General features: G+C 60.7%; 50 protein-coding genes and 1 pseudogene (2 of these 51 cut by a window edge). 24 read left to right on the top strand and 27 right to left on the bottom strand.

Annotated elements, in window-relative coordinates; translation table 11 throughout:
* The 8 genes from ehuB to BM216_RS03265 form a co-directional block, all read right to left on the bottom strand.
* On the bottom strand, positions 1–264 hold the 5' end (the start) of the coding sequence (gene ehuB / locus BM216_RS03300) for an ectoine/hydroxyectoine ABC transporter substrate-binding protein EhuB (protein ID WP_092994799.1). 588 nt of this gene lie to the left of the window's left edge; the window shows 264 of its 852 coding nt (coding positions 1–264); the start codon lies at positions 262–264; its stop codon lies off the left edge, out of view.
* Positions 265–325: 61 nt separating this feature from the next.
* Entirely contained in the window at positions 326–1,339 is a 1,014-nt protein-coding gene (doeB, locus tag BM216_RS03295; protein ID WP_092994796.1) for a N(2)-acetyl-L-2,4-diaminobutanoate deacetylase DoeB, read from the bottom strand.
* A gap of 4 nt (positions 1,340–1,343) precedes the next feature.
* A complete protein-coding gene (gene doeA / locus BM216_RS03290) occupies positions 1,344–2,522 on the bottom strand; it encodes an ectoine hydrolase DoeA (protein ID WP_092994792.1) in 1,179 nt (392 codons plus the stop codon).
* A complete protein-coding gene (gene eutC, locus BM216_RS03285) occupies positions 2,519–3,532 on the bottom strand; it encodes an ectoine utilization protein EutC (protein ID WP_092994789.1) in 1,014 nt (337 codons plus the stop codon). The genes doeA and eutC overlap by 4 nt, the downstream gene beginning before the upstream one ends.
* The gene (gene eutB, locus BM216_RS03280; RefSeq protein WP_177230697.1) at positions 3,529–4,548 is read right to left on the bottom strand and encodes a hydroxyectoine utilization dehydratase EutB; all 1,020 of its coding nucleotides are present in this window, start codon (positions 4,546–4,548) and stop codon (positions 3,529–3,531) included. The genes eutC and eutB overlap by 4 nt, the downstream gene beginning before the upstream one ends.
* Positions 4,549–4,615: 67 nt before the next feature.
* Positions 4,616–6,064, bottom strand: a complete 1,449-nt coding sequence (locus BM216_RS03275) for a MocR-like ectoine utilization transcription factor EhuR (protein WP_092994786.1) — start codon at positions 6,062–6,064, stop codon at positions 4,616–4,618.
* 178 nt (positions 6,065–6,242) lie between these two features.
* Positions 6,243–7,646 carry an aspartate aminotransferase family protein gene (locus BM216_RS03270; protein WP_092995123.1) on the bottom strand — a complete coding sequence of 468 codons (1,404 nt, stop codon included), beginning with the start codon at positions 7,644–7,646 and terminating at the stop codon, positions 6,243–6,245.
* A 13-nt stretch (positions 7,647–7,659) separates the two neighbouring features.
* On the bottom strand, positions 7,660–9,138 hold the full coding sequence (locus BM216_RS03265) for an NAD-dependent succinate-semialdehyde dehydrogenase (protein ID WP_092994783.1): 1,479 nt from the start codon (positions 9,136–9,138) through the stop codon (positions 7,660–7,662).
* Positions 9,139–9,258: 120 nt separating this feature from the next.
* On the opposite strand from BM216_RS03265, the gene BM216_RS03260 reads away from it, so the two are divergent.
* A complete protein-coding gene (locus BM216_RS03260) occupies positions 9,259–9,726 on the top strand; it encodes an Lrp/AsnC family transcriptional regulator (RefSeq protein WP_092994781.1) in 468 nt (155 codons plus the stop codon).
* 163 nt (positions 9,727–9,889) lie between these two features.
* On the opposite strand, the gene BM216_RS03255 is transcribed toward BM216_RS03260, so the two are convergent.
* The 8 genes from BM216_RS03255 to BM216_RS03220 form a co-directional block, all read right to left on the bottom strand.
* Positions 9,890–11,902 carry an ATP-binding protein gene (locus BM216_RS03255; RefSeq protein WP_244530046.1) on the bottom strand — a complete coding sequence of 671 codons (2,013 nt, stop codon included), beginning with the start codon at positions 11,900–11,902 and terminating at the stop codon, positions 9,890–9,892.
* 73 nt (positions 11,903–11,975) lie between these two features.
* Entirely contained in the window at positions 11,976–13,451 is a 1,476-nt protein-coding gene (locus BM216_RS03250; RefSeq protein WP_092994775.1) for an ATPase domain-containing protein, read from the bottom strand.
* 310 nt (positions 13,452–13,761) lie between these two features.
* On the bottom strand, positions 13,762–15,234 hold the full coding sequence (locus BM216_RS03245; RefSeq protein WP_092994772.1) for a PAS domain S-box protein: 1,473 nt from the start codon (positions 15,232–15,234) through the stop codon (positions 13,762–13,764).
* A 15-nt stretch (positions 15,235–15,249) separates the two neighbouring features.
* Entirely contained in the window at positions 15,250–15,609 is a 360-nt protein-coding gene (locus BM216_RS03240; RefSeq protein WP_092994769.1) for a response regulator, read from the bottom strand.
* On the bottom strand, positions 15,610–17,115 hold the full coding sequence (locus tag BM216_RS03235) for a sensor histidine kinase (protein ID WP_092994766.1): 1,506 nt from the start codon (positions 17,113–17,115) through the stop codon (positions 15,610–15,612).
* Positions 17,116–17,376: 261 nt separating this feature from the next.
* Positions 17,377–17,811: a BA14K family protein gene (locus tag BM216_RS03230; RefSeq protein ID WP_092994763.1), complete on the bottom strand. Its 435-nt coding sequence runs from the start codon at positions 17,809–17,811 to the stop codon at positions 17,377–17,379.
* Between the two features lie 173 nt (positions 17,812–17,984).
* On the bottom strand, positions 17,985–18,473 hold the full coding sequence (locus tag BM216_RS03225) for a PRC-barrel domain-containing protein (RefSeq protein WP_092994760.1): 489 nt from the start codon (positions 18,471–18,473) through the stop codon (positions 17,985–17,987).
* A 121-nt stretch (positions 18,474–18,594) separates the two neighbouring features.
* Positions 18,595–18,795, bottom strand: coding sequence for a CsbD family protein (locus tag BM216_RS03220; RefSeq protein ID WP_092994757.1), 201 nt, complete (start codon positions 18,793–18,795; stop codon positions 18,595–18,597).
* 464 nt (positions 18,796–19,259) lie between these two features.
* Here BM216_RS03220 and BM216_RS33950 point away from each other — a divergent pair, with 464 nt between their 5' ends.
* The 8 genes and pseudogenes from BM216_RS33950 to BM216_RS34565 all read left to right on the top strand — a co-directional run.
* The gene (locus tag BM216_RS33950) at positions 19,260–19,625 is read left to right on the top strand and encodes a hypothetical protein (RefSeq protein WP_177230696.1); all 366 of its coding nucleotides are present in this window, start codon (positions 19,260–19,262) and stop codon (positions 19,623–19,625) included.
* 148 nt (positions 19,626–19,773) lie between these two features.
* Entirely contained in the window at positions 19,774–20,037 is a 264-nt protein-coding gene (locus tag BM216_RS03210) for a DUF982 domain-containing protein (RefSeq protein ID WP_092995120.1), read from the top strand.
* A gap of 535 nt (positions 20,038–20,572) precedes the next feature.
* Entirely contained in the window at positions 20,573–21,676 is a 1,104-nt protein-coding gene (locus BM216_RS03205) for an efflux RND transporter periplasmic adaptor subunit (protein ID WP_092994751.1), read from the top strand.
* Between the two features lie 3 nt (positions 21,677–21,679).
* A complete protein-coding gene (locus tag BM216_RS03200; RefSeq protein ID WP_092994748.1) occupies positions 21,680–24,826 on the top strand; it encodes an efflux RND transporter permease subunit in 3,147 nt (1,048 codons plus the stop codon).
* 126 nt (positions 24,827–24,952) lie between these two features.
* A complete protein-coding gene (locus BM216_RS03195) occupies positions 24,953–25,201 on the top strand; it encodes a YMGG-like glycine zipper-containing protein (RefSeq protein WP_092994745.1) in 249 nt (82 codons plus the stop codon).
* Between the two features lie 49 nt (positions 25,202–25,250).
* Positions 25,251–25,922 (top strand): response regulator transcription factor, encoded by a 672-nt coding sequence (locus tag BM216_RS03190; protein ID WP_092994742.1) that lies wholly within the window; start codon positions 25,251–25,253, stop codon positions 25,920–25,922.
* 74 nt (positions 25,923–25,996) lie between these two features.
* A complete protein-coding gene (locus BM216_RS03185) occupies positions 25,997–27,295 on the top strand; it encodes a sensor histidine kinase (protein ID WP_244530064.1) in 1,299 nt (432 codons plus the stop codon).
* A 65-nt stretch (positions 27,296–27,360) separates the two neighbouring features.
* Positions 27,361–27,516: pseudogene (locus BM216_RS34565) on the top strand (Fic family protein); the annotation flags it as partial.
* 294 nt (positions 27,517–27,810) lie between these two features.
* Here BM216_RS34565 and BM216_RS03180 read toward each other — a convergent pair.
* The 8 genes from BM216_RS03180 to BM216_RS33230 form a co-directional block, all read right to left on the bottom strand.
* Entirely contained in the window at positions 27,811–28,266 is a 456-nt protein-coding gene (locus BM216_RS03180; RefSeq protein ID WP_092994736.1) for a D-erythrulose-4-phosphate isomerase, read from the bottom strand.
* 12 nt (positions 28,267–28,278) lie between these two features.
* Positions 28,279–29,049, bottom strand: coding sequence for a triose-phosphate isomerase (locus BM216_RS03175; protein WP_092994733.1), 771 nt, complete (start codon positions 29,047–29,049; stop codon positions 28,279–28,281).
* A gap of 5 nt (positions 29,050–29,054) precedes the next feature.
* Positions 29,055–29,825 (bottom strand): DeoR/GlpR family DNA-binding transcription regulator, encoded by a 771-nt coding sequence (locus BM216_RS03170; RefSeq protein ID WP_092994730.1) that lies wholly within the window; start codon positions 29,823–29,825, stop codon positions 29,055–29,057.
* 92 nt (positions 29,826–29,917) lie between these two features.
* Positions 29,918–30,856 carry a sugar-binding transcriptional regulator gene (locus BM216_RS03165; protein WP_092994727.1) on the bottom strand — a complete coding sequence of 313 codons (939 nt, stop codon included), beginning with the start codon at positions 30,854–30,856 and terminating at the stop codon, positions 29,918–29,920.
* 69 nt (positions 30,857–30,925) lie between these two features.
* On the bottom strand, positions 30,926–31,858 hold the full coding sequence (locus tag BM216_RS03160) for a sugar phosphate isomerase/epimerase family protein (protein WP_092994724.1): 933 nt from the start codon (positions 31,856–31,858) through the stop codon (positions 30,926–30,928).
* Between the two features lie 12 nt (positions 31,859–31,870).
* Entirely contained in the window at positions 31,871–33,382 is a 1,512-nt protein-coding gene (locus tag BM216_RS03155) for a glycerol-3-phosphate dehydrogenase (protein WP_092994721.1), read from the bottom strand.
* 37 nt (positions 33,383–33,419) lie between these two features.
* The gene (locus BM216_RS03150; RefSeq protein WP_092994718.1) at positions 33,420–34,994 is read right to left on the bottom strand and encodes an FGGY-family carbohydrate kinase; all 1,575 of its coding nucleotides are present in this window, start codon (positions 34,992–34,994) and stop codon (positions 33,420–33,422) included.
* Entirely contained in the window at positions 34,991–35,260 is a 270-nt protein-coding gene (locus tag BM216_RS33230) for a hypothetical protein (protein WP_143102715.1), read from the bottom strand. The genes BM216_RS03150 and BM216_RS33230 overlap by 4 nt, the downstream gene beginning before the upstream one ends.
* 522 nt (positions 35,261–35,782) lie before the next feature.
* Between BM216_RS33230 and BM216_RS03145 the strand changes: the two genes are divergently transcribed.
* The 7 genes from BM216_RS03145 to BM216_RS03115 all read left to right on the top strand — a co-directional run bounded on the left by BM216_RS03145 (position 35,783) and on the right by BM216_RS03115 (position 44,506).
* A complete protein-coding gene (locus BM216_RS03145) occupies positions 35,783–36,439 on the top strand; it encodes a DUF2291 domain-containing protein (protein WP_092994715.1) in 657 nt (218 codons plus the stop codon).
* Positions 36,436–37,977: a sugar ABC transporter ATP-binding protein gene (locus tag BM216_RS03140; RefSeq protein ID WP_092994712.1), complete on the top strand. Its 1,542-nt coding sequence runs from the start codon at positions 36,436–36,438 to the stop codon at positions 37,975–37,977. The genes BM216_RS03145 and BM216_RS03140 overlap by 4 nt, the downstream gene beginning before the upstream one ends.
* Before the next feature lie 22 nt (positions 37,978–37,999).
* Positions 38,000–39,052 carry an ABC transporter permease gene (locus BM216_RS03135; protein ID WP_092994709.1) on the top strand — a complete coding sequence of 351 codons (1,053 nt, stop codon included), beginning with the start codon at positions 38,000–38,002 and terminating at the stop codon, positions 39,050–39,052.
* Between the two features lie 113 nt (positions 39,053–39,165).
* Complete coding sequence (locus tag BM216_RS03130; protein ID WP_092994706.1) at positions 39,166–40,113, top strand: D-ribose ABC transporter substrate-binding protein; 948 nt, start codon at positions 39,166–39,168, stop codon at positions 40,111–40,113.
* A 180-nt stretch (positions 40,114–40,293) separates the two neighbouring features.
* Positions 40,294–41,142 carry a DeoR/GlpR family DNA-binding transcription regulator gene (locus tag BM216_RS03125; RefSeq protein WP_092994703.1) on the top strand — a complete coding sequence of 283 codons (849 nt, stop codon included), beginning with the start codon at positions 40,294–40,296 and terminating at the stop codon, positions 41,140–41,142.
* A 42-nt stretch (positions 41,143–41,184) separates the two neighbouring features.
* A complete protein-coding gene (locus BM216_RS03120) occupies positions 41,185–42,714 on the top strand; it encodes an FGGY-family carbohydrate kinase (protein WP_092994700.1) in 1,530 nt (509 codons plus the stop codon).
* 43 nt (positions 42,715–42,757) lie between these two features.
* On the top strand, positions 42,758–44,506 hold the full coding sequence (locus BM216_RS03115; RefSeq protein WP_092994697.1) for a glycerol-3-phosphate dehydrogenase/oxidase: 1,749 nt from the start codon (positions 42,758–42,760) through the stop codon (positions 44,504–44,506).
* A 101-nt stretch (positions 44,507–44,607) separates the two neighbouring features.
* On the opposite strand, the gene BM216_RS03110 is transcribed toward BM216_RS03115, so the two are convergent.
* Genes BM216_RS03110 through BM216_RS03100 form a run of 3 tightly spaced genes read right to left on the bottom strand, consistent with a single transcriptional unit; the run spans position 44,608 to position 47,726 of the window.
* On the bottom strand, positions 44,608–45,735 hold the full coding sequence (locus tag BM216_RS03110) for an acyl-CoA dehydrogenase family protein (protein WP_092994694.1): 1,128 nt from the start codon (positions 45,733–45,735) through the stop codon (positions 44,608–44,610).
* A complete protein-coding gene (locus BM216_RS03105) occupies positions 45,732–46,937 on the bottom strand; it encodes an acetyl-CoA C-acyltransferase (protein ID WP_092994691.1) in 1,206 nt (401 codons plus the stop codon). The genes BM216_RS03110 and BM216_RS03105 overlap by 4 nt, the downstream gene beginning before the upstream one ends.
* A 21-nt stretch (positions 46,938–46,958) precedes the next feature.
* On the bottom strand, positions 46,959–47,726 hold the full coding sequence (locus BM216_RS03100) for a 3-hydroxyacyl-CoA dehydrogenase (RefSeq protein WP_092994688.1): 768 nt from the start codon (positions 47,724–47,726) through the stop codon (positions 46,959–46,961).
* Positions 47,727–47,858: 132 nt separating this feature from the next.
* Between BM216_RS03100 and BM216_RS03095 the strand changes: the two genes are divergently transcribed.
* From BM216_RS03095 to BM216_RS03060, 8 genes are all read left to right on the top strand, one after another.
* Entirely contained in the window at positions 47,859–48,869 is a 1,011-nt protein-coding gene (locus tag BM216_RS03095; RefSeq protein ID WP_092995117.1) for an AraC family transcriptional regulator, read from the top strand.
* 162 nt (positions 48,870–49,031) lie between these two features.
* Positions 49,032–50,264, top strand: a complete 1,233-nt coding sequence (locus BM216_RS03090; protein ID WP_177230694.1) for a 3-methyl-2-oxobutanoate dehydrogenase (2-methylpropanoyl-transferring) subunit alpha — start codon at positions 49,032–49,034, stop codon at positions 50,262–50,264.
* Positions 50,265–50,266: 2 nt separating this feature from the next.
* Positions 50,267–51,280 carry an alpha-ketoacid dehydrogenase subunit beta gene (locus BM216_RS03085; RefSeq protein ID WP_092994682.1) on the top strand — a complete coding sequence of 338 codons (1,014 nt, stop codon included), beginning with the start codon at positions 50,267–50,269 and terminating at the stop codon, positions 51,278–51,280.
* 3 nt (positions 51,281–51,283) lie between these two features.
* A complete protein-coding gene (locus tag BM216_RS03080; protein WP_092994679.1) occupies positions 51,284–52,552 on the top strand; it encodes a dihydrolipoamide acetyltransferase family protein in 1,269 nt (422 codons plus the stop codon).
* A gap of 3 nt (positions 52,553–52,555) precedes the next feature.
* Positions 52,556–53,950, top strand: a complete 1,395-nt coding sequence (gene lpdA, locus BM216_RS03075; RefSeq protein ID WP_092994676.1) for a dihydrolipoyl dehydrogenase — start codon at positions 52,556–52,558, stop codon at positions 53,948–53,950.
* Between the two features lie 36 nt (positions 53,951–53,986).
* Entirely contained in the window at positions 53,987–55,150 is a 1,164-nt protein-coding gene (locus BM216_RS03070) for an acyl-CoA dehydrogenase family protein (RefSeq protein WP_092994673.1), read from the top strand.
* A complete protein-coding gene (locus tag BM216_RS03065) occupies positions 55,150–56,745 on the top strand; it encodes a carboxyl transferase domain-containing protein (RefSeq protein ID WP_092994671.1) in 1,596 nt (531 codons plus the stop codon). The genes BM216_RS03070 and BM216_RS03065 overlap by 1 nt, the downstream gene beginning before the upstream one ends.
* A gap of 12 nt (positions 56,746–56,757) precedes the next feature.
* Positions 56,758–57,671: the 5' portion of an acetyl/propionyl/methylcrotonyl-CoA carboxylase subunit alpha gene (locus tag BM216_RS03060; RefSeq protein WP_092994668.1), read on the top strand. Its footprint extends 946 nt past the window's final position; 914 of the gene's 1,860 nt are visible here — the first part of the coding sequence; its start codon is at positions 56,758–56,760; its stop codon lies off the right edge, out of view.

The following is a 57,671-nucleotide window of genomic DNA, read 5'->3' as shown; positions in this document are numbered from 1 at the left end:
CAGGCCGGGGATCAGCGTGCCGAACGGCGTCACGGTCCAGTTGACTTCCTCGATGCCCATGGACTTCAGCACTGCGTTGGCCACGTCCGGGCCGATGCCGGCGGAGGTGCCGTCAGGCTGCATGTAGGAATAGGGCACTTCGTTGGCTGTCGCGGCGCGGATATAACCCTGCTCCTTGACCTCTTCGACAGTCAGCGCGCTTGCAGACGTGATGCCGATGGTAAGGGCGAGGGCGGAAAGTCCGGCGATTTTGGTCATGCGCATGTGAATACTCCTCTGGTTGGGTTTTCGTGGTCCGTTTTCGGATCTCACGCCGTTGGTCTGGTCAGGTCTTCTCCGTAATCGTTGCGATGACGGAAAGGCAGTCGCCGGTCTTGATGAGGCCGGGCACGTGGCGCGCCGCAAGCATGCCATCCATGGCCGCGCGATATTCGATTGGTGCAAGGCCGGTCTTGCCGACGGGGTACACCCGGGCGATCGTCTCACCCGTTCTGACCGGCTCGCCCAGATCGCGGGCAAAGGCGATGAGCCCGTCGTCCTCTGCAAAAGTGAAACAGTCGCTCGATGGCATGTCCAGCCAGCGTGTCGGTTGAACCTCCGGCGAACCGTTCAAGATACCGGCATGACGCAGGAGATTGAGGCTGCCTTTCCGCGCGATCTCGATCGTTCTTGCGCTGGCGGTGCCGGCCCCGCCGAGTTCGGTCGTGACAAAGACCTTGCCCATCTCTTCGACGGTCGTGTCGAGCATGCCGACAGCATCGATCTCCAGCATCTTCATCGAATAGGGTGCGGCGAAAGCCGCCACGGCCTCAAAGCAGCGCGCCTCGTTGTCCTTGTCCGGCAGTTCGTGTGCTGCGGCGTAAGGCAGGAAGTCGAGCGTCTTGCCGCCTGAATGGAAGTCGAGCACGATATCCGCCAGCGGGATCAGATGGCGCGTGACGTAGTCGGCAATCTTTTCCGTCACCGTACCATCCGGTCGACCAGGGAAACTACGGTTCAGGTTTCCGCGGTCAATCGGCGAGGTGCGAGTACCGGCGCGGAATGCCGGATAGTTGAGCGCCGGTACGATGATGATACGCCCGCTCACCTGCGCGGGATCGAGCATCTGCGCCAGTTCGAAAAGCGCGGCCGGTCCTTCGTACTCGTCGCCGTGGTTGGCGCCGGTGAGAAGGGCAGTCGGGCCTTCGCCACTGGCAATGATGCAGATCGGGATCATCACCGAACCCCAGGCACTGTCATCGCGGCTATAAGGCAGGCGCAGGTGACCGTGCTGGACACCCTTCGCGCCGAAATCGACGGAAGGGGTAATGGGGGAGGGGCGAAGGGCGCTGGTCAGCATGGTCTCAACCCTTCACGAAGAGCTGGCGCGGCACGTTCGACAGGCATTCGACGCCGGTTTCGGTGATCGCGATGCTTTCGGTGATTTCGAGCCCCATGTCCTCCAGCCAAAGGCCGGTCATGAAATGGAAGGTCATGCCGGGCTTCAGCTCGGTGCGGTCGCCCGGGCGCAGGCTCATGGTGCGTTCGCCCCAGTCCGGCGGATAGGAGAGACCGATCGGATAGCCGGTGCGGTTGTCCTTGATGATCCCGTATTTCTTCAAGACGGCGAAGAAGGCATTGGCGATATCTTCGCAGGTATTGCCCGGCCTGGCGGCAGAGAGCCCCGCTTCCATGCCTTCGAGCGTTGCCTTTTCCGCATCGAGAAAAGCCTGCGTCGGCTTGCCGAGAAATACGGTGCGCGACAGCGGGCAGTGATAGCGCTTATAGGCCCCGGCAATCTCGAAAAACGTGCCTTCGCCGGAGCGCATCGGTTTGTCGTCCCATGTCAAATGCGGGGCGGAAGCATCGGCTCCCGACGGCAGAAGCGGGACGATCGCCGGATAGTCACCGCCGAACTCGGGCGTGCCGCGAATACCCGCATCGTAGATCTCGGCGACGAGATCGCATTTGCGCATGCCGGGTTCGACGACGTCGACGATGCGCTTGTGCATCAGTTCGACGATCTTGCCGGCCCGGCGCATATAATCGAGCTCGGTCGGACTTTTGACCGCACGCTGCCAGTTGACGAGACCTGCCGCATCCTTGAAACGGGCATTGGGCAGATGTTTCTGTAGCGAGGCGAAGGCTGCGGCCGAGAAATAGTAATTGTCCATCTCGACGCCGACCGTGAGACCGGACCATTTGCGCTCATCGATGATCTGCGAAAGCAGATCCATTGGGTGACGTTCGGTCGACTGGACGTAGTGGTCCGGGTAGCCGATGATATTGTCGTGGTCGAGATAGGCGGTACGCTTGGCGCCATTGGCGTCCTGTTTGCGGCCGTACCAGATCGGCTCGCCGCTCGGCGGTACCAGCACGCATTGATGCACATAGAAGGACCAGCCATCATAGCCGGTGAGCCAATGCATATTGGACGGATCGGTGACGATCAGGAGATCGATCCCGGCTTTCTCCATCGCATGGCGGGTTTTGGACAGGCGCTCGGCATATTCCTCGCGCGCAAAGTTCAGCGTTACACTCACGCTGCATCTCCCATTTTTCTGTCGTTCTCGATGGTCTGGCCGCTTCCCGCATCTCTTGCGCGGGTGACGGCCAGATTGGCGATGGCGGTATCCTGCACGCCGGTGCCCGTGAGGTCGGCGAAGGTGATTTCTTCTGCGTTTGTTCGCCCCTTCGCCTTGCCGGCGATGACGGCTCCAAGCTCGGTGAATTGCTGATCCGGCTTCGCTGCCCCCGCCGTGATGGCATGGTGCAACTCGCCGAGAATGCGGGTCTGGGTGATGCGATCGGCGACGTAGGTCGCACGCGCAAAGACGGCCGGATCGATCTCGTTCTTATGTTCGGCATCCGATCCCATCGCGGTCAGGTGCTGGCCGGGTTCAAGCCATTCCGCCATCAGGATCGGTTTTTCGGCAGGTGTCGTAGTGACAACGATGTCGGCCCCACGCATGGCTTCCTGCGGATCGGCCATGGCGATAACCTCGATGCCGTGCTCAAGGGCGAAATCGCCGGCAAGCTTCTGCGCCTTGGCATGATCGCGCGCCCATATGCGCGCCGACCTTATCGGCCGCACAAGCATCAGCGCCTCAAGCTGCAACCTCGCCTGCATGCCGGCACCGAAGATCGTGGCGACGGAAGCGTCTTCACGTGACAGATGTCTGGCAGCGACCGCACCGGCTGCGGCCGTGCGCACGTCGGTGAGATAACCATTGTCGAGAAGAAGGGCTTCGACCAATCCGGTCCTCGAACTGAAGAGGATCATCAGTCCGTTGAGGCTCGGCAGGCCGAGTGCCGGATTGTCGAAGAAGCCGGGGCTGACTTTTATGGCAAAGCCATCAAAGCCCGGTACATAGGCGGTCTTCACATCCACTTCGCCGCGGAATTCGGGGATGTCCAGCCGAAGGATCGGCGGCATGGCAACGGCTTTGGTGGCGAGCGCCGCAAAGGCCTGTTCGACGCACTCGACTGCCGACAGGTCGAGGCTGACGATAGGACGCAGGTCTTTTTCGGTCAGGATGCTGATATGGCTCATGCGGCGGCTCCGTCGACGATTTTCCGATGGCTCGCCGGGTCGATATTGCTGCCCGATAGAATGATGGCGGTGGGGCCTGAGAGGCGAACCTTTCCGGCCAAAATGGCGGCGATGCCGACCGTACCCGCGCCTTCAACGATCTCGCCTTCTTCATGCGCCGCATGACGCATGCCGGCGGCAATTTCGTCTTCGGTCAGCAGGACGACTTCATCGAGGAGATCACGGCAAAGCGCAAAGGTGACCTGGTTTTTGAGCCCGATGCCACCGCCCAGCGAATCCGCCAGTGTTTCCTCCTCGCGGATCGAAACGGGCTTACCGGCTGCGATGGCAGCATGCATGGCTGCCCCGCGCTCCATCGAGATGCCGATGATGCGCGCTTGCGGCTTCAAAGCCTTGACGGCAACGGCAATGCCGCCCGCCAGGCCGCCTCCGGAGAGGGGAACAAGCACGGTTGCCAAATCGGGCAGTTCCTCGACAATTTCGAGGCCGATCGTGCCCTGGCCTGCAACGACATCCACATCATCGAAAGGCGGGATAGGCGTGAGGCTGCGGCTTTGAACTAGGCGCTCCACCTCTTCCTGTGCATCGTCCTGCGAGGTGCCGACGATACGGATTTCCGCATCGAGTGCGCGGATCGCCTCAACCTTGTTGGTGGGCACGAGCGATGACATGCAGATCGTTGCCGGCACGCCCAGTTCGCGGGCGGCATAGGCGACGGCGCGGCCGTGATTGCCCGTCGAGGCGGTCACGAGACCCCGCCTGCGTGCCGCCTCATCCAGCGACAGGATAGCGTTCATTGCGCCGCGTAGCTTGAAGGCGCCGACAGGCTGACGTGTTTCGAGCTTCAGATGAACCGGCTGACCGGTAAGCCCGGAGAGAGAACTGGAGCGGACGAGCGGCGTGCGCGTCACGCGGCCGACGATGCGCGCCGCAGCCTGCTCGATGTCCGCCAGCGTGACTGGCAGCATCATCTTTTCGGCTGATCTGGACAGGATTTCGCTCTTCATGATTGTCATGTTGAGAGCGAAGTAAAATCATGTCAATTATTATATTGTAATGATTCAATGATTGTCGGGATATGCATCAGCCGATCGAACCGATGTCATAGACGGGAGGCAATTGCTCGAAGACCTGACGGACGGTTGTCAGCGCCTTGGTGAGGGTTGCATGGTTGAGGCGTCCACCCAGGCATATACGGATGCCACCGCCATGGCCCGGCCCGGCGATGAAGGGTTCCGATGGCGTGACAGCAACATTCTGATTGGTGAGCGAGCGGACCAGCCCCTCTTCGCTCCAGTGCGGAGGAACCTTCAGCCAGGCGCAAAGCGCGAGCGGATGACTGGAGGCGATGTGGTCGCCAAGAATTTCCGTGGCTATCATTTGGCGCGCACGAGCCTCCTCGCGCTGGATTTCGAGCAGCCGCTGCGCGGTACCGTTTTCCACCCAGCGCGTAGCGATTTCGCCCGTGAGATAGGTGCCGCTCCAGCTCGATACGCGCAGGATCGAGGCGGCGCGGATGGAATAGGCGGGCGGCACGACGAGATAGCCGACGCGCAATCCTGTCAGCACCGTCTTGGTAAAACTGGTGACGAAGAAGCCGAGATCAGGCAGCATCTCGGTGATCGAAGGCAGGTCCTCCTCTATCATCGGGCGATAGACCTCGTCCTCAATGACAAAAATGCCATGGCGCTTCGCAATCGCGGCTATTTCGCGCCTGCGCGCGGCGCCTGCAACATGACCGGTCGGATTGTTGAGCGTCGGGATAAGTGCCAACGCCCGCACACCGCCGGCCGAGCAGGCGGCCTCAAGCGCATCCGGCAAAATGCCTTCCTCGTCGGTGGACAATCCCTTGAGGCTGAAGCCGAGTATGTTGGAGAGCCCGATAATGCCGTGATCGGTGAGGTTTTCGCACAAGACGACGTCGCCAGAGCGGACGACGCAGCTCAACGCGAGAAAAATGCCGTGGGCTGCACCATTGGTGACGAGGATACGCTCAGCACCGGCGGTGACGCCCAGCATACGCAACCATATGCGCGCCGTCTCGCGATGACGGTCGAGACCGGCAATCGGACGGCAGGGACGCATGAAGCTCGCATTATCGCCGTCCGCCAGTTCACGAAGGATCTCACGCGAGGCATTTTCATGGGCGTCGAGATAAACGCCGCGAATGATCGAAAGGTCGAGCACCTCATTGGGACTATGATCGAGCATCATGCGTCCGGCGCGGTCCGTCACGCGTGCCTTGACGAATGTCCCGCGGCCGATCTCGCCGCTCAGATAGCCGAGCCGTTCCGCCTCCTTGTAGGAGAGGCTGACTGTCTGGACGGATAGGCCGAGCTCGCGCGCCAGATCGCGATGCGTCGGCATACGGTCCATCGGTTTGAGCACACCGGCATCGATATCGGCGATAATGCGCCCGGTGAGTGCTGCGTGCTTCGTCTCCCCCTTCTGCTTGGTCAGGCTCGGTTGCCACGCCACCGGTTTGGTTGCGGGAACCGGATCAGGCGCGAATGAATTGGCTTGACGACGCATGAAATTGTCTCGTTTTTGAAGCGGTAATTTCATGACATTATGCACGCTTCGCCGAAAAGATGAAGCGTTATGCATTTGAGGCAGCGATTGCACTGTAAATAGGCGCAATCGCTGCGATTTTGCTCGGAACGCAAACATCAAGCCGGCAAGCTAATCCGGCTTGGCAGATGCGCTTGGGTCAGATCTTTTCGCCAGCCTGGACCAGCTCGTCCATGACGGAACGGACTGCGGCTTCGGCGATGGCGACGATCTCGTCGACCTCTTCCTTCGTCGTGACGAGTGGTGGTGCAAAACCCAGAATGTCGCCGTGCGGCATGGCGCGGGCGATAAGACCACGGCTGCGGGCAGCCTTCGAGACACGCGCACCGACAGTAAGTCCTGGGGCGAAGCGCAGTTTCTTTTCGCGGTCGGCAACGAATTCGATCGCCCCCATCAGGCCGACACCACGTACTTCGCCGACAATGGGAAGCTGAGCGAATTTCGCCTTCAGCTGCTCCTGGAAATAGTTGCCGACGTCGCGAGCATTGCCCGGCAGATCCTCCTTCTCGACGATGTCGAGAACGGCGTTGGCCGCCGCAGCACCGATCGGGTGGCCGGAATAGGTATATCCGTGCGAGAAGGCCCCGACACGGTCGGCCCCTTCCTCCATGACCTTGTAGACCTTTTCGCCGACGATTGCGCCCGACAGCGGGAAATAGGCCGAGGTCAGGCCCTTGGCGACGGTGATCAGGTCCGGCTCTATGCCGTAGTGCTGCGATCCGAACATCGAGCCGGTACGCCCGAAACCAGTTATGACTTCATCGGCAATCAGCAGAATGTCGTATTTCCTGAGGACCTTCTGCACTTCCTCCCAATAACCCTGCGGCGGGGGCGTGATTCCGCCAGTCCCCAGCACTGGCTCGGCGATAAAGGCGCCGATCGTATCGGGGTCCTCGCGCAGGATCAGGGCTTCGAGCTCGTCGGCGCGGCGCCTGGAAAATTCGAGTTCCGTCTCGCCGGCCTCCGCACCCCAGTAATGATGCGGTGCGCCGGTATGCAGGATGCCTGCGCGCGGGAGGTCCATATGGTCATGGTAGAAGCTCATGCCGGTCATGGAGCCGGAGACGACGCTGCAGCCATGATAACCGCGCTCGCGGGAGATGATCTTCTTCTTGTTCGGCTTGCCGCGCAGGTTGCTGTAGTACCAGACGAGCTTCGCTTGCGTCTCGTTGGCATCGGAGCCGGACATGCCGTAGAACACCTTGCTCATCTTGCCCGGTGCCATCTTCACCAGGCGATCGGAGAGGATGGCCAGTTCGTCCGTCGTGTGGGCGGCATAGGAATGGTAATAGGCGAGGCGATAGGCCTGGCGCGAAATGGCCTCGGCAACCTCGGTTCGGCCATAGCCGACATTGACGCAGTAGAGACCGGCAAAACCGTCGATCAACTGTTTGCCGTTCGCATCCTGAATGCGGATACCCTTGCCGGTTTCGACGATCGTCGGATCGCCCATCTTACCGCTGGCAAAATCCTTGAGCTGGGTGAACGGATGCAGGACCGCATTGCGATCCATTTCTGCGATCCGGTTGATGTCGATGGTCATGGCAGAATTCCTTTCATGCAGCGAGATTGCCGAAACAGACATATTTTGCTTCGAGATATTCAAGGAGGCCGTGGCGCGACCCTTCGCGGCCAAGGCCGGATTGCTTCCAGCCGCCGAAGGGGATCGGCGCGCCGGTGAATTTTGGCGTGTTGACGGCGATCATGCCATATTCGAGCCGGTCGGTGAGACGCATCGCGCGGCCGAGATCGTTGGTATAGACATAGGCGGCCAGCGCCATTTCGCTGGCGTTGGCGCGCACAAGCACTTCCTGCTCGTCATCGAATGGCAGGATCGCCGCGACCGGCCCGAAGGTTTCCTCGCGGGCGATCAGCATGTCGTCGGTGACATCGGCAAGCACCGTCGGCGTAACGAAATTGCCGCCGAGCGGGCTATCCTGTCCGCCGCAGACGAGACGCGCGCCAGCCGAAAGAGCCTGGGCAATCTGCTGGCGGCATTTCTCGGCGACAGAGGGGCGCGTCATTGGCCCGATATCTATCCCGGGTTCAAGACCGTGACCGACCGTGAGTTCGGCACTTGCCTTGCCGAACTGATCGACGAAACTCTCATAGATACCGCGCTGGACATAGATCCGGTTGGCGGCAAGGCAATCCTGCCCCGACGTCGCGAATTTTGCGCCGATGCACCCCTTCACGGCTTTCGAAAGCTCGGCATCGCCGAACAGGATGAAAGGCGCGTGGCCACCGAGTTCCAGCGAAGCCTTCTTGATGGTGGCTGCCGATTGCGTAAGCAGAATACGCCCCACTTCTGTGGAGCCGGTAAAGGAAAATGCACGCACATCGGTGTGTTCCAAGAGGTGGCGCGCAAGTGGCGCGGCTTTACCGGTAATGACCTGGAATACGCCGGCGGGCATGCCCGCCTCTTGCGCAAGCTTCGCCAGAGCGAGCGCCGAAAGCGGTGTTTCAGGCGCGGGCTTGACGATCATGGTGCAGCCGGCGGCAAGCGCCGCTCCCGCCTTGCGGGTGATCATGGCAGAGGGAAAGTTCCACGGCGTGATGGCAACGGTGACGCCCAACGGCTGCATCTGCACCGAAAGACGGCTGCCGGGCAGGTGGCTCGGGATCGTCTCGCCATAGGCGCGCTCACCCTCGCCGGCAAACCAATCGAGGAAATTGGCGGCATAGGCAATCTCGCCAAGCGATTCTAAGAGCGGCTTGCCCTGTTCGACCGTCATGATGATGGCGAGATCCTGCGCATTGTCGCGCATCAACTTGCCCCATCCACGCAGGATCTGACCGCGTTCGGCAGGCAGCTTGTCTCGCCAATCGAGAAAGGCTTTTTTCGCAGCATCTACGGCAACGTTGGCGTCCTCAAGCGAGCAGGCCGCCACACTTTCGATGTCTTCTCCGGTTGCCGGATCAATGATACTCAGCCTCTCATCACGAGCAACCCATCTGCCACCGAGAAAGGCGCGGCTCTCGATCAAATCGGGTCGCTGCAGGTTTTTCAGTGCAGCGCGGGCAATACCTTTCATGCAAAGCTCCAAGTGGGTTTACAGAGAGACTAGCCGCGCGCAATGATCGGTTGGCTGCGTTGATTTCATCTTCAGCGCAGGAATTACGCTTACATTTAATACTTGACGCAGGATTTCTGCATGAGAACTCTCGATAGAGCGGACAGGGCGCTGCTTGATGCCGTTCAGAAAAACAATCGTCTGACGTCTGAAGAGTTGGCGAAGCTCGTCAATCTCTCACCGACGGCATGTCAGCGGCGATTGAAGCGGCTGCGCGAGGAGGGGGTGATCGAAGCGGACGTGTCCATCGTCTCACCCAAGGCAGTCGGACGCGGTATCACCATGATCGTGCTGGTCTCGCTGGAGCGCGAACGGGCCGATATCGTCGATCGGTTCAAGGCAGCGATCCGCGCTACCAAGGAAGTGATGATTGGCTATTACGTCACGGGGGATGCCGATTTCATTCTTGTTATCACGGCGAAGGACATGGAGGACTACGAGTCCTTTACGCGTCGCTTCTTTTACGAGAACCACGATATCAAAGGCTTCAAGACAATGGTTGTCATGGACCGGGTCAAAGCTGGATTTGCATTTCCGATAGAAGCTTGATTTCGGCATCTGGTGCGGCGAAGAACCTTGGAGCAATAATGCTGCCGAAGCTTCAGACCTCATCAAGAACAATATGGTTGAAGCGGTCAGTTAGCGGCCGTGGAAGACATCATAGCGGGTTAAGAAGAAAGCCTGCTGGAAATATCCGGTCGAAGGAAATCCCTTACACGCTCTCGGATGGCTCTGTCCGGCCGAGCCTACCCATCATCTCCGCAATCTTGTTTGCGAGGTCTTCCATGACGAACGGCTTGGTTATCATATCCATGTTGGTCCCAAGAAAACCGGAGCGGATCGCCGCATTTTCGGCATAACCGGTGACGAACAGGACCGGAAGCTGGGGGCGATGCTGGTGGGCTATTTCCGCAAGCTGGCGCCCGTTCATGCCGGGCAGACCGACGTCAGACACCATCAGATCTATCCGTTCGCCGGAGCGCAGGATGTCTATAGCAGCATTCGCGTCCTCCGCCTCCAGCCATCGATAGGACAGGTCCTGGAGGATCTCGCCGATCAGAAGCCTGACGGCAGGATCGTCCTCGACAAGAAGCACGACCTCCCCTTGACCCTCGCGCAGATCGGCACGCATCGGCGTCGGCGCCTCCTGCAGCTTTCCACTCGCGGGCAGGAAGATCGACACCGTCGTTCCGACGCCGGGCTGGCTGTGGACGCGGACCTGCCCGTTTGACTGCTTTGCGAAACCGTAGATCATCGATAGGCCAAGCCCCGTTCCCTGACCCGTCGGCTTGGTGGTGAAGAACGGTTCGAATACTTTTTCCAGGAGTTCAGGCGCCATGCCGACGCCCGTGTCTGTTACGGAGATCACCACATACCTGCCTGGCGACAAGCCCTGGTAAGCTTGAGAGGCCTTTTCATCGACGTAGACCATCTTGTTCTCGACAGTCAGGTCGCCTCCGTCGGGCATGGCGTCCCGCGCATTGATGACCAGGTTTAGAATGGCGTTTTCCAGCTGATTGGCGTCCACCATCGCTGTTGGCAGCCCCTCATTGCCGACGACCTTCAGGCGAATATTCTCGCGAATGCTTCGCTTGAGGAGATCCTCCAGTGAATTGAGGAGAACGCTGGTGTCGTGAGGTTTGGCATCGAGTGTTTGTCGCCGTGAGAATGACAGCAAACGTGCGGTCAAGGCGGCGGCACGCTGTGCCGACGCGGACGCAGCCTCGATAAAGCGGTCGACTTCCTCGACCCTTCCTGCCGCAATGCGGCGCTGGATGATGGTCAGAGCGCCGAGCACGCCGGTCAGCATATTGTTGAAGTCATGCGCGATGCCGCCGGTCAGTTGACCGACCGCCTCCATCTTCTGGCTTTGCCGCAACGCATTTTCGGCGTTTTCACGGTTCGCCATCTCTACTGTCAGCTCATTGGTTCTTTCAGCGACCCGCCGCTCAAGCTCTTCCTCGACCAGCTTTCTTTCGGTGATGTCGACGGCAAAGATGTGGAAGCCGTCAACGGAACCCTGATCATCCCGGCGCGGAAGGTACCGGACCTCCGCCTCACGTCTTGCACCATCAAGCCCAGGCCATGACATCTCCTTGCGAACCAGTTCCCCTGCGAGCGCACGCGCAACGGCGTCCTGATGGCGCAAAAATGCATCTCTCCCGTGAACCTCTGGCATCGATCGGCCGATGATGTCGGAGGCAGCAGAACCGGTCCACGCTTCGCAGGCCTTGTTCGCAAAACGGTAGTGCAGGTTTCTGTCTACGAAACCGATCAATGTCGGGATGGCATCGGTGATCAACCGTAGCTCGGCCTCGCTTGCCGTCAGTGCCTCCCTGTTGGTCTCGAGTTCGCGCAGGCGGTCTCGCATCTCGAATTGCCGCTGACGCGACCGCATTGCCGATGCCGTCGCACTGAGAAGAGAGGGAAGTCCGACCGGCCTTTCCAGAACGATCGCGTTCGGCACGAAACTTAGAAGCCGCATACGCGCTGCTTCAGCCACGGGACCGGGGCGCGTTGTTCTTTGCGCAGCCAACATAATGAAGGGAATGTCCGACCAACTGGCTTGCCGGTCCAGTGCCGCGCGAAGCGCGGCCGGATCTGAACCCAACGCTTCCTCCGTCGCCAGGACAACGCCGGTGTGATCATCAATGCGGTTTGCAACGGCGGCGAGGTCGGCGCAGATGTCTGCGTCGTAGCCATTATCCGTGAAAATGGCGGCCATTGTCGCTGCATCCCGGCCGTATGGTGCAAGGATCAGGACCCGGTAGCCTTCTTTGGCCGTGCGATGGCTCACGTCAGCGATTTTCCATGAGTGGGCCGGACTCACCGACATATTCCGGAGTTCCGGTCATCACGCCTCTGAACGCCGTCAGCGGTTCGCCGACGCGAACCCCTTGTCGGTCGATCCGAAACTCCCGGATTGCGTCCTCGTGGCGGCCTGCACGATTCTTGATGACGGAGATTGCTTTCCTCATTCGGCCTTCGGCCTCGAAGAAACGAAGGAGGAGGACAGCATCGGCCACATAGGAAATATTCAGGCTTGTCGACATCGTTCCAAGCAGCCCTTCCTGGGGGCTGATCAACAGCGTGACGGCACCCTGCTGGCTGAGAAACGAAAGCAGCTCATGCATCTGCAGGATCAGTTGCTGCTCTTGCGGCATCGCCGCGACGTAACCGTAAAGGCTGTCGATCACGACCATCTTTGCGCCATTGCTGACCTGAGAGCGCACGCGGGCTGCAAATTCGCCTGGAGAGATCTCTGCAGGATCGACCTGTTCGATGAGCAGACGACCAGAGTTAATATGTTTTTCGATGTCGAGATCGAAGGCCTTGGCACGGGTGAGCAGGGTGCCGACGCGTTCATCGAATTCGTAGATCACGGCGTTTTCGCCGCGCTCGCACGCGGCATAAATATATTGGAGCGCAATGGTTGTCTTGCCTGTGCCGGCTGGACCGGTGATCAGTGTCGATGTTCCGCGCAACGGTCCCCCTCCTAGGAGCGCGTCCAACTCCGGAACATCACTGCTGACCGGATCGTCGACAAAATCGGCATGATGCTGCGACGCGATCAAACGTGGAAAGATGCTGAGACCACCCTTGCGAATAACGAAGTCGTGGTAGCCCGCCACGAAATCGACGCCGCGAAGCTTCTGCACCTGCATCCGCCGGCGCGCCGCGCCGAAATCCAGGGTCAGTCGCTCCAAAGTGATGACACCGTGGCAGAGACTATGCAGGTGAGCGTCACGGCCTTCCGCGCCGCCGGTCAGGTCATCAACGAGCAGGACGGTCGATTTGCGACCGGCAAAGAATTGTTTAAGCGCCAGAACCTGACGTCTGTAGCGCAGGGGATCCTGGGCAAGAAGACGCATCTCCGACAGGCTGTCGAACACGACGCGGGATGGCTGCAGGCGTTCGACTTCTGCCTCTATCAACCTGATCGTCTCGCCGAGTTCGATTTCCCATGGATGGAGAATCGACTGCTCCCGGGCGCCGCCAAGTGCTTCCTCCGCAGCCGAAAGTTCAAAGACCTCAAAGTCGTCGACGTCCCACCCGTGCGACGCAGCGACAACAGCAAGCTCCTCCCTGGTCTCGGAGAGTGTGATGTAGAGCGCCTTGCCGCCCTGACGGATGCCTTCGCGAAGAAACTGTAGCGAAAGCGTGGTCTTGCCCGATCCGGGCGTGCCCTCGATCAGGTAGAGGCGATGCTCCGGCAGGCCCCCATGCAGGATAGTGTCCAGACCTTCGTTTCCGGTTGAAATCGTACCAGCCATATCGTTCAAACCCGCGATCTGCGCCGCAGAGATCTCCTTAAATGTCGTCGGAAGCTATCGCCGGTCAGGTCGGTTTGCGAGAGAAAGCAGCACGTATCTCTTGGACCGATGAGTTTTTTGCATCGAAGCCTCATGGACAAAAGCTGTTTGGGCTACTTTCGCGGTGTGTCTCCATTCCCTGCCAAGACATATGCCCTCCACGAGCGGTCGTTCAAAAGTACCATTGCTCTACCGGCCGAGAAAAATGTCCGCAAGATTTGAAAATACCAATTACGTTGGTACTTTTGTACTGGGCCGGCGAGCTTCAGGATCAGGTTTTGCTCTTGCCGCCGATGCCTCGCTCCTTGGCCCAGAGGATCGCGGCACCACGACGATTGACGCCGATCTTTCGATAGAGCGATGAGACGTGATTGCGCACCGTATTGCGCGACAGCTTGAGACGCTCGCTCATCTGGGTGTCGTTCATTCCCTGGCAGATCAGGCTCAGCACATCCTGCTCACGTTCTGTAAGATCGGACAACCGCGCGTCCGCGATGACTGCCGACAGGTTAGATGTATGCCGAAGGGCTGCAAGTTTTTCGACAACGCCGCGACTGAACCACGACGTGTCTGTCATGACTGCCTCGATTGCGGTCATCAACTCCTCCTCGGAGCGTTTGCGGTCCGTAATGTCCTGGATGACCATCATGATACAATCGATGTCATCAATCTTGATCTCTTCCGATGACAACAGGCAGTCGACGAGCGCGCCGTCTTTTGACTTCAGCCTGAAATCGATATTGCGAAGCTTGGGGTCCTTTTTCAGCGCCTTCTCCACGGCTTTACGAACATCATTGTCGAGCCAGAGTTCCAGCTGTTCCGGATTGCGCCCGACCACATGCTCTTCTGCGGCCCCCATCAGACGAAGAAACGCCGTGTTGGCTTCCAAAACCTCGAGGTTGTCCGCCCGAACGATGACGGTTGGCAGCGGCGAGAGGCTGAACGCTTTTGAAAAGCGCTCCTCACTCTGCTTCAGCACGGTCTGCGATTTTTTTAACGGCTCGAGATCCGCGAAGGTGAAAAGCATGCAGGGCTCTCCGGCAACCTCGATCGGTTCGCCTGCGACGATGACGGATTTGACCGTCTTGTCCGGAAGCGGAACCAGAGCTTCCATCTGTGGTATCGTTCGCCCGTTGTTGAGCCGCTCGAGCGCCTCATCGCGCCTTTCGGCAAAGGCAAGGATGTCGATCTCGTAGGTCGTCCGACCGACCAGATCATTTCGACTGTAGCCGGTCATTTCCAGAAACCCTGGATTGACGCGCACGTAGCGGAGATCCGAAAGCCGGCAGATCACTGCAGGTGCCGGATTTGCGTTGAAGGCGGCTTCGAACCGATCTTCAGCCTCGTAACGGCGCGTTTCGTCCTGGATGATCCAGGCAATGTAATCTGTGCCTTCCTCCTGATTTCTGACAGGAAAGCAACGTATCGCGTGCATCCAGCTGTGATCGGCATCGTCTGTGGCGCGAACTTCGAGGGTCGCTTCGACCACATCTTTGTTCGCGACAGCGCGATCGACGGGGTGTTCGCCGTCCGCAACGGAGTGATTGTTGCGATATTTCAGGGTGAAGCGCTCACGGTAGCCCATGATCGTCTTGCCGAGATCCTGGCTGCGCTTGACGCCATGCATGGCGATTGCCGCCTCATTGACCCACAGAATGTTCTTTTCGACATCAACGAGGATCACGCCTTCCTTGAGGCCGGAGACGATCTGATGGACCTGTCTGAAATCACGCGTTTTGTCCAACCGACGCCTCCAATGTCATTCTGTTTGCCGGGCGACCAGAACCGTGCCCAGGATCGCTGCGAGTTGTTCGGGTGAGAAGGGCTTCTGAAGTATAGTGGCATCGCAATAGGGATCAGCGAGACCGGCGCGGCCGTAGCCGCTGGCAAACATGAACGGCGTTCCGCGCGCGGCAAGTGCGTCCGCCACGGGAAACGACTGCTTTCCAGCCAGATTGACATCCAGAATGGCAAAGTCAAAAGTTTCGTTGGTGGCGGCGTCGAGAGCCGTCTCAAGCCGCATCGCCGGCCCGACGATCTGATGACCGAGGTCGACGATCGCATCCTCGATCAGCATTGCCACCAGCATTTCGTCCTCAACCACCAGGATGCGCGCCATTCAATTCGCGTCCGTCAAGGCGCTGTCGGTTATAGCTTCGATCGAGGTGGTCAGCGTGAACACAAGGCCGCCTGCTCGATAGTCACTTTTGGCTTGGCCCCGCAGTTCCAGCGGCAGGATTTTGAGGATCAGTCTCGACCCGAAACCTTGCCGGTCGCTCGGAGAGACGACCGGACCACCGATCTCGGTCCAACTGAACAGGAATTGCCCGTTATCTTCGACATGCCAGTTGATTGTGACATACCCCGTCGGCGATGACAGCGCTCCATACTTGACGGCATTGTTTGCAAGTTCATGGAGAGCGAGTGCAATCGAGAGCGCTGCGTGCGGCCCGATCCGCATTTCTGGTCCACGAAGAATAAAGGCGTCACGGCCAGGATACTGGAATGCTTCCAGGGCGCTTTCGATCATGGTGCGCAGGTTGGCGCCATTCCAGTTTTCCTCCGTCAGGACGTTATGGGCGCGCGACAAGGCGAGGATGCGGTTGGTGATCGCACTCGACGCCTCTTCCTTCGTCGGCGCTGAACGCAGCGTCTGCGAAACGATGGACTGGATCGATGAAAGCGTATTCTTGACCCTGTGATTCAACTCATTGATCAGGAGCTTTTGGTGCATTTCGGCTCTGACGCGTTCAGTCACGTCCGATCCCTGGATGAAGATGTTGGTGACCATCCCCTTTTCGTCACGGATCGGCTGGTAGACGAAATCGACAAACCGTTCTTCGAGGGGCGCATCTTTGGTGCGGTTGAATAGAACCCGTTCTGAGGCGCGTTTCACCGTTTCGCCGGTCCTGAACACCGCGTCCATCAGGGCGACATAGCCCTGATCGGCGATCTCGGGTAAGGCTTCAGCCAAGGTCTTGCCGACCAGCTCGTGGTCGCCGACCAGCTTCTGGTACTCCGGATTGATGAGCGCGAACCGGTGATTCGGCCCTTCGGTCATCGCCATGAAGGTCGGTGCCTGGGAAAACAGGTTCTGCAGGCGTTGGGTCTCTTGTCTGTTTCGGCGTTCCGCGAGCACCCGATCGGTTGTCTCGACAACGATTGCGATAACGCCTGCCGGGACACCGTCTTCGTTCAGGATCGGCGAATAGTCGAGGTCCATCCAGACCTGCTCGGGAAATCCCTGGCGATGCAGCGTGAGTTCCTGATCACGATAGGCGAGTGTGCCGCCCGAGAGGCCAACCTTCATGACGTTGTCGTTGAAGTCGGCGATCTCGCTCCATCCCTCGCGAACATTTGAACCCAGGAGCGCGGGATGTCGGTGGCCCGCGAAATCGCAATAGGCATCGTTATAGATCATCACGCCCTCAGGTCCCCAGAGCATGACGATCGGGACAGGGGAATGAAGCAGGAATGCCGTGCTGGTTCGCAGACAGGGTGCCCAGCTTTCCACGGGGCCGAGCGGGGTGGATGCCCAATCGTACCCGCGGATGATCGTTGCAGCTTCCCCTAAATGGCCAAGAAACTGGAAAGGATCGATGCTGTCGCCAGTACCTTGCTGCATGGAGTTCCTTGAAGGGTGGCTGAATTGTTCACGCTAGATAGAGTAAACCGCAACGAGAGCAAGCCGGTTCCCGAATGTTTCGGGAAGTCTGTGCCGCTTGTGTCACGTCATGCGCAAGCCGGACGTTTCCGAGTTTGCCGCCTTGAAACAAATTGTTGTTTTGCGGGCTTGTTTCTGGCGGATACGGACCAACAGGCTGGTGCATATGCCCTCTGCATGAACATCGATGTTTTGGTGGCCTAAGCTCGTGATCGACAAAGATCAGTAAGGCGACCGGCACTGCGCGCGCACGCCTGCGCGAGGAACATAGGTGTTGTCCGACGCACGATACGTCCGGTAGCGGTTTGCGCACCATTGGGCATGGCTGCTGCCGTAGGAGCGATTGCCCGAGTTGGCTATCGCGCCGCCAATGATGGCACCTGCAGCCAAGCCGCCTATGATCGCCCCGGCGTTCGACCGGCGGTGCCTGTGGTGGTGGCGGTCGTATCTGCGATAGTGACGGCCGTAGTGGCGATCCCCCCGATGATGACGGTAGTGGCGACGACGATCATGGTGGCGATATTGCACCTGTTCGACGTTGCCCGCCTGGGGCGCCGACACCACGGGGAGTGGCATCGCGGACGTTGGCACGAATGATGTCAGAGTGACGATCGCCGATAGAGAGATCGCGGAAAAGATCTTTGAAATTGTTCGCATATGTGTCTCCTGAGCAGGGCGTACAATGCGCAGTTAAGAAAGAGGTTCCGGATTTAATTAGCGTACCAACCATCGGAACAGTTCAAAAAAAGGCCGGCGCAACTCATCGCACCGACCTCTCGTGACCGCATCAGCCAGTGCCAGTACATCCGTGGTCACTGGCGAGCGATGGATTACTTTTTCAGTTTGTCGTAGTCGAACTTCGGAGCCTTCGACAGGTCGTCCTTGTTGGTGTCGACATAGGCCTTCCAGGTGCCATTGTCGTCCGCGAGCGCCACCGAGGCCGGATCAATCACGACGTAACTTGCGCCCAGGCCGAGGAAGCCGCCGACGCTGGCGATGACGCCGATAACGGACTTGCCGCCGCCGATGACGACGTCGGAGATCTCGCCGACTTCTTCGTTTTCCTTGTTGTAGATATTCAGGCCAACCAGGTTCGAGGTCACGAGATCCGTGTCCTTGATCTCGACCGTCTTGAGCGGCGTCGTTGCTGCCATACCCATGGTGATGCCCGGACCAACCATCGTCGCGTCGGCGCCGGAAGCCGCCGTTGCGGCAGGCGCCTGCGCTGCCGGCTGTTCAGCGGGAGCAGCAGGCTGCTGGGCGTAAACAGCAGTGCTCATCGTGCCAAGTGCAAGGGCGGCGGCGATAATCGTTTTCATGAGTATTTCCTCGTATGTATTTGTTATCACGGATATCCGTGGCGTCAGAGAACGAGCGCCCCCGGTCTTGGTTCCCGCCTCCTTGAAAAAATAATCCCCGCCGAAACGGGGGCCATCCAGATCACCAGGTCTGACGACCGTACCAGTCGTCAATATCCTTTTTGCTGTGGTCTTTTTCGAAACCGTAGCGTTCCTGGATCTTGCCCTCCAACTGCTCGCGATTACCGTTGATGACGTTAAGATCGTCGTCAGTGAGCTTGCCCCACTGCTCTTTGACGCTCTTCATCTGCTTCCAGTTGCCTTCGACGCGGTTCCACTCCATGGCGTCTTCTCCAGTTGTCGTAATGTTTTACAGACAATCAGGTGCCACGAACGTTCCTCACCTCGAGGACTGCATGCACCGACGCATGAACTTGTCGATGCGTCGTCGCTCGCCTCCGAACTTCTCCAAAATCTGTACGGCCCGGGGGATGCTTAGCTCGTAGGTCTCCTGCAGTTGCTCGAGCGTGTATTTCGGTACGGATGGTGCGAGGTTCATGACGGTCTCCTTACACTCCCTGAAATGCGACAGCTTTTCGGAAGTTCCTCGGCGTCACGATGGTCTAGCAAGGAACGTTCCTCTGTCCCGCCCGTTTCTGTGCCGATCGATTGGAGGCTTCTAAATGTTCAATAAATTACCCATGCTGGCCGCTGCGGCGCTTGCCTGCCTCACGCTCGCCGGCTGCGTGAGCGAGAGCGGCTACACGACCTATGACCGTGGCTATAGTCGCTACGACGGCCCGTCCTATGTCTATCGCACTGATAGTCCGAGACGGGATTGGGATCGCCGCCATCACGAAAGGCGTGATTGGAATCGCCATCGGGAAGCGCGGCGAGATGACCATCGTGGCCGGCATGACTGGGATAGAAACGACCGCCGACGCGATGATTGGCGAGGAAGAGGCGACCGCTCGGATCGCCGTGATGGGCGGCATGACCGTGATGGCAGACCTGGCCGCGACGGCCGCATCTGGACGCCGGAGAACTAGCCGCACGGTAACGAGAAATCCCGGCACGCAGGGAACGTGCCGGGGAATGCTGGAAGTCATGAAGTTTCACCGATGGAACGATGGTGGTTCATCGAACCGATCAGTTCGATATTCATGTCACTAAAGCGAGTCCGGGTCAAATCACAACCACCGATTAACCGCGGCCCGCTGTCGTCTGAGCCGCCGAAGAGCGCGTAATTTTCGTTCATCTCGTCGGAACGAAATCTTGGGCTCGGATGTTCTCTGCCCCGCCGAAGGAGATCATAAACAAGATGCGAAATGAGAATTTCGAAGTCCGCACTGACGCCAGATGGCTGACGCCGGTCTGGATCCGGGTGGGCAACGGAGCGCCGGAGGCGGTGAGGTGTGCGGGTGAGGCGCTGGAGAAACTTACGTATCGTTGGCCGGACAAACGCGGTCGTCATTACCTCAGCGCAAAGACATGCTGTCTGGCAGCGTTAAACGGCCAGACGTCCGCAGAAATGGCGCGCGAGGCGTTCATACACGCATCGATCGAAGCCCAGATGTTGGATTGATTGAAAATCGAAAGAAAAGCCGCTCCCGCAAAGGAGCGACTTCCATGTCGGTGGTGTCGACAGGGCCAAGGCTGGTGATGCTCTGCTGTTAAAACTGAAGCGGCCAGCCGTGCGTGCCGACGCCCGACGAGATCGTGATCTTCATGTCGGCAGACGGGTTGCGGCGGTCCCACGCGGATTACCCCTGAAGTTTCATGATGGAACTCTACGCCGCACCACCGATGCGCTTGCACTAAGTGAGTGAATTCTCAGCTTCGAGACAATCTGATGAGCAGGACGAGGGCTCGATTGCCTTCCAGGCCTCACCCTCGAACGGGTCACCATCAATAAAGAAATATGGGCAAGAGCGAACACGTTCTGCCGGTTGCCAAAGCAAGGACGTAATGTTCCTGCAATCCGTCGCTGCGACAGAAACGTATCCAGTCTCGGTATCGACCACAGCCAAGGCGGAGCGGCGTCGGCCGGCGCCCCATTTGCAATCCGCCACACGTTGACCAATTTGGCCACGTGCAGCCAAACCAGAACGAGGTCAATCATGACGACGGCGATCCGCCGCCTGGGCCACCTTCTCGTCCATGCCTTCATCATTACGATCAGCATGATGGATGCGATGCCCGATGCCGCCGCGCAGCAACCGCAATCCGCTCCGATCGAATTATCCCAGGTCGATGTCAGCACAGCAGTACGCCAGGATGTCGCGACCGAAGTGCGGATTGCCGGTTCGCTGACGCCTATCCGCCGTTCGACTTTGACCTCGCGCGTTTCCGCCACCATCCTGGAATTGCCGGTGCAGATCGGCGATGTGGTGAAGAAGGGCGATCTCCTGGTCCGCTTCGATACCGAGGCTCTCGCGTCGGCGGTGACGGCGCGCAAGGCAGAAATCGATGCACTCGGCGCGCAGATCGAACTGGCCGAAGTGGTGCTGGAGCGGAACACCTCGCTCGGCGAGCGTGGCGCGTCATCCGAGGCGACACGGCTTGAGGCACAGGCCAATCTGTTGAACCTTCGCGCCCAGCTCAGATCCAAGCAGGCGGAAGTCTCAGACGCTGAACGTTCTCTCGCTTATGCGGAGCTGAGAGCGGAATTCGACGGCGTCGTCGCCTCGCGCGCCATCGACCAAGGGCAGACCGTACCGCTCAACACGGAGCTGATGAGCCTTGTCGATCTTAGCCGTATGGAGGTCGATGCCGGTGTCCCGACAAGCCGTATTCCTCTCGTGCAGCTCAAGCAGCCGGTTGAATTGAGCGTCGAAGGTTTTCCCGGCCGCACCTTTGCAGGGGAGGTCATGCGAATTTCGCCGACCGCCGTCGCGGGATCTCGGGCCATCCGCGTTTTCGTCGCGATCAATAATGACGAAGGCCTTTTGCGTGGCGGCATGTTCACCACCGGTATCCTGAAGGTCGATGATCAGAAAGGTGTCATCGCTCTGCCCGCGGCTTCGATCCGGCATGATGCGGAGGGCTCGTTCGTGCTCAAGGTGGCCGACAACATGCTGCGCCGGCAGCCTGTCGACCTCGGAACGAGCTGGACCGACCGCAACCTCGTTCAGGTCTCCGGAGTGGAGGAAGGCGACGTCATTGTGACTGCTCCGTTGCCCGATCTCGTCGCCGGCACGTCCGTGCGCATCGAGGATATCTGAACCATGTTCCTGACCCGTATCAGCGTTGCCCACCCGGTTTTCGCCACCATGATGATGGTGACGATCCTGGTCGTCGGTCTGTTTTCCTACAATCGCCTCGGCGTCGATCAGTTTCCCGAGACCGACCTGCCGATCGTGGTCGTCGCGACGACCTATACCGGCGCATCACCGGCTTCGGTCGAAAGCGAAGTCTCGCGACCGATCGAATCGTCGCTCAACACGATCGGCGGCATCGACACGATCACCTCGGAATCCTACGAGGGCCGCTCGATCGTCGTCGTCCAGTTCGATCTGGATACCGACAGCCAGGTTGCAGCGCAGGAAGTGCGCGACCGGGTGGCGCGGCTGGAGGCGACATTTCCCGATGAAGTCGATACCCCGCAGGTCACCCGCTTCAATCCTGATGACCAGCCGATCCTCTCGATCGCCGCGTCGTCGCCGACGAGAACACTCTCCGAGATCACGACGCTTGCCAACCGCATCATCACCAACCGACTGAACGTCATCGGCGGCGTCGGCCAGATCTCGCTCGTCGGCGACAGCGAGCGGCAGGTGCTGGTGGTCGTCGACCCGGATCGGCTCGAGGCCTATGGCGTTGGTGTTTCGACCGTCATGGACGCGATCCGGCGCGAAAACCAGGACCGCGCCGCCGGTACGCTGATCTCCGGCATCAACCAGCGCATCGTGACGGTGGAAGGCCGTATCGCCGATGCGGCAGGGTTCAACAGCATAATCGTCGCCCAGAGCGGCGGATATCCGGTCTATCTCTCGGATGTCGCGAGCATCCTCGATACGGGTGCGGAGGTAACTAGCCGCGCCACCTATCAGGGGGCGCCATCGCTCGGCCTGGACATCGTCAAGGTGCAGGGTGCCAATACGGTCGAGGTGGCGCGGGCATTGCGCAACGAGATCTCCGCGCTGAATACGGAGCTGGCGAAGGAGAACGTCGAACTCACCATCACCCGCGACAATTCCCGCGCGATCGCCGCCCAGGTGTCGGAAGTGCAGCGCACGTTGATCGAAGGCGGCGTTCTGACCGTGCTAATCGTCTTCATCTTTCTTAATTCCTGGCGCTCGACCGTCATCACGGGCCTGACGCTGCCGATCTCCGTCATCGGCACGTTTGCTGTCATCTATGCTCTGGGCTTCACGCTCAACACGATGACGCTGATGGCGCTGTCGCTGTCGATCGGCATCCTCATCGACGACGCGATCGTCGTGCGCGAAAACATCACCCGTCATCTGCAGATGGGCAAGGACCATGTGAGGGCGGCGCTCGACGGTACGAATGAGATCGGGCTTGCTGTTCTCGCCACCACGCTCTGTATCGTCGCCGTATTCCTGCCGGTCGCCTTCATGGGCGGGCTGATCGGCCGCTTCTTCCTGCAATTCGGCGTGACGGTTGCCGCGGCCGTGATGATCTCGCTCTTTGTGTCCTTCACGCTCGATCCGATGCTGTCCAGCGTCTGGTACGATCCACAATCACAGAAGGGGGCCAAGCGTGGTCTCATCGGGCGACTGGTCGAACGCTTCGACCACTGGTTCGAGGGACTGGCGGGCCGATACCGCTCGCTCATCCACTGGACCTTCGACCATCGCAAGACGACGATCGCGATCGTCGTTGCGTTGTTCGTGGGGAGTCTGCTTCTCGTCCCGCGCATCGGTGCCGAGTTCTTGCCACCGGCCGATCAGGGTGAGGTGAGCGTATCGCTCGAAGCCAATGAAGGCGCGTCGCTGGACTACATGGCGGCAAAAGTCGGTCAGGTCGAACGGGCGCTCAGGGAATTTCCAGATGTCGCCAGCATTTATTCCACCGTCAATTCGGGTGGGGCGCGCGGCTTCAACGAGGCTGTGGTCGCAGTGCAGCTCGTGCCGAGCGCGGACAGGGACCTGACCACGGCGCAAAGCATCGATCCGATCCGCCAGCGACTGGCGCGAATTGCCGGGCTGGAAATCTCGGTCGGGCAATCGACCGGCGTCGGCGGATCGCAGAAACCTCTGCAGCTTTCCATCCTCGGTGATGGCGACGAAGGTCTGCGGCGCATTTCCGATCAGATCACAACCGCGCTTTCCGCCATTCCGGGCGCGACGGAGGTGGAATCGTCGATCGAGAATGTTCGCCCCACTCTGGCCGTGCGTGTTCGTCGCGAGGCGGCAAGCGACCTTGGTGTTTCCATCGCCATGATCGGTGACACGCTCCGGCCGCTGGTTGCCGGGGATGCCATCTCGGTCTGGAATGCACCGGACGGAGAATCCTACGATGTCATGGTGCGTCTGCCGGCGACCGGCCGGCGGGATGCCGCGCAGCTGCGAAACCTCACCATCTCGACCAGTCGTACCGACGACGACGGCAAGCCGATCACCGTTCTGCTCGATCAGGTTGCCGATGTAGTGGAGAGCACCGCGCCCGATGCAATCACTCGCAAGGACCTGTCCCGCGAAGTGCGCATATCGAGCAATATCGAGGGCAGAGCGTTAGGCGACGTTACCGATGATCTCAATGCCGCGATCGCCAAGATGGATATACCCGTCGGTTACCGCATCTCGTTCGGCGGCGATGCCGAGAACCTGGCGGAAAGCACGGGTTATGCGCTTCAGTCACTGCTGCTGGCCATTATCTTCATCTACATCATCCTCGCCTCGCAATTCGGCTCCTTCATCCAGCCGATCGCGATCATGATGACCCTCCCGCTGTCGCTGATAGGCGTGCTGCTCGGCCTGCTGTTCACCGGTTCGACGCTCAACATGTTCTCGATGATCGGCTTCATCATGCTGATGGGCCTCGTGACCAAGAACGCCATCCTGCTAGTCGACTATTCCAATCTGGGTGTTCGCGAGGGCAAGACCCTGCGGCAGAGCCTTGCGGATGCCGGAGCCGTGAGGTTGCGACCGATCGTCATGACCACGCTTGCGATGATCTTCGGCATGCTGCCGATGGCGCTTGGGCTGGGCGAGGGCGGCGAGCAGCGCGCGCCTATGGCTCATGCGGTGATCGGTGGATTGATATCCTCGACCTTGCTGACGCTCGTCTTCGTTCCGGTCGTTCTCACCTATCTCGACGGCATGGGCCGACGGGTCAAGCGATGGTTCTCTCCGGAGGCCGGGAAGGCGGCGCATGACGGCAATGCCAAAGTGACGTCCTCGGGTTGAAAATATCGCTGCCTCGCGCGCGTAATGTTACTGCAATGTCACTCGTAGAATCAGGGCAGGGCGATAATTCGTCGCGACATGAACCTTGATCAGGCATGGCTGGCGCCATTGCGGGGAGACATTTACATGAAGAGAGCCTTGGTATTGGCGATGCTTGTCGTCACATTGACGTCCTGTTCGAAAACCGAAAAAGGGGCCGCGATCGGCGCAGCCTCCGGAGCGGTGATAGGCGGTCTCGTGACGAACGATTGGCGAGGTGCCGCAGTCGGCGCTGCAGCCGGTGGCGCGACCGGCGCAGTGGTCGGCAATGCAAACGAGCGGCGTCGCTGCACCTATCGCGACCGCTACGGACGGCGTTACGTCGAGCGCTGCTGAATTCGGCAAGTCGGCTTTGCTGCCGATGCTGCGGCGTTAGGGGATATCCATGAGACTTCTACTGGTGGAAGATGAGGTTGAGATGGCAAGGGCATTGAGCACCGTGTTGGTGCAAAACAGCCATGTCGTCGATCACATGACCTTGCTCGAACATGCACGGGAGGCCTTGCGGTCTAAAGTCCATGACGCCGTCATTCTGGATCGTCAGCTTCCAGATGGTGACGGGCTCATTCTCCTGCGGGAGATGCGGGACGCCGGCGACAAAACGCCCGTCATCATTCTGACTGCGCATAATGCGCCCGGCGATCGCGTCGGCGGTCTCGACGACGGAGCAGACGATTATCTCGGCAAGCCATTCCTTGCCGACGAGTTGATGGCGCGGCTACGGGCTGTCGTTCGCCGCTCGGAAAGCTATACGAGCCAAGTCTTCACCGGAGGAAACGTTTCGATCGATCTCGACCATCAGGAGTTGATGGTCAACGGTGAGGTCGTTACGCTGACGCGGCGCGAGATGCTGGTTCTGCAACTTCTCGTCAAGCGCGCCGGAAAGACGGTTCTACGTGGCACGCTTGAAGAGGCTGTCTATGGATATGATGACGAGATCCAGTCCAATGCGTTGGACAGTCACGTATCACGTCTTCGCAGGAAACTGGCCGACGCCGATGCAAGCGTGACAATCCACACGATACGCGGCATTGGTTATCTGCTGAAGGGCGAGTGATGATCAGGATGTTCAGCCGACGATCCTTGAAGGGTAAGCTCGTATTTCGGTTTGCGATGGTCCTCGGCGTGCTGATGATCGTCATGAACATCGGCTTTCTGGTTTTCCTCGGATATGTGCTGCCAACGAAAAACGACGCAGATGACGCGGTGAGACCAAAGATCGCTGCGGCTTTGAGTTCCGAAGATGGTCGGCTGGTCATCACCTCGACCGAGGGCCTCAGCAAGCTCGCTAGAGAGGTCTCCGCCTTCTGGTTCGTGGCGAGGCATCCCGATGGCCGGAGCGTGAGCTTCGGGGCAGTCCCGCCTCAATACGCGAGCCTTCTTCCGATCATGGGCGATATCCATTTCCTCGACGTGCGAGGCGAAGACAACTCGCCGATAACAGCGAATTTTGCCGAGTTGGACACAGCGGCCGGCAGCCTGAAGGTGATGTATGGCGGCACGGTTGCTGCACGCTCATATCTGGCCAAGGTCATGCTGGGCATGAGCGTGCTCTATGTCCCGTTCACTCTCATTCCGATCGGGCTCGTCTTTCTGGCCCTGCCTATTTTGGTCGGTCGCGCGCTTTCGGGCTTAAAGTTGACGATCAGTCGCGCGGCATCCATCGACGCGAACAGTCTCGGGATGCGCTTGCCGAAGGACGATGTGGTGCTGGAACTGCATCCACTGGTCGATTCATTCAATTCGGCGCTCGGCCGGATCGACGAGGATGTCAGCCAGCGTCGGCGGTTCTTCGCCAATGCAGCGCACGAGCTGAGGACGCCCATCGCTATCCTGCAGACGAGGCTTGAAGCGTCCGCGCCGAGCCCGGAGAGGCAGAGACTGCTCATGGATGTTGCGCGCTTGGCGCAAACAGCTGAACAGCTTCTCGATATGCAGCGTTTTGGAGCCATCCAGGCTTGGAGCGACGTCGACCTCGTCGATCTTTGTCGCAAGGTGGTTGCCGATAGCGCGCCGATGGCAATCTCGGCCGGTTACGATCTCGCTTTCGAAGCAGAGACACCTTCGCTTGTCGTCAAGGGTGATCGGGATTCGCTCGAGAGGGCCGTTGGAAATCTCGTCCGTAATGCTATCGAACACGGTGGTGGAACGGGGAACATTCGCGTTGAGGTCACGCGTGACGCAGCGATCGATGTAGTCGACGATGGTCCGGGAATTCCAAAGGAGGAGCGCGAAAAGGTTTTTGAGCCTTTTTACAGGACGAAACCAAAGTCCACGGGGGCCGGACTGGGATTGAGCATAGTCAGGCAAATCGCCCAGACCCATCATGGATATGTAACCGTTATTTCCCAGGTCTGGGGTACGCGTTTTCGGCTCAAGCTTGCGTATACCGGCGCTGATCAAAGCTGGCCTGCTGCATGTACAGTTTGAAACGATGCATCCGTTTCCCTCTCCGATGGGACTTAAGATAGAGACTGAGGTAGAGCAGCGGCTTTCTGTCCGCACCAACGGTCAAAGCCGCACTTGCCGATCTGGAGCGATTGGGCCTCGTTGATGAGGTAACTGGCCGCAAGCGTGGCCGCGTATTCAGCTATCGACGATATCTTGCAATTTTAAGCGAAGGCACTGATCCCCTGCCTTTCAGCTCATGACAAATAGGTGGGCCAAAGGTTCGATCTTCATCAAGAGCGACGAATTTTACAACTCCCCACGCGTTCAGGTCCCTGCAACCAACGACACTTGAAAGTCTGCCCGATGGGGCCTTTCTTATCGAGCTCCTCCGCATAATCGCTGAATGCTTTTTGCATTCGGCCTATCAATCGAGAAAAAGCCTCATATTGTCTCTCGAGACAATATGAGGCTTCGCAGTTTAGGCCTTGAGCCTGTTCGGGCACAGGCGATCCAGCCGGTAACGGCGGCTGACCAAAGTCGGACGCCGCGTCGTTTCAGCGAACGTTGTACTTGCTGTCGACGTCGTTTATCGCCTTGACGTTTCCGGCCGAGCGACCGGCCTCATCGAAAGTCTGGGCGAGGAAGGCGTCGGCAATGGCCTTGGCGAGTTCCGTGCCGATGACGCGGGCGCCCATCGTAATGATCTGGGCGTTGTTGGACAGCGCCGCACGTTCAGCCGAATAAGTGTCATGTGTCAGCGCCGCGCGGATGCCGGGCACCTTGTTGGCCGAGATTGAAACGCCAATGCCGGTACCGCAGACGAGAATAGCCTTGTCATAGGTGCCGTCGATGACGCCGGAGGCGACACGGTCGGACAGGTTGGCGTAGAATGCGTCCGGCCCGGCATCCGTGCGCGATACTTCGTACACGTCGAAGCGGTCCTTCAGATGGTCGGCAAGTACCTTTGCGAGGCCTTCACCGGCGCTGTCTCCTGCGATTGCAAGCTTCATGGTCTTATCTCCTCAGAGTTTGGCGGCGCATTTCGCCAGGATGTCGAGGTAGCCCTCGACGTTCCAGGCGGAACGTCCGATGAAGAGCCCGTCGATATGAGGGCTCGAAATCAGTTCTTCGCAATTGCCCGGATTGACCGACCCGCCGTAGAGGCAGGGAATACGTCGGCCAAGCACGGATTCCGCGACGTCGATAATCTCCCCCTGGCGGGCGGAGGCATAGTCGGCGCTGGCGGGGATGCCCTTTTCGCCGATCGCCCAGACCGGCTCATAAGCGAGCAGGATCTGCGCATTCTTCTGGTCGCCGGTGAGTTTTGAAAGCGCGCCGCGCACCTCACGGGCAAGAATTTCCGGAGCCTTGCCGCTGTCGCGATCGGCCAGGGTCTCGCCGATACAGATCAGTGGGATAAGACCGTGGCGAACGGCGGCTTCGGTTTTCAGGCCGACGGTTTCGTCGGTCTCGCCGAAATGTTCGCGCCGCTCGGAATGGCCGAGCTCGACGATATCGAGATCGCAGTCCTTCAGCATCAGCGGCGATACTTCGCCGGTCCAGGCGCCCTGGTCGGCCCAGTGCATGTTTTGCGCGCCGACCTTGACGGATGTTTCGGCCAGTGCCGCCTTCACCTCACGGACGGCGGTGAAAGGTGGAATGACGAAGCGCTGGATACGTTCATCCCTGCCTGCGTCGGCCGCCTTGAGGGCCGTCGCGAAATGCAGAGCCTCCGCCAAGGTCTTGTTCATCTTCCAGCTGGTGCCGACCCAGAAGCGGGGCGATGATGTCATGGTTGTTAACCTCCCGATGATGCGATGGTAAGCGTGACGCCCGTCTCTTCGATCTCTGCCAGCGCGGTTGGGTCCGGCTGCTGATCCGTGATCACAGCGTCAAATTCGTTGAGGCCCGCCAGCACATGCAGTGCCGTCTGGCCGATCCGCTCGTGATTGACGAGCAGGCAGTTGCGTGTCGACGACGCCATCATCGCCCGCTTGGTGCGCACCACATTGTCGTCCATGTGATAGGCGTGCCCAGCCGCCACGCCCGGAGTGGAAATGAAGGCGATATCGGCCCTTAGTCGCGCCAGCGTTTCTTCGGTCACTACGCCGAAGAATGCGTTGAACTTGGCGGAATAGACGCCGCCGAGCGCAATCAGCGTGATGCCGTTCTCGCCCTTGAGACGTTCGATGACGGCAGCATTGTTGGTAATGACCGTCAGCGGTCGCTTTCCGATCAAGGCTTCGCCGAGAACCGCAGCCATCGATCCGTCATTCACCATCACCGTCATGCCCGGCTCGACGAGTTCGGCCGCGGCCTGGGTAATTGCCTGCTTGGCGCCGTGATCCTGGCGTTCGCGGATCCGAAAATCGCTTTCGAACTGCGTTCCAGCATCGATCGTGGCGCCGCCGCGCACCTTGCGCAGCACGCCAGCCTGTTCAAGCTCGTCGAGGTCGCGATGAACGGTCATTTTCGACACTGCGAAACGCTCGGCCAGGTCGTCGAGATCGACCGTCCTGCTTTCTACGAGCAGGTTGATGATGCCCTGCTGCCGTTCCTCGCGTTTCATAAGGGGCTCCGCTCATAACTTGCAACTAATGTAACAATTAATTCGTGATAATCAACATTTATAATGTGATATTGCGATGAATTTATGTTTCATCACGCGGCAAGCAGGGCTTTTGCCGTGCGCTCGTCCGTAATCAATCCGAAAAGACGACGGCTGTTGAGAATTGCGCTGATGGCATCCGCCTTGTTCGGCCCGCCAGCCAACGCCACCAGGCGCTCGCTCCTGGTCTTGGGGAAGGATGCGGAGAGCATGCGGGCGCTGAGATCTGTATCCAGAATATGGCCATCCGCATCGAAGAAATGCCCGAGAATTTCACCGACGCCGCCGGATGCTTCGATATCGGCGATCTCGCCGGGCTCGACCATGCCGGAGGAGACGAGTTGCGCATCGGCATCGACATTGCCTATGCCGACGAGTTTTAGATCGGCCTTGTTGGCGAGCTCGAACACTTCCTTGACCGCGCGCTGGGCCATCAGAACCTTCCGGTCCTCGCTCGTATTGGCAAAGAAGGGCACGGGCATGACATAGGCCTGGCTGCCGGTCTTTTCGGCAATGCGGTGCATCACGTCGTAAGGGTTGGCGCCGTAATTTCGGGTAAGACCGCCGAGCAGCGAAACGAAGCGCAGGTTCTTCGCATTGACCCGCGGCATGTATTGCACGGCGGCTGACAGCGTGCGGCCATGGCCGAGGCCGATCACCGTATTGTCGCCGCGTTCGATCTCACGCTTGAGATAGCCTGCGCCGGCATGACCGAGTGCGCGCAGGGGCAATCCCTCTTCGCCGAGATCGGGTGCCACCTCGCAATATTGGAGGCCGAAACGTTCGGAGAGCTGCATTTCCAGCTCGACGCATTCGACGATATCGCCGTCGATCGTCACCTTCACCACGCCCTCGGCGACGGCCTTGGCGATCAGGCGGTGCGCCTTGACCGATGGCACGCCAAGACGCTTTGCAACCTCGGACTGGGTCAGGCCGCCGGCATAATGCAGCCAGGCGGCACGTACGGCAAGCGTATCATCGGCGTCCGTCATGCCGCTTCCTTTCGATGTGTCTGCGGCGATTGCCGCCTTTGATGCGGGCGCCTTTAAAGGGCTTGCGCCTCAAATGTTCAAGTCGGCAATGCCGGTATCGATATGCGGCGCCCAGAAGGCGACGCTCTCGGCGATCTGCGACACGACCTGCCGGTCGTTCGGCTCGCGCTCCTTGAAGGAGAGTTCGAGGCAGATCTCGTTGTCCCTGGCGCCGCCAGCAGCAAAAGCCTCGAGCAGCGGTGCCGGCTGGATGCGCCCCTTGGCGTTGAATTCCGCCGTGAAGGGCCGGTGCCCGCCCTTGTCCATCAGGCTCTGCTTGATGTGGATGATCGGCGAAACGGGCGGCACTGCGCGTGCCCAGGCGTAAGGATCGAAATCGTCCGGATTGGTTGAGGTGACGTCGCCGTGGTCGATATCCGCCATCATCCACATCGGTACGGCCATGTTCGCGGCGGTCAGCCGTTTCTGCAGCGCCATGCAGGCGTCGATCGTCTCGCCGAATTCACGGCCGATGCTCATCGGCTCCCAGAAGACATAGGAAAGGCCGGCGGCGCGGGCATGCTCGGCAACTTCAGCCCAGCAGTCGATGGCGATGGTGATCAGCTCTTCGCGGCGGGCCGGATCGTCGAAATCCTTGTAGGTGAAGATGGCGAACTGCGTGCCGACCGAGGTGCCGCCGAGATCGGCGGTGATATCGGCAAAGGTCTTGAACCAGTCGACATAATAGCGGCGCACATCGGCGTCGGGATGACCGAAATGGTTGAGGCGGCCGTAGGGGCCGGTCATCCCGGAGGTGACGCGAACGCCGGTGCGCTTCAGCGCGGCAGCCATCTGCCGGGTGAGACGGCGGATGACCGGCGCCTGCCAGCTCGGATTGATGAATTCATGGGTGAGCTGCAGGTTGCGGATCTTCAGATCGCGCGCCACCGTGTCGATCAGATCGTCGGGATCGGCGAAGCGGTTGACCAGCGGGTTTGTGTTGAGCGAAAGCGTCAGTGGCATCGTGAACCTCCTTCAGGCGGCGATGGGGCGGGTGGATGCAAACCACTCGCTGAAGGCGGCGCGTTCGGCCTCGGTCATGTGAAGGTAATGCTTGGTGCGGCGGTAGAGGATGTCTTCCGCCGTCTGGGCCCATTCGTTGTCGACGAGATAGCGGGCCTCCGCTTCGTAAAGCCGGCCGCCGAAATAACGACCGAGGCCTTCGGGACCGGATGCATTGCCGATTATCTTGTGGGTCAGCGTGCCATAAAGCCGACCGTAGTGATGCACCAGCGCGCGGAGCATCCAGGGATAGGTATCGCGCAGGCTGTCGGCGAAGGTCTCGTAATCGGCATTCGGCATGTCGCCGCCGGGCAGGGGAGCCTTTTCGGTCCAGTCATCGCCCATGTTCGGGAAGACGGTCTTCAGGCGCTGCATGCCGCGTTCGGCAAGTTCGCGGAAGGTGGTGATCTTGCCGCCGAAGACGTTGAGCAGCGGCGCGCCGCCGGTCTCGTCGAGATCGAAGACGTAATCGCGGGTGACGGCGGACGGGTTGCCCTTGCCATCGTCGAAGAGCGGGCGGACACCGGAGAAGGAATGCAGCACGTCCTGGCGGCGCAGCTTTTCCTTGAAGTAACGGTTGACGGCCTTCAGCAGGTAATCGATCTCGCCTTCGTCAGCGCTAACATCTTCGGCGCGGCCTTCGTAGGCGATATCCGTGGTGCCGATCAGCGCCTTGTCGCCTTCGTAAGGGTTGATGAAGATGACGCGCTTGTCGTGGTTCTGAACGAGATAGGCGTTCGCACCGGCCCAGAATTTCGGCACGATGATGTGGCTGCCCTTGACCAGGCGCACATTGCGGCTGGAATTCGAGCCCGCTACGCGGTTGATGATATCCGTGACCCACGGGCCGGCGCAGTTCACGATGCATTTGGCGCGAAACGTCCGTTCCTCTCCCGTGAGAGTGTTCCTGGCAACGACCGTCCAGGCGCCGTTTTCGCGCCGAGCAGAAACGGCTGCGGTGCGGGTGAGCACAGTCGCACCCTTTTCGGCAGCGCTGACGGCATTGAGGACCACGAGGCGGGCATCATCAACCCAACAGTCGGAATATTCAAAGCCGCGCGGGTACTGATCGAGGATAGGTGCACCTTCGGGATCGCGCAGGAGGTTCAGGGTGCGCGTGCCCGGCAGCTTCTTGCGGCCGCCGAGATGGTCGTAAAGGAAAAGGCCGAGGCGCACGAGCCATGCCGGCCGGTCCTCAGGGCTATGCGGCAGGACGAAGCGCAGAGGCCAGATGATATGCGGGGCGGCGTTCAGCAGCACTTCGCGTTCGATCAGCGCCTCGCGCACGAGGCGAAACTCGTAATATTCGAGATAACGCAGCCCGCCATGAACCAGCTTGCCCGAGCGCGAGGAGGTTCCCTGCGCCAGGTCGTCCTTCTCGCACAACGCCACTTTCAGCCCGCGGCCTGCCGCATCGCGCGCGATGCCCGCGCCGTTGATGCCGCCGCCGATGACGAAAAGATCGAGAGTTTCGGGTTCGCTCATATCATGCTCCTTCGATGCCTCTGCATCAAAACTTGGTTTATGCGCCGTCGGGTACCGGCGTCGTGGCGGCGGCGAGCTTGTCCCAGGCGGGGGCGATTGCCGTGCGGATATCCGCATAGGCGTCAAACAGGCGGTCGAAGCGTGCAGCTTCCGCCGGATCCGGCTTTTCTACATCGCCGAGGAGCGGAGTCACCCAGTCGGCAATGCAGTCGTCCATGGTCGAGTAGACGCCCACGGCGACGGCCGCCATCATCGCCACGCCGGCCGCACCCGTCTCTTCACGCTGCGACTGGCGAATGGGCGCATCGACCGCGGCCGAGAGCGAGCGACGCAGGGCGTTGGACCGTGTCGCTCCGCCGGTAACGCGCAGTTCTTCCGGCATGGCGCCCATCGCTACATAACAATCGCGGGTCGCGAGCCCCAGGCCCTCGACGACGCTGCGGATGAGGTCGGCGAAGCCGTGGCGGGTCGAGAGACCAGTAAAGCCCGCCCGCGCATTGGCGTTGACGAAGGGGCCGCGTTCTCCCGCCTCGGAAATATAGGGATGATAGAGGACCGAACCCGGCCTGCTGTCGGCAAACCAGCCGTCGATGCGGGCGATCAGTTCGGCATGCGAGACGGACTTGCCGGCATCCGCCATCAGGGATGACGCGATGCCGAGGATCCAGTCGATATTGATCGTCGAGCCCATGTTCGTCTGGACCTGGGTGACGATGCCCGGGATCGGTAGGGCAATGACATAACCCGTGCCTTCGCGGTTGAGATGGACGTCGGCGACGGACTTGGCGCGCATATGCACGCCGGTCGAGCCGATCGTCGAGCACGCGGCGTTAAGCCCGCCGCTTCGGACGCCGGCGCCGAGAGCCGTCATAACCATGTCCACATAACCGAGGCAGACGGGCGTGCCGGCCAGAAGACCGCAGGCCTTGGCCGCGTCGGCGGTCAGCGGATGACTGATCTCCGTTCCCTCGATGATCTCGGGCAACAGCCCACGCCGCCGGCCAAGGCCGAGGGCATCGATCACCACCTCGTCATACTGGCGGTTGCGGAAATTGCCGAAGGTGAAGCTCGCTTCGGACGGGTCGGTGGCGCGCACGCCCGTCAGGTTGAGATAGAGCCAGTCCTTGCAATGCAGGGCGACCTCGGCACGATCGAGGAGATCGGGCATGAGCCGGTCCATATGGGCAAGCTGGGTTCCCTGCTGGCAGGTGTTCAGCCCGGTTCCTGTCGCTTCGAAGCGCGCCCGGTTCAAATCTCCTGAAGCAAGCGAGGTGACGGTCGGCGCGGCGCGGGCGTCGAGCCAGAGCCAGGCGTCTGTGGCAGGCTGGTTATCGCGCCCGACAAGCCAAGTTCCGTCTCCCTGTCCGGTGACGGCGACGGCCGCGGTGCGTGATGCGAGGTCGGTGACCTTTTCGCCGAGCCCGCGCAATGCGCTGGCGCAATCGATCCAGGTCTGAGGCAGCGACTGGGTGGCCGAGCCGTCGTCGCCGGTCGCATATCTGTTGCGGACGGAAGCGGACGCGAGCTGCTTTCCGGAAAGATCGAAGGCAACTGCCTTGATGACAGAGGTTCCGGCATCGATGCCGATAATGATGTTCTGAGCTGATGTCATTGCTGGGCTATCTCGCCAACAATATGCATCCCGTGGCGGGCAATGCGCGCGTGAAATTCATTCTCATTCCTCCCGATCGGCCGGCTGCCTGCCTTCAGCAGCCGTACTTTCGCGTCCTCGATCCGCAATATGGGCATGAATTCAGGTGCCAAATTCGACGCGAGGATCAATCCGCTTGGTTTCGAGCCTCCCAAGACCCATGCAGAACATAACATAAAGATATCATCTTGCCAGCAATAATTTTCTGGCAATGAAATTTTTTTCAACTAAAATTCTGTGTGCGATGATTTTGGTGGCTCGCCCATTCTAGGTGAGGGGGACGCGGTGCGGCGACCGTATGCTGTTTATGAAAATCAGAATTTATCGCGTTTTATCATGGGCTTGATGCGTTGGGCGTCGATGCCACAAGCTTCGCGAATTTTGCGGCATCTGCTAAATTTTGGTGCGCCGCAGTAAGTCGTTTGATGCATCACAGTTAGGCGATCTGCTCAAAATCCGGCAATAGGCCCGTTGACAAGCGTCAAAACTTATAACAATCTTTTCGCCATAAATAACACATTTCTATCACGGGGCCGTATCTCGGATAGAAGCTGCAGGCCCAGCGATTGGAGGAGACAAGCGCCGGGTTCTGTGAGGAGGAGGCAATGCGGATGATGATCCAAAACAGCGTTTCGAATATCGCCCGGCCGGCTGTCATGCCCGTGCCGCCTGACGTGCGCATGCCGCTGCGTTCGATATCCCGCTAACTCCTCCACGACACCAGTTCAAAACCGGAAGGCCGTACGGATATGAGTACACAGCCCGCCCATGCAGCCCGCAAGCCCGCGACCGGCAATCTCAAGCTCATCATCGGCGCAGCGCTTGCCGTCGTCGTTGTCGGCGCGATCGCGCTCGACACGACGGTCGTCACAATCGGTTCGGAGGGAGATGTCCGCAAACAGGCGTTTTCACCGGAAAGCTATGGTGCGGAGCAATTCCCGAAGATCCAAGCGGATGTCGAGAAGCGCGCCGTTGCAGCCGCTGAGCTTGCAACCGCAATTGCCGCTGACAAGAAGGCGGCGGGCGAAAAATACGGTATCGCCACCAGCACCGGCCCGGTCATTCCCGTAACGCTGACCGGTACCTTCTCGACCCGCAAGTCGAGCGTCAACGAAATGAAGATAGATGGCCTGCCTCCCGAGACGGTGGTCCGTGTCCAGACCGGCCCTGCGGTCAACGGCACGGACCTCCGCGATGCCACGGGCACGATCGAGTTCGGCCAGTTCACCAACCAGATCCAGTATCAGGACGCCGGTTCAGGCATCAACAACGAGATGAAGAAGGCGGTGCTGGGCGGTCTCGATGTCGATACGCTCGACGGAAAGTCGGCCACCGTGGTCGGCGTTTTCAAGCTCATCAATCCGAAGAACTGGCTGGTCACGCCGGTAAAGGTCGAAGTCAAATGAGCGAGGCAAGCCCCACTCATATCGACCAGCGTGAGGTCGTTCTCGCCGCCCGCGACGTCGCAAAGTCCTATGGCAGCGTCCATGCGCTGAAGGGCGTCAATTTCGACATCCATCGCGGCCAGGTGACGACGCTGTTCGGCGAAAACGGTGCCGGCAAGTCGACGCTGATGAAGATCCTGTCGGGCGTGGTAAGGCCGACATCCGGGGAGATCATTCTCGACGGTGCGCCGATCAGCTTCAATTCGTCCACACATGCGCGCGACTGCGGCATCTCCATCATTCACCAGGAACTCAGCCTGGCGCCCAATCTCAGTGTCCGCGACAACATCTTCATGGGCCGCGAGATCATCAAGGGCGGTTCCGTCGACTTTGCCGAGGAAGAGCGGCAGACGCGCATTCTGATGGAAGAGCTGGAAGAGGACATCGATCCCCTGACGCCCGTCGAGGACCTGCGTCTCGGCCAGCAGCAGATCGTCGAGATCGCCCGCGCGCTTTCTGTCAATTCGCGCATCCTGATCATGGACGAACCGACATCGGCCTTGAGCGCGACCGAGGTCGAGGTGCTGTTCAAGGTCATTCACGACCTGACCGACCGCGGCGTTTCGATCGTCTATATCTCGCACCACCTGGAAGAAGCGCTGCAGATCACCGACCACGCCGTGGTGCTGCGCGACGGCCGCATGACGGCCTATGCCAAGCGCGAGGATATCGACCTCGAATGGATCGTCCGCAACATGGTCGGCGATAACTTCGATCTCGGCAATCCGCCAGACAGCCAGTTCGGTGAGGTGGCTTTGTCCATCGAAAGCCTTTCGGTTCCAGGCCCCTCGGGCGCCGCCTACAATGCGGTCGACCGGCTTTCTCTCAATGTCCGCGCCGGGGAGATCGTCTGCATCTACGGCCTGATGGGCGCTGGCCGCACCGAATTGCTCGAATGCGTGGCCGGACGACTGAGCGCGAGCGGCGGCCGCGTTCTGCTCGAAGGGCAGGATGTCGGGGCACGCAGCATTGCCGGACGTATTGCAGACGGGCTCGTGCTCGTGCCGGAGGATCGCCAGCGGGATGGTCTCGTGCAGACCATGTCGGTCGGTTCGAACCTGTCACTCGCCAGCATAGGCGCTTTCACCAAGGGGCTGTTCACCTCAGGAGGCCGCGAACGGAGCCTGGTGAATGAATCGATCCGCAGCGTCCACGTGAAGACCGATGGCGGCGAGGCGGCGATCGGTTCCCTCTCCGGCGGCAATCAGCAGAAGGTGGTGATCGGCAAGATGCTCGCCACCCATCCGAAGGTCATCCTGCTCGACGAACCGAGCCGTGGGATTGATATCGGCGCCAAGGCGGAAGTCTTCAAGCTGCTCGCCGAACGCGCAAAACAGGGCCTCGCGGTCATCTATTCGACGTCCGAAGTCAACGAGTGCCTCAGCATCGCGCATCGCATCATCGTCATGCATCGCGGCAGGATCTCGGCCGAGTTCGACTCGAGCGTCACCAAGGAAAAGATCATGGCCGCCTCCGGCGAAGCCGTGGTCGCGCACTAGCCCGGAATATGGAGAGCTGATTATGTCAGTCACGAATGTCACCGATAACAAGTCAGTCGCGAACGGGCAGAAGCGCAAGATCAATTTCGTGCACCTGCTGCTTGAAGGACGCGCATTCTTTGCGCTGATCGTCATAATCGCGGTCTTCTCGTTCCTGTCGCCCTACTATTTCTCGGTCAACAACTTCCTGACCATGGCCTCGCATGTGGCGATCTTCGGCATTCTGGCGATCGGCATGCTGCTGGTCATCCTGAACGGCGGCATCGATCTGTCGGTGGGCTCAACGCTGGGCCTCGCCGGATGTATCGCCGGCTTCCTGATGCAGGGGGTCACGCTGCCGCAGTTCGGCGTCATCTTGTATCTGCCGGTCTGGGCCGTCGTCGTCGTCACCTGCCTCGTTGGCGCGCTTGTCGGTGCGGTCAACGGCGTACTGATCGCCTACCTCCGTGTGCCCGCCTTCGTCGCATCGCTCGGCGTGCTTTATGTCGCCCGCGGTATCGCGCTGCTGATGACCAACGGCCTGACCTACAACAATCTCGGCGGCCGTCCCGAACTCGGCAATGCCGGCTTCGACTGGCTCGGCTTCAACCGGCTTGCCGGCATTCCGATCGGCGTCATCGTGCTCGCCGTGCTGGCGATCATCTGCGGCATCGTTTTGAGCCGCACCGCCTTCGGCCGCTGGCTCTATGCTTCGGGCGGCAATGAGCGGGCTGCGGAACTCTCCGGCGTTCCAGTCATCCGCGTAAAGGTCCTGGTTTATGTCCTGTCGGGCATCTGCGCGGCCATCGCCGGCCTCGTGCTGTCGTCGCAGCTGACCTCAGCCGGTCCGACGGCCGGCACGACCTACGAACTGACGGCGATTGCTGCCGTCGTCATCGGCGGCGCGGCGCTGACCGGCGGCCGCGGCACGATCCGCGGCACCATGCTCGGCGCCTTCGTCATCGGTTTCCTGTCGGATGGTCTCGTGATCATCGGCGTCTCCGCCTACTGGCAGACCGTCTTTACCGGCGCGGTGATCGTTCTCGCCGTCCTGATGAACAGCATCCAATATGGCCGCCGCGGACGATCGTCCTGATCTGCGGCCAGCATAACTTATCCACGACGGCAGGCTCCATTCGCGCAAAGGCCGATTGCGGAAAGCACCGCCGGGAAACCGGTAAAACCAAGTCACTCAATGGGAGAGAGATTATGTTCAAAAAAGGCATGCGCGTTATCCTGGCAGCTGCGGCTGTCGCACCTCTGTTTGTCAGCTCCGCCTGGGCGGCCGGAATGATGACGGTCATCGTCAACGATCCGTCCAACCCCTACTGGCTGACCGAAGGAAATGTCGCCAAGGCCGCGGCCGAAAAGCTCGGCTATACGGCGACCGTAGGTGCCCACAAGGGTGACACCAACACCGAAAGCAACCTGATCGACACCGCCATCACCAACAAGTCGGTGGCGATCATCCTTGATCCGGCCAATGCCGACGGCTCGGTCGGCGCGGTGAAGAAGGCCGTTGCTGCCGGCATTCCGGTCATTCTCGTCAATGCCGAAATCAACCAGGAAGGTCTCGCCAAGGCACAGCTCGTATCCAACAACGCCCAGGGCGCGGCTATCGGTGCCCAGCAGTGGGTCGAGGCTGTCGGCGACAAGGGCAAGTATGTCGAGCTCTTCGGCTCGCCGTCCGACAACAATGCTGCAACACGCTCCAACGGTTATGAGACTGTGCTGACGCAGTATCCGGACCTGCAGAAATCCGGCCAGGAAGTCGCGAACTGGGATCGTACCCAGGGCCATAACAAGATGCAGTCCCTGCTGCAAGCCAACCCGGATATCATCGGCGTGATTTCCGGCAATGACGAAATGGCGCTCGGTGCGATCGCTGCACTGAAGGAAGCCGGCAAGCTGAAGGACGTCAAGGTCGGCGGCTTCGACGGTTCGCCGGATGCAGTTGCCGCGATCAAGGCTGGTGACCTGCAGTACACTGTTCTCCAGCCGGTCGCGATCTTCTCCGAAGAGGCCGTCAAGCAGGCCGACAGCGTCATCAAGACGGGCAAGACCGGCGTGGACAGCGAAAAGCAGCTCTTCGATTGCTTCCTGATCACCAAGGACAATGTCGACAAGTATACGGCGCCGTTTGTTCTCGAGCAGTAAGGTTCAGATGGGCGCCCCGATTGGGGCGCCCATTCGATGTCCAGGCGCTCGCTATCGAGCGCCGTGATTCAACAGACCAGGCTTTTGGGCTCTCGCGCCCATCTCGCTTCGCCGTTTTTGCCTCTGTCGGGCAATCACTATACGAAGCTGAGGCATCGAACTCAGCGACAGGGGTGATCCGTGAAAGAGAAAACCAGCCAGGGTGAAGACCTGTTGGAGCAATTGACGAGCGATAGCCGCCAGACGCGGCAGGTCGCGCGCCGCCGATTGATCGCCGAGGCTGTGATGAACGAAGGCTCGATGCGGATCGAGGACCTGACCGATCGCTTCGGCATCAGCCTGATGACGGCGCATCGCGACGTCGATGAACTGGTCAGCCGCGGTCTCTTCCGGAAAACACGCGGTATCGTCACCGCCGCCGCCACCAATCTGATCGAATCCAGCGACGTCTACCGCTCGAACCGCCAGGCGACGGAGAAAAGACTGATCGCGGCCGCGGCCATGCAGTTCGTCGAGCCGGGACAGGCCATCTTCTTCGACGATTCGACGACCGTGCTGCAGATGGTGCCCCATCTCTCGTCCAAGGCGCCGATCACGGCCATCACCAATTCGCTGACGCTGATGAACGCCTTGACGGGCGCCCATGACGTGACGCTGCTTGCACTTGGCGGCCAGTATTACAGCTGGTGCAATGCCTTCATGGGGCGGATGACGATCAGCGAGATCAAGGCGTTGAGGGCCGACATCGCTTTCATCTCCATGTCGGCGATCAGCGACGGCGTGGTGCTGCACCAGTCGCCCGAGACGATCGATACAAAGCGCGCGATGTTCGACTGTTCCGTCAAGCGGATCCTGCTTGCCGATCACACCAAGTTCGAGCGCCGGGCGCTTCACAGCTTTGCGGCGCTCGAGGATTTCGATGTCGTCATCGTTGATGACAAGCTTCCGGCGGAGCAGGTCGATCGCATGCGGGCGAAGAATATTGATGTAGTTGTCGCCAGGAGTACGACCGCGCGGTCATCATCGTGATCGGGCGTGCCGCTGAGGCGCATTGGAAGGTTTGAGGCATATATGCCGAGTTTGCTTGGGATCGACAGCGGCCTGACCGTCACCAAGGCCGTCATCTTCGACATCGATGGCACGCAGCTTGCCGTTGCCAGACGCCGTGTGACGCAGTTCATGCCGAAGGCGCATTATGTCGAGCGCGACATGGACGAACTCTGGAGCGCGACAGCCGATGCGATTCGGGAAGCGATCACGCTCTCCGGCCGGCAGGCCGATGATATCCAGGCGATTGCCGCAACCGCTCACGGCGACGGCATCTATCTCGCAGATAAGGAGCATAAGCCGCTCGGTCGGGCAATCCTGTCGCTCGACAGTCGGGCCGGCCCGGTTGTCGACCGGTGGCAGGCGGACGGGGTATCTGACCGGTCGCTGGCGCTGACCGGGCAGGTACCGCATGTCTCGGCCCCCTCGGCGCTGCTCGCTTTCATTCGGGAAGAGGAGCCGGAGCGGTTCAGGCGCATCGGCCATGCGATGAGCTGCAAGGACTGGCTGACCTTCTGCCTGTCGGGCATTATCGGCACCGATCGCACCGAGGCGAGCACGTCCTTCACGGATGTCCAAACGCAGGAGTACAGTGAGGAAGCGCTTCGTCTCTTCGGCCTGCAGGATCTCGCCCACGCCCTTCCTCCTATGTCCCAGTCCGACCGGATCGTCGGACGCGTGACGCGCGAGGCGGCCGAGCGAACAGGGCTTGTCGAGGGGACGGCGGTTGTTGCTGGCCTGCACGACGTGATGGCATCGGCGCTCGGGGCAGGGCGTTATGCCGAAGGCACGGTCGCGCTGATCGCCGGCACATATTCGATCAACGAGACGCTGTCGTCGGAGCCGCGGGTCGATAAGCGCTGGTTCTGCCGCAACGGTATTACGCCCGGCAGCTGGAACAATATGTCGATCTCGCCGGCATCATCCGCCAATTACGAATGGTTCCTAGAAACGCTTTGCGGCGCCGAGCGCGCTGATGGCGAGGCGTGCGGAAAATCGATCCACTCGCTTCTGGCGCCGGAGATAGAAGCGGCGATGGAGCGGCCATCGACGGTGCTTTTCCACCCTTTCCTTTTCGGTTCTCCCTATGGAGCTGCGGCCAGCGCAAGCTTTTTCGGCCTAGGCGGCTGGCACGACCGGGGCGACATGCTGCGCGCGGTGCTGGAAGGCATTGCCTTCAACCACCGCATCCATGTGGACGCATTGCGCGAAGGCTTTGCCTTCGACAAGGCAAGTCTCGCCGGTGGCGTCTCCCGCAACCCCGCGGTCGCTCAAATGTTTGCCGACGTACTGGGCATGCCGGTGACCGTGACGGAGACCGACGAGGCGGCCGCCTGGGGCGCAGCCCTCTGCGCCGGGTCCGGTGCCGGCATCTATGCCGATCCGCGAAGCGATCCGCGCGATATCGCAAGCATCGCGAAAACCTACCGGCCGGATCCGACGCGCAGTGCCGATATGGACAGCCGCTATCGGGTTTTCTGCGAGATCGCCGAAACGATGGCGCCGTTGTGGCCGAAGATCGGCGCTCTCGCGCGGGAACAGCCGACCAACTGACGCGCCGGATTGCTATCGACATATATTTCAGGACGACAAGACAATGACCCCCGACTTACAGACGCGCTTCGAAACCCTCCAGGAAACCGATATCGACGTCCTGATCATCGGCGCCGGTATCAACGGCGCGGGCCTTTTTCGCGATCTTTCGGTTCAGGGCGTCAATTGCCTCATTGTCGATAAGGCCGATTTCGGCTCGGGCACCAGCGCGGCGCCCTCTCGGCTCATCCATGGCGGGCTGAAATATCTGGAGACGGGCGAGTTCGGGCTCGTCGCCCAGTCGACGCTGGAGCGCAATCTTCTTCTGAAAAACGCACCCCACTGCGTCGAACCGCTGCCGACCTTCATTCCGGTGTTTTCCTGGACACGCGGCATCTGGGCCGCCTTGCGCACGCTGTTCGGGTCCAAGACCGCACCGCGCAGCCGCGGCGCCATTCTGGTCAAGATCGGCCTCGGGCTCTACGACTTCTTCGGCTCGCGCGACCGGGTGATGCCGCGCCATCGGCTGATCCTGAAGGGCAGGGCGCGCCAGGAAATGCCGCATGTGACGCCGGCGATCGTTGCCGGCGGGATCTATTACGACGCGAAGGTCAGCCGCCCCGAAAGGCTCGTCTACGAACTGGTCAGCGACGGGCTGGCGGCCAACGAAAAGAGCCTTGCCAGCAATTTCGCAACGCTGATGGAAAGCCGCGATGGCCGCGTGACCTATCGGCGGCCCGATGGTCGCGAATTCACGATCGCTCCGAAGCTGGTCGTCAACGCAGCCGGTCCCTGGATCGACCACGTCAATGCCGCCCTCGGTAGCCCGTCCAAGCTGATCGGCGGCACCAAGGGCTCGCATATCCTGCTCGACCATCCCGAACTGGTAAAAAGCCTCAACGGCCACATGATCTATTTCGAGGCGGACGACGGGCGCATATGCCTTGTCTACAGCTATCTCGGCCTGGCGTTGGTTGGCTCCACGGATATTCCCGCAGATGATCCCGACAACGTGCGCTGCGAGGAGCCGGAAACCGACTATTTCCTCGAAAGCGTCCGTTCTCTGCTGCCGAGTTTGACATTCGATCGCAGCCAGGTCGTCTACAGTTATAGCGGCATCCGCCCGCTGCCGGCATCGGATGCGACCGCGCCGGGCCTGATCAGCCGCGATCACTCCGCTCCCGTTAAGGAACCGGAGCCCGGCAGACCGTTTCCGATCATCTCGCTCGTCGGCGGCAAGTGGACGACATTTCGCGGTTTTGCCGAGGAGGTTGCCGATACGGTGCTTTCCCGTCTGCAGCGCTCGCGCAGCCGATCGACCCGTTATCTCGCAATCGGCGGCGGTAAGGATTTCCCGACGAGCGAACAAGCGCGAAGCGAGTGGGCAAGGGAGCTGGCGGGCCGAACCGGTGTTTCGGTTGAGCGTGCCGAGGAACTGCTCCGCCGTTATGGGACGACGGCCGCTGCGCTTCTTTCCGGCGCTTCGACCCATTCTGACGATGAGCGGCTTTCCGGTGCGCCGGACTACAGTTTCCGGGAGATCGACTGGATCGTCCGAAACGAGATGGTCGTCCATCTTTCTGACGTCGTTCTGCGTCGCACGACTTTGGCCATCGAAGGGCGATTGACGCTGGCAGGACTACGGGAAATTGCTGGCATTGCGGGCGCCGCGCTATCCTGGGATGCCGGGCGCGTTGCGGCGGAAATCGAGGATGTCGTCACCCAACTCGACCGATTTCACAGCCAGAAGCTGACGGACGAGGGGCTCCGCACCGAACGGGATTTGTCTCCGGACCGGCACGGGGATAGCTGAAATGCAGGAGATCACCGGCCTGACCACCAGCCATGTCGTTTGTCGAGGCACCTGTGGACGTGCGCCGGTCGATGACTAGTCGTACCCCCCCGATCTCCTTCTCAGAGATTGCGTGCGATGACCATGCGTTGGACGTCGCTCGTCCCCTCGTAAATCTGGCAACTTCGCACGTCGCGGTAGATGCGCTCGACCGGATAGTCGCTGATATAGCCGTATCCGCCGTGGATCTGGATCGCGTCGGAACAGACGCGCTCAGCCATTTCCGACGCAAAGAGTTTCGCCATCGAAGCCTCGGACAGGCAAGGCAGGCCTGCCTCCCTTAGCGAAGCGGCATGCCAGACGAGCTGCCGCGCCGCTTCTATCCTAGTCGCCATGTCGGCAAGACGGAAGGCAACGGCCTGATGATCGACAATCGCCTTTCCGAAGGCTTTTCGTTCCCGGGCGTAGTCGCGCGCCGCCTCGAATGCCGCCTGCGCCATGCCGACGGATTGCGCCGCAATGCCGATCCGGCCTCCTTCCAGATTGGCGAGCGCAATGCGATAACCCTCTCCTTCCGCGCCGAGCCTGGCTTCTTCGGGAACCCGCATCTCGGTGAAGGCGATCTGGCAGGTATCCGAGGCATGCAGCCCCAGCTTTTCCTCGACGCGGATCACTTCATAGCCGGGCGTATCCGTCGGGACGATAAAGGCGGTAATCCCCTTCTTGCCCGCATCGGGATCGGTGACGGCGAAGATGATGATCACCTGGCCGTTCCTGCCCGAGGTGATGAACTGTTTGGCGCCGTTGATCACGTAGTGGTCGCCATCGCGGCGGGCGCGTGTCTTGAGGTTCGAGGCGTCCGAGCCTGCCTGCGGCTCGGTCAGCGCGAAGCCGCCGATCCATTCGCCGGAAGCGAGACGCGGCAGAAAACGCTCCTTCTGGGCTTCTGTGCCGAATTTGAGGATCGGTACGCAGCCGACAGAACTGTGGACGCTCATGATCGTCGAGCAGGGCCCGTCGCCGGCGGCGATTTCCTCGACTGCGGCTGCATAGGCAAGCACGCCGGTATCGGAGCCGCCGTAGGTCTCCGGCACCAGCATGCCGAGAAGCCCGAGCGCGCCCATCTCCTTCAACTCCTCTTGCGGAAAACGATGTTCCCTATCTCGTGCCGCGGCACCCGGCGCCAGGCGCTCGCGGGCAAAGCTGCGCGCCATCTCGCGGATCTGTTGCTGAAGCTCCGAAAGGATCATCTGCCTTCTCCCGATCGGGATCGCTCGATGGCAATGGCCGTCGCCTCACCACCGCCAATGCAAACTGCTGCCATGCCGCGTTTTAGATCGTAGCGTTGAAGTGCCGCGAGCAGGGTCACGAGGATGCGCGCGCCTGAAGCGCCGATCGGGTGGCCGAGCGCGCATGCCCCGCCATGGACATTGACCTTGTCATGCGGCAGGTCGAGATTCCGCATCGCCGCCATGGCGACGACCGCGAAGGCCTCGTTGATTTCGAACAGATCGACATCGGAGAGCTGCATGCCTGTCCGCTCGGACAGTTTTTGCATGGCGCCGATCGGCGCGGTGGCGAAGAGAGCGGGTTCCTGCGAATGCGTGGCGTGACCGATGATCGTCGCGAGCGGAACAAGCCCCCGGCGTTCCGCTTCCGAGCGCCGCATCAGCACGAGCGCCGCAGCTCCGTCGGAAATCGAGCTTGAATTGGCAGCGGTCACCGTTCCACCATCGCGGAAAGCGGGTTTCAGGGTCGAGATCTTGTCTAGCCTTGCCTTGCGGGGTTGCTCGTCTTGCCTCGCCACGTGCTCGACCTTGCCCGTCGAGACCGTTACAGGCACGATCTCATTGTCGAACCATCCTTCCGCGATTGCCCTTTGCGCCCGCGTGAGCGAGGCGATGGCGTATTGATCCTGTCCCTCGCGGGTGAACTGGTAGGCTTCGGCGCAATCCTCGGCAAAACCTCCCATCGACCGGCCTTTGTCGTAGGCGTCCTCAAGGCCGTCGAGAAACATGTGGTCCAGCACGCGGCCATGTCCCAGCCTGTATCCGCCTCGCGCCCGATCCAGGAGGTAGGGTGCATTGGTCATGCTTTCCATGCCGCCGGCCACGCCGATCGAGGCACTTCCGGCCGCGATCGCATCATGGGTTATCATGACCGCCTTCATGCCCGAGCCGCACATCTTGTTGACCGTCGTCGCCCCCGTGGCAACGGGAAGGCCCGCGTGGATTGCCGCTTGTCGCGCCGGCGCCTGTCCCTGGCCTGCAGGCAGGACGCAGCCGAACACGACTTCATCGACAGACTCCGCCTCCACACCACCGCGCTCAAGTGCGGCACGAATGGAAGCGGCACCGAGATCCGATGCAGTTGCATGCTTCAGTTCGCCCTGAAAGCTGCCGATCGCCGTGCGGGCCATCCCGACAATAACGATGGGATCCTGTAATCGCATGTCTCCTCCTTCAGCCGCCGATCAGCGGACACCCATCCGAATTGCGCCGTCGAGGCGAATGACCTCCCCGTTCAGCATCGTATTTTCCAGGATATGGCGGACCAGGGCCGCGAACTCCGATGGCCGCCCGAGGCGCGGCGGAAACGGCACGCTGCTCGCGAGTGACTCTCGCACCTCTGTCGGCATCGCTGCCATCATCGGCGTTTCAAAAATGCCCGGTGCGATGGACATTACGCGAATGCCGTAGCGTGCCAGCTCGCGGGCGATCGGCAGCGTCATCGCGGCTATTCCGCCTTTCGAGGCGGAATAGGCTGCCTGCCCGATCTGCCCGTCGAAGGCTGCAATCGAAGCGGTGTTGATGATCACGCCGCGCTCGCCCTCGGTGTCGGGCACGTTATCCTTCATCGTATCGGCAGCCATGCGGAGTAGGTTGAAGGAACCGACCAGATTGACTGTGATAGTTCGGGCAAAGCTCTCCAGATCGTGTGGACCTTCACGGCCGATGACCTTCTGCGCGGGTGCGATGCCGGCGCAATTTATCAATCCGCGCAGATTGCCGAAGGCATTGATTGCCGCCGCAACAGCGGCTTTGCCATCTTCTGCGCTGGTGACGTCGGTCAGGACGAAATGCACGCTGCCGGAAAATTCGCGCGCGATAGCCTCGCCTTTGTCGCCATCGAGGTCGGCAATCACGACGCGACCGCCCGCTTCGGCGAGCATGCGGACCGTCGCGGCTCCAAGGCCGGAACAGCCCCCCGTGACAATGAAAGCGGCATCGCGGATGAACATTGCGCTATACCTTCCTTGCCGTGGGGTCCCTCAACGCGAACGGCAAACGGAATTTTATAAGCTTTCACTGTTGCAAGCGATGACGGAAGTGATCCATTATTTCGGTCAGTTTTGCCACTCTGGTTTGGGATGATGGCCGAGATCGAGCGACATATGATAGCGCCGGGCTTCGTCGAAGAGGCACTCGACAGCCTGCGTCGCAGCGGACGGCCGGTCGAACCGCTGCTTGCGCAACTCGGTCTTCCAACTGTCGTCGAGCAGCCTGTTTCGGCGCGTACTTTCGGGCAGCTATGGCTGGCGCTGGCTGCAGAGCTTGATGACGAATGTTTCGGTCTCGGTGCTCGACCGATGCCGCGCGGCAGCTTCACACTGCTGTGCCATTGCGTATTACATGCCCCGACGCTCGATCGTGCCTTGCGCCGCGCACTGCGCTTTCTCAACCTCGTCCTCGGCGACCCGACAGGCCGTCTTGTCATCCGTGACGGAATAGCGGAGGTCCAGCTCAGCGAGGAAGGAGAGCCGAGATCGGCCTTCGCCTATCGCAGCTACTGGATCATCCTGCACGGACTGATCTGCTGGCTCGTTGGGAGGCGCATTCCCATCCGGCTCGTCGATTTTCGCTGCAGCGAACCGACGCGGAGCGAGGATCATCGGCTGTTCTTCGGCGCTCCCATTCGGTTTTCGCAACCGGTCAGCCGGCTGGGTTTCGACAGTGCATTGCTTGCCCTGCCGATATCTCGCAGCGAGCAGGCGCTCAGGCAATTCCTGAGGGGAGCGCCCGCAAATATTCTCCTGCGCTACAGGTATGACGCGGGCACGGCAGCGGCAGTGCGGCGGCGTCTGGCCCAAAGAGGCCCCGCCGACTGGACAAGCTTTTCAGCACTTGCCGGCGATATGCGCATCTCGCCGTCGACCCTTCGTCATCGGCTGCATGACGAAGGGCAAAGTTATGCCGCCATCAAGGACGAGATACGCCGCGACCTTGCGCGGGGAATGCTGAAGGACACGCGCGAGACCGTCGGCGAGATCGCCACGCAGCTTGGCTATTCTGAACCGAGCGCGTTTTACCGTGCCTTCCGGAAATGGATGGGTGTGAGCCCTGAAGCATATCGAAGAGGCGAGACCTCGGCGGCAATTCGCTAGGGCAGCCTGCGTCTGAATGCTTTGCCTCGCCAACAATCCGGCTATGGCAAAACTGTCCGAAAATTCCGAGCGGTTCGGTCATGGCTTGCCATTGGCGCGACGAATACCATTCTTTCGTGATCGACGCGCTTTTGAGGAGAAGAGCGGGTCGATCGGGAGGAAGTGATGGATACCGGTCATCTGAGTCTGCACGTCCCGGAGCCCGCGGTGCGGCCTGGTGGGCAGCCCGACTTTTCCAATGTCAGGATTGCCAGGGCCGGCGCCGTGCCGCGCCCGGATATTGACGCGGCAGCGGAGGATATTCGCGATCTCGCCTATTCGATTATCCGCGTCCTGAACCGGGACGGGGAGGCTGTTGGTCCCTGGGCCGGACTTCTGTCCGATGACGATCTGCGAACCGGCCTGCGCAACATGATGATGTTGCGTGCCTTCGATGCCCGCATGCTGATGGCGCAACGTCAGGGCAAGACATCCTTCTACATGCAGCACCTTGGTGAAGAGGCCGTCAGCTGTGCCTTCCGCAAGGCGCTCAGGAAGGGCGACATGAACTTTCCGACCTATCGGCAGGCGGGTCTCCTCATCGCCGACGAATATCCGATGGTCGAGATGATGAACCAGATCTATTCGAACGAAAACGACCCTCTTCGCGGGCGGCAACTGCCGATCATGTATTCGTCGAAGGAGCATGGCTTCTTCACCATTTCCGGCAACCTCGCCACGCAATATGTTCAGGCCGTCGGCTGGGCCATGGCGTCGGCGATCAAGAACGACAGCCGCATCGCCGCAGCCTGGATAGGCGACGGCTCGACGGCGGAATCGGACTTTCATTCGGCACTCGTCTTTGCCTCGACCTATCGGGCGCCGGTGGTTCTCAACGTCGTCAACAATCAATGGGCCATTTCCACATTCCAGGGCATTGCTCGCGGCGGCTCCGGCACCTTTGCCGCCCGTGGCCTCGGTTTCGGCATCCCGGCACTTCGGGTCGATGGCAATGATTATCTTGCCGTCCACGCCGTCGCCTGCTGGGCTGCGGAACGGGCGCGGCGCAATCTCGGCCCGACTTTGATTGAATACGTCACCTATCGAGCGGGCGCGCATTCCACATCAGATGATCCGAGTGCCTACAGACCGAAGACCGAATCGGAAGCCTGGCCGCTTGGCGATCCGGTATTGAGGCTGAAGAAGCACCTGATCCTGCGCGACCTCTGGTCGGAAGAGCGGCATGTCCAAGCCGAGGCTGAAATCATGGATGAAGTGATCGCCGCCCAGCGGGAAGCTGAGGAACATGGCACGATGCACGCCGGCGGACGTCCGTCCGTGCGCGATATTTTCGAAGGCGTCTATGCGGAAATGCCGCCGCATCTGCGTCGCCAGCGGCAGACGGCGGGATACTGACCATGGCCCGAATGACGATGATCGAGGCGGTCAGGAGCGCCATGGATGTCGCCATGGGGCGGGACGACGATGTCGTGGTGTTCGGAGAGGATGTCGGTTATTTCGGCGGCGTCTTCCGCTGTACCCAGGGACTGCAAACGAAATACGGCAAGACGCGCTGTTTCGATACGCCGATCAGTGAATCCGGCATTGTCGGCACCGCGATCGGCATGGCGGCTTATGGGCTGAAACCGTGTGTCGAGATCCAGTTCGCCGATTACATGTACCCGGCCTATGACCAGCTGACACAGGAAGCAGCCCGCATCCGCTATCGCTCCAACGGCGATTTCACATGTCCTATCGTCGTGCGCATGCCGACGGGCGGCGGCATCTTCGGCGGACAGACCCACAGCCAGAGCCCGGAGGCACTGTTCACCCATGTCTGCGGCCTGAAAGTGGTCGTGCCTTCCAACCCCTATGACGCCAAGGGCCTGCTGATTGCGGCGATCGAAGACCCCGACCCGGTGATGTTCCTGGAACCCAAGCGGCTCTACAACGGTCCCTTCGATGGTCATCACGAGCGGCCGGTGACGCCGTGGTCGAAGCATGAACTGAGCGACGTGCCGGATGACTATTATTCGATCCCGATCGGCAAGGCGGAAGTGCGCCGACAAGGCTCGGCCGTCACCGTCATCGCCTATGGCACGATGGTGCATGTGGCACTGGCCGCTGCCACCGATACCGGCATCGATGCCGAGGTAATCGATCTTAGAAGCCTCCTGCCGCTTGATCTCGATGCGATCGTCACGTCGGTTGCCAAGACGGGCCGCTGCGTCGTCGTCCATGAAGCGACACTCACTTCGGGCTTCGGCGGGGAAATTGCAGCGCTGATACAGGAACATTGCTTCTACCATCTCGAGGCTCCCGTCATGCGCGTCGCCGGCTGGGATACGCCTTACCCGCATGCGCAGGAATGGGACTATTTTCCCGGCCCGGCCCGCGTCGGGCGCGCGCTGACAGATGTCATGGAAGCCTAGGCCATGGGTGAATTCATCATCAAGATGCCCGATGTCGGCGAAGGTGTTGCAGAGGCAGAGATTGTGGAGTGGCTGGTCAAGATCGGCGACCCCGTGCGGGAGGACATGGCGGTCGCGGCCGTGATGACCGACAAGGCGACGGTGGAGATTCCTACTCCCGTCAGCGGAACGGTTGTCTGGCTCGGCGGCGAGATCGGCGATACGATCGCGGTCAGGTCGCCGCTGATCCGAATTGAAACGGATGGCGAGGACAACGGCGCTGCCGTTCCTCCGCCGGCTTCGGTCACGACCGAAGAGCCCAAGCCCGAACAGGCCGCACCTGCTGAAATCCCTGAAAAATCATCGTCACCCGCGCCCTCAACCGCATCACCTCCTCCGCCGCGTCCGGCGACCGAGATGGACAAACCGCTGGCGGCACCGTCGGTGCGGCTGCTGGCACGCGACAACGGTGTGGACCTGCGCCAGATACGCGGTACGGGTCCTGCCGGACGTATCCTGCGCGAAGACGTCGAGCAGTTTCTTGCCCAGGGCATGGAGGTGCAGCCGGCGCGGCAGGACCTCGCGAAGAAGACCTCGAAGGAAGAGATCAAGCTCATCGGCCTTCGTCGCCGGATCGCCGAGAAAATGGCGCTCTCCATCTCGCGCATCCCTCATATCACCTACGTTGAAGAGGTCGATGTGACGGCGCTCGAGGAGTTGCGCGCAACGATGAACGGCGCGCGCAAACCTGACCAGCCGAAACTCACTCTTCTGCCTTTTCTGATGCGGGCGCTGGTGAAAGCGATTTCGATACAACCGGATGTCAATGCCATATTCGACGACGATGCCGGCATGCTTACCCGTTTCGGCGCCGTGCATATCGGCATTGCCACGCAGACGCCTTCGGGCCTCACTGTCCCCGTCGTCAGGCATGCCGAGGCACGCAGCATCTGGGATTGCGCGACGGAAATGATGCGGCTGGCGGAAGCAGCCCGTGCAGGCACCGCCACGCGTGATGAGCTAACCGGCTCGACGATCACGATCAGTTCGCTCGGCGCGCTCGGCGGCATCGTCTCGACGCCAGTCATCAATCATCCGGAAGTGGCGATAGTCGGCGTCAACAAGATCGCCACCCGCCCGGTCTGGGACGGCGCGCAGTTCGTGCCCCGCAAGATGATGAACCTGTCCTCCAGCTTCGACCATCGCATCATCGACGGCTGGGACGCCGCAACCTTCGTCCAGCAGTTGCGCACGCTGATCGAGGCGCCGGCGCTGATCTTTATCGAAGGTTGAGCCATGAAAGAGATCGTCTGCAAGCTTCTTGTCATCGGTGCCGGACCCGGCGGCTATGTATGCGCCATCCGCGCAGGACAACTCGGCATCGACACGGTGATCGTCGAGGCGAGCCGGCCGGGCGGCACCTGCCTGACAGTCGGCTGCATCCCTTCCAAGGCGCTGATCCATGCAGCAGAGACTTTGGATGCCACACGGCAGATGGCGAACGGCAAAAATACCATGGGCATCCGCGTCGAGGCCCCGTCGATCGACTTGTCCGGCACCATCGGCTGGAAAGACGGGATCGTCGACCGGCTGACCGGCGGCGTCGTCGGCTTGCTGCAGAAGGCGCGCGTCAAGATCGTCTCCGGTCGTGCCCGTTTTCGCGACGGCAAGACGGTTGAGGTCGAAACAGAGACCGGCCAGCAGATCATCCGCGCCGAAACGGTGGTCATCGCCACCGGCTCCGATCCGGTCGAGCTTGCCGCACTGCCTTTCGGCGGGCGGGTCATTTCTTCCACCGAGGCCCTGTCGCTCAGGGAGCTGCCGAGCAAGCTCATCGTCGTGGGCGGCGGTTATATCGGGCTTGAACTCGGCACTGCCTTCGCCAAGCTGGGTTCCGAGGTGACCGTGGTTGAAGCGACGGAACAGGTCCTGCCCATCTACGATGCCGATCTGGTCAAGCCGGTGACACGTCGGCTCGTCGAACGCGGTATCAAGGTTTTCACCAACGCCAAGGCGGTCGGGCTTTCCGACAAGGGTGATGCGCTTGTCGTGGAAGGATCGGGCGGGCGGCAGGAACTTCCGGCGGAGCAAATTCTCGTCGCGGTCGGGCGGCGACCGCGCAGTGTCGGATCGGGTCTGGAAGACCTCGATCTCGATCGGTCCGGCCCCTATCTGCGTATCGACGATCGCTGCCGTACATCGATGCGCGGCGTCTATGCGATCGGAGACGTCACCGGCGAGCCGATGCTGGCGCATCGCGCCATGGCGCAGGGCGAGATGGTTGCGGAGATCGTTGCCGGGCGAAAGCGTGCCTGGGACAAGCGGTGCATCCCGTCGATCTGCTTCACCGATCCGGAAATCGTCAGCGCCGGCCTTTTGCCCCGCGAGGCGCGTGCGCTGGGCTATGAAGTGAAGGTCGGGCAATTCCCTTTCACGGCCAACGGACGGGCTATGACGATGCAGGGCGAAGACGGTTTCGTGCGGGTCGTCGCGCGTGCCGATACCAATCTGGTGCTCGGCCTGCAGGCGGTCGGGTCGGTCGTGTCGGAGCTTTCGGCCGCATTCTCGATGGCGATCGAGATGGGCGCCCGGCTGGAGGATATTGGCGGCACGATCCACGCGCATCCGACACGCAGCGAGGCTCTGCAGGAGGCGGCGCTGAAGGCGATGGGGCATGCCTTGCATATTTGAGCCGGCTGAAAGGCGTTCCGTGAGGAGGAGGCCCATATGATTGAAATGGATTTCGGACTGAGCGAGATGGCGGCCTCCATCCGCGACACGACACGCCGCTTCGCCGGCGAGCGCATTGCGCCGATCGCGGACGAGATCGACCGCAAGGACCGCTTTCCCGTCGAACTCTGGCCAGAAATGGGCGCGCTTGGCCTGCACGGCATCACGGTGGCCGAAGAGGACGGCGGACTTGGGCTCGGTTATCTCGACCATGTCGTCGCCTGTGAGGAAATCAGTCGTGCCTCGGCCTCGGTCGGCCTCTCCTACGGGGCGCATTCCAACCTCTGCATCAACCAGATCTCGCGCTGGGCTACGCCTGAACAGAAGAGGAAATACCTTCCCGGCCTGATTTCCGGAGAACATGTCGGCAGCCTTGCCATGTCCGAGACGGAGGCGGGATCGGATGTCGTCTCCATGCGGCTACGGGCAGAGAAGGCCGACAACGGTTTCCGCCTCAATGGCACGAAATTCTGGATCACCAACGCGCCCTATGCGCAAACACTGGTCGTCTACGCCAGGACGACGCCCGGCGCCGGATCGAAAGGCATAACCGCCTTCCTGATCGAGAAGGACTTCGCCGGGTTCGCCATCGGCCAGAAGATAGACAAGGTCGGCATGCGCGGCTCGCCGACGGCAGAACTCGTGTTCCATGACTGCTTCGTGCCGAGTGAAAACGTGATGGGACCGGTGGATGGCGGCGTGAAAGTGCTGATGTCGGGTCTCGACTACGAGCGGGTCGTGCTGTCCGGAATCCAGCTCGGGATCATGCAGGCCTGTCTCGATGTCGTCCTGCCCTATGTACGGGAGCGAAAGCAGTTCGGCTCACCGATCGGTGGCTTCCAGCTCATGCAGGCCAAGATAGCCGACATGGTCGTGGCACTGAATTCCGCACGAGCCTATGTCTATGCCGTGGCGCGCGCCTGCGATGCCGGCCGAACGACGCGGCAGGATGCTGCTGGCGCGATCCTCTACGCCTCCGAATGCGCGGTGAGGGTGGCCGAACAGGCTATCCAGGCGCTGGGCGGTGCGGGCTACACGAAAGATTGGCCGGTGGAGCGCTTCTGGCGCGATGCCAAGTTGCTCGATATCGGCGCAGGCACCAATGAAGTCCGCCGCATGCTGATCGGCCGCGAAGTCATCGGCTTGGGAGGCAATGGCTGATGCCCTCGATCCGCACGCTGCTCGACCGCGATTCCAGCGGCTTCAAGGCTAATGAGGCTCATAACCGCGCCCTTGCCAAAGAGTTGCGGGCGAGGGTGGCAAAGGCAGCGCTCGGCGGATCGGAAAGCCACCGGGAGCGTCATGTCGCACGCGGAAAGCTCTTGCCCCGTGACCGGGTGCAGCGCTTGCTCGACCCCGGCTCGCCCATTCTGGAAATCGGGCAGCTTGCCGCGGGCGGGATGTATGGGGACGAAGCGCCGGGTGCAGGCATGATTGCCGGCGTCGGCCGGGTGTCAGGCCGCGAGTGCATGATCGTCGCCCATGATCCGACCGTTAAGGGAGGTGCCTATTTCCCGTTGACGGTGAAGAAGCATTTGCGGGCGCAGGAGATCGCTTTCGAAAACCGCTTGCCCTGCATCTACCTGGTGGATTCCGGTGGCGCCAATCTTCCGCATCAGGCGGAAGTCTTTCCTGACCGCGAGCATTTCGGCCGGATCTTCTACAATCAGGCGCAGATGTCGGCGGCAGGCATTGCCCAGATTTCCTGCGTCATGGGCAGTTGCACGGCGGGCGGTGCCTATGTGCCGGCCATGTCCGACGAGACGGTGATCGTACGCAATCAGGGCACCATTTTCCTGGCTGGCCCGCCACTGGTGAAAGCGGCCACGGGAGAGGTGATCTCAGCCGAAGAGCTGGGCGGTGCGGAAACCCACGGCCGCAAGTCGGGTGTCATCGACCATGTCGCCGAGAATGACGAACATGCGCTGCTCATCGTCCGGGATATCGTGGCAACACTCAACCGGCCCAAGAGCGTCGATATCGAGGTGACCACGCCACGGCCTCCCGCCTTCGACGCCCAGGACCTCTATGGCGTCGTGCCACAGGATGTGCGCACGCCCTACGATGTGCGGGAGGTGATCGCACGCATCGTCGACGGCTCGGATTTGCAGGAGTTCAAACAGCTCTACGGATCGACCCTCGTCTGCGGGTTCGCCCGCATATGGGGCATTCCGGTCGCCATCCTCGCCAATAACGGGGTGCTTTTCTCGGAGAGTGCGCTCAAAGGCGCGCATTTCATCGAGCTTGCCTGCCAGCGCAGCATTCCGCTGCTTTTTCTGCAGAATATTTCCGGCTTCATGGTTGGCGGCAGATACGAGGCGGAGGGCATCGCCAAGAACGGCGCCAAGCTGGTAACCGCGGTGGCGACCGCATCCGTTCCAAAGATCACCGTACTGATCGGCGGCAGTTTCGGTGCTGGCAACTACGGCATGTGCGGCCGTGCCTATCAGCCGCGCTTTCTGTTTTCCTGGCCAAATGCGCGGATCTCCGTCATGGGCGGTGAGCAGGCGGCATCTGTTCTGGCTTCCGTCCACCGCGACGCCGAGAGATGGAGCGCTGCGGAGGCCGAAGCCTTCAAGGTTCCGATCCGACAGAAATACGAAGACGAGGGAAATCCCTATTATGCGACCGCAAGGTTATGGGACGACGGCGTGATCGATCCTGTCCAGACCCGCGATGTTCTGGGCCTCGCGTTTTCCGCGACGCTGAATGCGCCGATCCCCGAGCGCGCGCAGTTCGGCCTGTTCCGGATGTGAGGAGGGTGACAGGTGATTGAGAGCCTGCTGATTGCCAATCGCGGAGAGATCGCACGCCGGATCATCCGAACCGCGCGCCGGCTCGGCATCCGCACCGTTGCCACCTACTCGGATGCCGATGCCACGATGCCCTTCGTGCGCGAGGCTGATGACGCGGTCCGCATTGGTCCGGCGCCGGCGCGCGATAGCTATCTTCGGCAGAATCGAATTCTCGAAGCGGCGCGTCAGACCGGCGTTCAGGCCATCCATCCCGGCTACGGCTTTCTCTCGGAAAATGCCGATTTCGCAGAGGCTGTCATTCGCACGGGATTGATCTGGGTCGGCGCGCCGCCTTCGGCCATCCGTGCCATGGGCCTAAAGGACGCAGCAAAGCAGCGAATGATTGCAGCGAATGTTCCAGTCACGCCCGGCTATTTCGGAGAGGACCAGGATCCGGATCGGCTTCGACGTGAGGCCGACACGATCGGTTATCCGGTGTTGATCAAGGCGGTCGCGGGGGGCGGTGGCAAGGGCATGCGCCGGGTCGATGCGGCTGCTGATTTTTCCACGGGTCTTGAAAGCTGCCGGAGGGAGGCTGCCGCGTCCTTTGGCGACGATCGGGTGCTGATCGAAAAATACATCCTGTCACCCCGACACATCGAGGTTCAGGTGTTCGGCGACATTCACGGTAATGTCGTCCACCTCTTCGAGCGAGACTGCTCGTTGCAGCGCCGCCATCAGAAAGTGGTCGAGGAGGCGCCGGCGCCGGGCATGGATGAGGCGACCCGCAAGGCCGTCTGCACCGCCGCAGTCCAGGTCGCGCGGGCGGTGGATTATGTCGGAGCCGGAACGGTCGAATTCATAGCTGATGTATCCGGGGGACTGTGCGCCGACCGCATCTGGTTCATGGAAATGAACACGAGGCTGCAGGTCGAGCATCCGGTCAC

The sequence above is a fragment of the Rhizobium sp. NFR07 genome (assembly GCF_900111905.1).
In the GTDB taxonomy this organism is placed as follows: Bacteria; Pseudomonadota; Alphaproteobacteria; order Rhizobiales; family Rhizobiaceae; genus Neorhizobium.
The sequence above is the reverse complement of the archived record's forward strand: the minus strand, read 5'-3'. Positions and strand labels throughout refer to the sequence as shown.

Coding starts and splice junctions, on each gene's coding strand:
- doeB (WP_092994796.1), bottom strand. CDS start 1,339: ATGCTGACCAGCGCCCTTCGCCCCTCCCCCATTACCCCTTCCGTCGAT.
- eutC (WP_092994789.1), bottom strand. CDS start 3,532: ATGAGCCATATCAGCATCCTGACCGAAAAAGACCTGCGTCCTATCGTC.
- eutB (WP_177230697.1), bottom strand. CDS start 4,548: ATGACAATCATGAAGAGCGAAATCCTGTCCAGATCAGCCGAAAAGATG.
- BM216_RS03275 (WP_092994786.1), bottom strand. CDS start 6,064: ATGCGTCGTCAAGCCAATTCATTCGCGCCTGATCCGGTTCCCGCAACC.
- BM216_RS03270 (WP_092995123.1), bottom strand. CDS start 7,646: ATGACCATCGACATCAACCGGATCGCAGAAATGGATCGCAATGCGGTC.
- BM216_RS03265 (WP_092994783.1), bottom strand. CDS start 9,138: ATGAAAGGTATTGCCCGCGCTGCACTGAAAAACCTGCAGCGACCCGAT.
- BM216_RS03260 (WP_092994781.1), top strand. CDS start 9,259: ATGAGAACTCTCGATAGAGCGGACAGGGCGCTGCTTGATGCCGTTCAG.
- BM216_RS03255 (WP_244530046.1), bottom strand. CDS start 11,902: ATGGCCGCCATTTTCACGGATAATGGCTACGACGCAGACATCTGCGCC.
- BM216_RS03250 (WP_092994775.1), bottom strand. CDS start 13,451: ATGGCTGGTACGATTTCAACCGGAAACGAAGGTCTGGACACTATCCTG.
- BM216_RS03240 (WP_092994769.1), bottom strand. CDS start 15,609: ATGGCGCGCATCCTGGTGGTTGAGGACGAAATGCTGGTGGCAATGCTG.
- BM216_RS03235 (WP_092994766.1), bottom strand. CDS start 17,115: ATGCAGCAAGGTACTGGCGACAGCATCGATCCTTTCCAGTTTCTTGGC.
- BM216_RS03230 (WP_092994763.1), bottom strand. CDS start 17,811: ATGCGAACAATTTCAAAGATCTTTTCCGCGATCTCTCTATCGGCGATC.
- BM216_RS03225 (WP_092994760.1), bottom strand. CDS start 18,473: ATGAAAACGATTATCGCCGCCGCCCTTGCACTTGGCACGATGAGCACT.
- BM216_RS03220 (WP_092994757.1), bottom strand. CDS start 18,795: ATGGAGTGGAACCGCGTCGAAGGCAACTGGAAGCAGATGAAGAGCGTC.
- BM216_RS33950 (WP_177230696.1), top strand. CDS start 19,260: ATGTCTATCGCACTGATAGTCCGAGACGGGATTGGGATCGCCGCCATC.
- BM216_RS03210 (WP_092995120.1), top strand. CDS start 19,774: ATGCGAAATGAGAATTTCGAAGTCCGCACTGACGCCAGATGGCTGACG.
- BM216_RS03205 (WP_092994751.1), top strand. CDS start 20,573: ATGACGACGGCGATCCGCCGCCTGGGCCACCTTCTCGTCCATGCCTTC.
- BM216_RS03200 (WP_092994748.1), top strand. CDS start 21,680: ATGTTCCTGACCCGTATCAGCGTTGCCCACCCGGTTTTCGCCACCATG.
- BM216_RS03195 (WP_092994745.1), top strand. CDS start 24,953: ATGAAGAGAGCCTTGGTATTGGCGATGCTTGTCGTCACATTGACGTCC.
- BM216_RS03190 (WP_092994742.1), top strand. CDS start 25,251: ATGAGACTTCTACTGGTGGAAGATGAGGTTGAGATGGCAAGGGCATTG.
- BM216_RS03185 (WP_244530064.1), top strand. CDS start 25,997: ATGATCGTCATGAACATCGGCTTTCTGGTTTTCCTCGGATATGTGCTG.
- BM216_RS03180 (WP_092994736.1), bottom strand. CDS start 28,266: ATGAAGCTTGCAATCGCAGGAGACAGCGCCGGTGAAGGCCTCGCAAAG.
- BM216_RS03175 (WP_092994733.1), bottom strand. CDS start 29,049: ATGACATCATCGCCCCGCTTCTGGGTCGGCACCAGCTGGAAGATGAAC.
- BM216_RS03170 (WP_092994730.1), bottom strand. CDS start 29,825: ATGAAACGCGAGGAACGGCAGCAGGGCATCATCAACCTGCTCGTAGAA.
- BM216_RS03165 (WP_092994727.1), bottom strand. CDS start 30,856: ATGACGGACGCCGATGATACGCTTGCCGTACGTGCCGCCTGGCTGCAT.
- BM216_RS03160 (WP_092994724.1), bottom strand. CDS start 31,858: ATGCCACTGACGCTTTCGCTCAACACAAACCCGCTGGTCAACCGCTTC.
- BM216_RS03155 (WP_092994721.1), bottom strand. CDS start 33,382: ATGAGCGAACCCGAAACTCTCGATCTTTTCGTCATCGGCGGCGGCATC.
- BM216_RS03150 (WP_092994718.1), bottom strand. CDS start 34,994: ATGACATCAGCTCAGAACATCATTATCGGCATCGATGCCGGAACCTCT.
- BM216_RS03145 (WP_092994715.1), top strand. CDS start 35,783: ATGAGTACACAGCCCGCCCATGCAGCCCGCAAGCCCGCGACCGGCAAT.
- BM216_RS03140 (WP_092994712.1), top strand. CDS start 36,436: ATGAGCGAGGCAAGCCCCACTCATATCGACCAGCGTGAGGTCGTTCTC.
- BM216_RS03135 (WP_092994709.1), top strand. CDS start 38,000: ATGTCAGTCACGAATGTCACCGATAACAAGTCAGTCGCGAACGGGCAG.
- BM216_RS03130 (WP_092994706.1), top strand. CDS start 39,166: ATGTTCAAAAAAGGCATGCGCGTTATCCTGGCAGCTGCGGCTGTCGCA.
- BM216_RS03120 (WP_092994700.1), top strand. CDS start 41,185: ATGCCGAGTTTGCTTGGGATCGACAGCGGCCTGACCGTCACCAAGGCC.
- BM216_RS03115 (WP_092994697.1), top strand. CDS start 42,758: ATGACCCCCGACTTACAGACGCGCTTCGAAACCCTCCAGGAAACCGAT.
- BM216_RS03110 (WP_092994694.1), bottom strand. CDS start 45,735: ATGATCCTTTCGGAGCTTCAGCAACAGATCCGCGAGATGGCGCGCAGC.
- BM216_RS03105 (WP_092994691.1), bottom strand. CDS start 46,937: ATGCGATTACAGGATCCCATCGTTATTGTCGGGATGGCCCGCACGGCG.
- BM216_RS03100 (WP_092994688.1), bottom strand. CDS start 47,726: ATGTTCATCCGCGATGCCGCTTTCATTGTCACGGGGGGCTGTTCCGGC.
- BM216_RS03095 (WP_092995117.1), top strand. CDS start 47,859: ATGGCCGAGATCGAGCGACATATGATAGCGCCGGGCTTCGTCGAAGAG.
- BM216_RS03085 (WP_092994682.1), top strand. CDS start 50,267: ATGGCCCGAATGACGATGATCGAGGCGGTCAGGAGCGCCATGGATGTC.
- BM216_RS03080 (WP_092994679.1), top strand. CDS start 51,284: ATGGGTGAATTCATCATCAAGATGCCCGATGTCGGCGAAGGTGTTGCA.
- lpdA (WP_092994676.1), top strand. CDS start 52,556: ATGAAAGAGATCGTCTGCAAGCTTCTTGTCATCGGTGCCGGACCCGGC.
- BM216_RS03070 (WP_092994673.1), top strand. CDS start 53,987: ATGATTGAAATGGATTTCGGACTGAGCGAGATGGCGGCCTCCATCCGC.
- BM216_RS03065 (WP_092994671.1), top strand. CDS start 55,150: ATGCCCTCGATCCGCACGCTGCTCGACCGCGATTCCAGCGGCTTCAAG.